Annotated in this window: 58 protein-coding genes (1 of these 58 cut by a window edge); 25 read left to right on the top strand and 33 right to left on the bottom strand. The window is 69.9% G+C overall.

Features of this window, described 5'->3' with window-relative positions; all coding sequences use genetic code 11:
• The 4 genes from bamA to FV229_RS02940 all read right to left on the bottom strand — a co-directional run.
• On the bottom strand, positions 1–1,410 hold the 5' portion of the coding sequence (gene bamA, locus FV229_RS02955; protein ID WP_147750509.1) for an outer membrane protein assembly factor BamA. 1,170 nt of this gene lie to the left of the window's left edge; 1,410 of the gene's 2,580 nt are visible here — the first part of the coding sequence; it begins with the start codon at positions 1,408–1,410; its stop codon lies beyond the left edge, outside the window.
• 417 nt (positions 1,411–1,827) lie between these two features.
• Positions 1,828–2,982, bottom strand: coding sequence for an RIP metalloprotease RseP (gene rseP, locus FV229_RS02950; protein ID WP_147750508.1), 1,155 nt, complete (start codon positions 2,980–2,982; stop codon positions 1,828–1,830).
• A gap of 227 nt (positions 2,983–3,209) precedes the next feature.
• Entirely contained in the window at positions 3,210–4,811 is a 1,602-nt protein-coding gene (locus FV229_RS02945; RefSeq protein ID WP_147750507.1) for a DHA2 family efflux MFS transporter permease subunit, read from the bottom strand.
• Positions 4,812–4,816: 5 nt separating this feature from the next.
• A complete protein-coding gene (locus FV229_RS02940; RefSeq protein WP_147750506.1) occupies positions 4,817–6,037 on the bottom strand; it encodes an HlyD family secretion protein in 1,221 nt (406 codons plus the stop codon).
• A 128-nt stretch (positions 6,038–6,165) separates the two neighbouring features.
• Between FV229_RS02940 and FV229_RS02935 the strand changes: the two genes are divergently transcribed.
• Positions 6,166–6,807 carry a TetR/AcrR family transcriptional regulator gene (locus FV229_RS02935; protein WP_147750505.1) on the top strand — a complete coding sequence of 214 codons (642 nt, stop codon included), beginning with the start codon at positions 6,166–6,168 and terminating at the stop codon, positions 6,805–6,807.
• 173 nt (positions 6,808–6,980) lie between these two features.
• Here the strand turns inward: FV229_RS02935 and dxr are convergent, their stop codons facing one another.
• The 5 genes from dxr to pyrH form a co-directional block, all read right to left on the bottom strand.
• A complete protein-coding gene (gene dxr / locus FV229_RS02930) occupies positions 6,981–8,159 on the bottom strand; it encodes a 1-deoxy-D-xylulose-5-phosphate reductoisomerase (RefSeq protein WP_147750504.1) in 1,179 nt (392 codons plus the stop codon).
• A 14-nt stretch (positions 8,160–8,173) separates the two neighbouring features.
• Positions 8,174–9,034: a phosphatidate cytidylyltransferase gene (locus FV229_RS02925; RefSeq protein ID WP_147750503.1), complete on the bottom strand. Its 861-nt coding sequence runs from the start codon at positions 9,032–9,034 to the stop codon at positions 8,174–8,176.
• A 174-nt stretch (positions 9,035–9,208) separates the two neighbouring features.
• Complete coding sequence (gene frr / locus FV229_RS02920; protein WP_147750502.1) at positions 9,209–9,775, bottom strand: ribosome recycling factor; 567 nt, start codon at positions 9,773–9,775, stop codon at positions 9,209–9,211.
• A 153-nt stretch (positions 9,776–9,928) separates the two neighbouring features.
• The gene (locus tag FV229_RS02915) at positions 9,929–10,420 is read right to left on the bottom strand and encodes a BLUF domain-containing protein (protein ID WP_210246579.1); all 492 of its coding nucleotides are present in this window, start codon (positions 10,418–10,420) and stop codon (positions 9,929–9,931) included.
• Positions 10,421–10,566: 146 nt separating this feature from the next.
• Entirely contained in the window at positions 10,567–11,289 is a 723-nt protein-coding gene (gene pyrH, locus FV229_RS02910) for a UMP kinase (protein ID WP_147750500.1), read from the bottom strand.
• 422 nt (positions 11,290–11,711) lie between these two features.
• Between pyrH and FV229_RS27895 the strand changes: the two genes are divergently transcribed.
• Positions 11,712–11,990 (top strand): helix-turn-helix domain-containing protein, encoded by a 279-nt coding sequence (locus FV229_RS27895; RefSeq protein ID WP_147750499.1) that lies wholly within the window; start codon positions 11,712–11,714, stop codon positions 11,988–11,990.
• Positions 11,991–12,080: 90 nt separating this feature from the next.
• Here FV229_RS27895 and tsf read toward each other — a convergent pair whose 3' ends face one another.
• The 11 genes from tsf to FV229_RS02845 form a co-directional block, all read right to left on the bottom strand.
• Positions 12,081–13,001: a translation elongation factor Ts gene (tsf, locus tag FV229_RS02895; RefSeq protein ID WP_147750498.1), complete on the bottom strand. Its 921-nt coding sequence runs from the start codon at positions 12,999–13,001 to the stop codon at positions 12,081–12,083.
• Positions 13,002–13,122: 121 nt separating this feature from the next.
• Positions 13,123–14,190, bottom strand: coding sequence for a 30S ribosomal protein S2 (locus tag FV229_RS02890; RefSeq protein ID WP_147750497.1), 1,068 nt, complete (start codon positions 14,188–14,190; stop codon positions 13,123–13,125).
• A gap of 125 nt (positions 14,191–14,315) precedes the next feature.
• Complete coding sequence (locus tag FV229_RS02885) at positions 14,316–15,578, bottom strand: diguanylate cyclase (protein ID WP_187275044.1); 1,263 nt, start codon at positions 15,576–15,578, stop codon at positions 14,316–14,318.
• Between the two features lie 149 nt (positions 15,579–15,727).
• Positions 15,728–16,471 carry a pseudouridine synthase gene (locus FV229_RS02880; protein WP_147750495.1) on the bottom strand — a complete coding sequence of 248 codons (744 nt, stop codon included), beginning with the start codon at positions 16,469–16,471 and terminating at the stop codon, positions 15,728–15,730.
• A 28-nt stretch (positions 16,472–16,499) separates the two neighbouring features.
• Positions 16,500–17,420 (bottom strand): methyltransferase, encoded by a 921-nt coding sequence (locus FV229_RS02875; protein ID WP_187275043.1) that lies wholly within the window; start codon positions 17,418–17,420, stop codon positions 16,500–16,502.
• Between the two features lie 206 nt (positions 17,421–17,626).
• Positions 17,627–18,625: a GTPase Era gene (era, locus tag FV229_RS02870; protein WP_147750522.1), complete on the bottom strand. Its 999-nt coding sequence runs from the start codon at positions 18,623–18,625 to the stop codon at positions 17,627–17,629.
• Positions 18,626–18,630: 5 nt separating this feature from the next.
• The gene (gene rnc / locus FV229_RS02865; protein WP_147750493.1) at positions 18,631–19,425 is read right to left on the bottom strand and encodes a ribonuclease III; all 795 of its coding nucleotides are present in this window, start codon (positions 19,423–19,425) and stop codon (positions 18,631–18,633) included.
• A gap of 8 nt (positions 19,426–19,433) precedes the next feature.
• Positions 19,434–20,231, bottom strand: a complete 798-nt coding sequence (lepB, locus tag FV229_RS02860; protein WP_147750492.1) for a signal peptidase I — start codon at positions 20,229–20,231, stop codon at positions 19,434–19,436.
• A 139-nt stretch (positions 20,232–20,370) separates the two neighbouring features.
• A complete protein-coding gene (gene acpS, locus FV229_RS02855) occupies positions 20,371–20,784 on the bottom strand; it encodes a holo-ACP synthase (protein WP_147750491.1) in 414 nt (137 codons plus the stop codon).
• Positions 20,781–21,542: a pyridoxine 5'-phosphate synthase gene (locus FV229_RS02850; protein ID WP_147750490.1), complete on the bottom strand. Its 762-nt coding sequence runs from the start codon at positions 21,540–21,542 to the stop codon at positions 20,781–20,783. Before FV229_RS02850 ends, acpS begins: the two co-directional genes overlap by 4 nt.
• 234 nt (positions 21,543–21,776) lie before the next feature.
• On the bottom strand, positions 21,777–22,043 hold the full coding sequence (locus FV229_RS02845; RefSeq protein ID WP_147750489.1) for a hypothetical protein: 267 nt from the start codon (positions 22,041–22,043) through the stop codon (positions 21,777–21,779).
• 518 nt (positions 22,044–22,561) lie between these two features.
• Between FV229_RS02845 and rpsF the strand changes: the two genes are divergently transcribed.
• The 6 genes from rpsF (at position 22,562) to FV229_RS02815 (ending at position 27,390) form a co-directional block, all read left to right on the top strand.
• The gene (gene rpsF / locus FV229_RS02840) at positions 22,562–23,038 is read left to right on the top strand and encodes a 30S ribosomal protein S6 (protein ID WP_147750488.1); all 477 of its coding nucleotides are present in this window, start codon (positions 22,562–22,564) and stop codon (positions 23,036–23,038) included.
• A gap of 3 nt (positions 23,039–23,041) precedes the next feature.
• On the top strand, positions 23,042–23,308 hold the full coding sequence (gene rpsR, locus FV229_RS02835; protein WP_147725733.1) for a 30S ribosomal protein S18: 267 nt from the start codon (positions 23,042–23,044) through the stop codon (positions 23,306–23,308).
• A gap of 146 nt (positions 23,309–23,454) precedes the next feature.
• Entirely contained in the window at positions 23,455–24,489 is a 1,035-nt protein-coding gene (locus FV229_RS02830) for a hypothetical protein (protein WP_147750487.1), read from the top strand.
• 50 nt (positions 24,490–24,539) lie between these two features.
• Positions 24,540–25,112, top strand: a complete 573-nt coding sequence (rplI, locus tag FV229_RS02825; protein WP_147750486.1) for a 50S ribosomal protein L9 — start codon at positions 24,540–24,542, stop codon at positions 25,110–25,112.
• 273 nt (positions 25,113–25,385) lie between these two features.
• The gene (locus FV229_RS02820; RefSeq protein WP_147750485.1) at positions 25,386–26,873 is read left to right on the top strand and encodes a replicative DNA helicase; all 1,488 of its coding nucleotides are present in this window, start codon (positions 25,386–25,388) and stop codon (positions 26,871–26,873) included.
• Positions 26,874–26,907: 34 nt separating this feature from the next.
• Entirely contained in the window at positions 26,908–27,390 is a 483-nt protein-coding gene (locus FV229_RS02815) for a DUF29 domain-containing protein (protein ID WP_246688025.1), read from the top strand.
• A gap of 9 nt (positions 27,391–27,399) precedes the next feature.
• Here the strand turns inward: FV229_RS02815 and FV229_RS02810 are convergent, their stop codons facing one another.
• Positions 27,400–27,717 carry a cupin domain-containing protein gene (locus FV229_RS02810; protein WP_147750483.1) on the bottom strand — a complete coding sequence of 106 codons (318 nt, stop codon included), beginning with the start codon at positions 27,715–27,717 and terminating at the stop codon, positions 27,400–27,402.
• Positions 27,718–27,912: 195 nt separating this feature from the next.
• Here FV229_RS02810 and alr point away from each other — a divergent pair, with 195 nt between their 5' ends.
• The 8 genes from alr (at position 27,913) to FV229_RS02770 (ending at position 36,467) form a co-directional block, all read left to right on the top strand.
• Positions 27,913–28,998, top strand: coding sequence for an alanine racemase (gene alr / locus FV229_RS02805; protein WP_147750482.1), 1,086 nt, complete (start codon positions 27,913–27,915; stop codon positions 28,996–28,998).
• 47 nt (positions 28,999–29,045) lie between these two features.
• Positions 29,046–30,485: a DNA repair protein RadA gene (gene radA, locus FV229_RS02800; protein ID WP_147750481.1), complete on the top strand. Its 1,440-nt coding sequence runs from the start codon at positions 29,046–29,048 to the stop codon at positions 30,483–30,485.
• A 219-nt stretch (positions 30,486–30,704) separates the two neighbouring features.
• Positions 30,705–31,313, top strand: a complete 609-nt coding sequence (locus FV229_RS02795) for a CvpA family protein (protein ID WP_147750480.1) — start codon at positions 30,705–30,707, stop codon at positions 31,311–31,313.
• A 184-nt stretch (positions 31,314–31,497) separates the two neighbouring features.
• Entirely contained in the window at positions 31,498–32,976 is a 1,479-nt protein-coding gene (gene purF, locus FV229_RS02790; protein ID WP_147750479.1) for an amidophosphoribosyltransferase, read from the top strand.
• Positions 32,977–32,986: 10 nt separating this feature from the next.
• Positions 32,987–33,733, top strand: coding sequence for an SDR family NAD(P)-dependent oxidoreductase (locus FV229_RS02785; RefSeq protein ID WP_147750478.1), 747 nt, complete (start codon positions 32,987–32,989; stop codon positions 33,731–33,733).
• 37 nt (positions 33,734–33,770) lie between these two features.
• A complete protein-coding gene (locus tag FV229_RS02780) occupies positions 33,771–34,178 on the top strand; it encodes a dihydrofolate reductase (RefSeq protein ID WP_147750477.1) in 408 nt (135 codons plus the stop codon).
• Between the two features lie 58 nt (positions 34,179–34,236).
• Complete coding sequence (locus FV229_RS02775) at positions 34,237–35,361, top strand: carboxylate-amine ligase (RefSeq protein WP_147750476.1); 1,125 nt, start codon at positions 34,237–34,239, stop codon at positions 35,359–35,361.
• A 35-nt stretch (positions 35,362–35,396) separates the two neighbouring features.
• Positions 35,397–36,467, top strand: a complete 1,071-nt coding sequence (locus tag FV229_RS02770; protein ID WP_147750475.1) for an SGNH/GDSL hydrolase family protein — start codon at positions 35,397–35,399, stop codon at positions 36,465–36,467.
• A gap of 1 nt (position 36,468) precedes the next feature.
• On the opposite strand, the gene der is transcribed toward FV229_RS02770, so the two are convergent.
• From der to FV229_RS02755, 3 genes are all read right to left on the bottom strand, one after another.
• Positions 36,469–37,812, bottom strand: a complete 1,344-nt coding sequence (der, locus tag FV229_RS02765; protein ID WP_147750474.1) for a ribosome biogenesis GTPase Der — start codon at positions 37,810–37,812, stop codon at positions 36,469–36,471.
• A 124-nt stretch (positions 37,813–37,936) separates the two neighbouring features.
• The gene (locus FV229_RS02760; protein ID WP_147750473.1) at positions 37,937–38,647 is read right to left on the bottom strand and encodes a tetratricopeptide repeat protein; all 711 of its coding nucleotides are present in this window, start codon (positions 38,645–38,647) and stop codon (positions 37,937–37,939) included.
• 94 nt (positions 38,648–38,741) lie between these two features.
• On the bottom strand, positions 38,742–39,347 hold the full coding sequence (locus FV229_RS02755; protein ID WP_147750472.1) for an NnrU family protein: 606 nt from the start codon (positions 39,345–39,347) through the stop codon (positions 38,742–38,744).
• Between the two features lie 165 nt (positions 39,348–39,512).
• Between FV229_RS02755 and FV229_RS02750 the strand changes: the two genes are divergently transcribed.
• Both FV229_RS02750 and FV229_RS02745 read left to right on the top strand, forming a co-directional pair.
• A complete protein-coding gene (locus FV229_RS02750) occupies positions 39,513–40,715 on the top strand; it encodes a hypothetical protein (protein WP_147750471.1) in 1,203 nt (400 codons plus the stop codon).
• A gap of 62 nt (positions 40,716–40,777) precedes the next feature.
• Complete coding sequence (locus tag FV229_RS02745) at positions 40,778–41,089, top strand: cupin domain-containing protein (RefSeq protein ID WP_147750470.1); 312 nt, start codon at positions 40,778–40,780, stop codon at positions 41,087–41,089.
• Between the two features lie 60 nt (positions 41,090–41,149).
• On the opposite strand, the gene FV229_RS02740 is transcribed toward FV229_RS02745, so the two are convergent.
• Both FV229_RS02740 and FV229_RS02735 read right to left on the bottom strand, forming a co-directional pair.
• Positions 41,150–41,599 carry a hypothetical protein gene (locus tag FV229_RS02740; protein WP_147750469.1) on the bottom strand — a complete coding sequence of 150 codons (450 nt, stop codon included), beginning with the start codon at positions 41,597–41,599 and terminating at the stop codon, positions 41,150–41,152.
• A gap of 2 nt (positions 41,600–41,601) precedes the next feature.
• Positions 41,602–42,255 (bottom strand): hypothetical protein, encoded by a 654-nt coding sequence (locus FV229_RS02735; RefSeq protein WP_147750468.1) that lies wholly within the window; start codon positions 42,253–42,255, stop codon positions 41,602–41,604.
• A 286-nt stretch (positions 42,256–42,541) separates the two neighbouring features.
• Between FV229_RS02735 and glyA the strand changes: the two genes are divergently transcribed.
• The 5 genes from glyA to FV229_RS02710 all read left to right on the top strand — a co-directional run bounded on the left by glyA (position 42,542) and on the right by FV229_RS02710 (position 46,469).
• Positions 42,542–43,846, top strand: coding sequence for a serine hydroxymethyltransferase (gene glyA, locus FV229_RS02730; RefSeq protein WP_147750467.1), 1,305 nt, complete (start codon positions 42,542–42,544; stop codon positions 43,844–43,846).
• Between the two features lie 135 nt (positions 43,847–43,981).
• Complete coding sequence (gene nrdR, locus FV229_RS02725) at positions 43,982–44,494, top strand: transcriptional regulator NrdR (protein WP_147750466.1); 513 nt, start codon at positions 43,982–43,984, stop codon at positions 44,492–44,494.
• 17 nt (positions 44,495–44,511) lie between these two features.
• On the top strand, positions 44,512–45,606 hold the full coding sequence (gene ribD / locus FV229_RS02720) for a bifunctional diaminohydroxyphosphoribosylaminopyrimidine deaminase/5-amino-6-(5-phosphoribosylamino)uracil reductase RibD (protein WP_147750521.1): 1,095 nt from the start codon (positions 44,512–44,514) through the stop codon (positions 45,604–45,606).
• Positions 45,607–45,609: 3 nt separating this feature from the next.
• Positions 45,610–46,239 (top strand): riboflavin synthase, encoded by a 630-nt coding sequence (locus FV229_RS02715; protein WP_147750465.1) that lies wholly within the window; start codon positions 45,610–45,612, stop codon positions 46,237–46,239.
• Positions 46,236–46,469 carry a hypothetical protein gene (locus FV229_RS02710; RefSeq protein ID WP_147750464.1) on the top strand — a complete coding sequence of 78 codons (234 nt, stop codon included), beginning with the start codon at positions 46,236–46,238 and terminating at the stop codon, positions 46,467–46,469. The genes FV229_RS02715 and FV229_RS02710 overlap by 4 nt, the downstream gene beginning before the upstream one ends.
• 100 nt (positions 46,470–46,569) lie before the next feature.
• Here FV229_RS02710 and FV229_RS02705 read toward each other — a convergent pair whose 3' ends face one another.
• The 4 genes from FV229_RS02705 to FV229_RS02690 form a co-directional block, all read right to left on the bottom strand.
• Entirely contained in the window at positions 46,570–46,983 is a 414-nt protein-coding gene (locus tag FV229_RS02705; protein ID WP_187273545.1) for a PaaI family thioesterase, read from the bottom strand.
• A gap of 91 nt (positions 46,984–47,074) precedes the next feature.
• The gene (locus tag FV229_RS02700) at positions 47,075–48,019 is read right to left on the bottom strand and encodes a prephenate/arogenate dehydrogenase family protein (RefSeq protein WP_147750462.1); all 945 of its coding nucleotides are present in this window, start codon (positions 48,017–48,019) and stop codon (positions 47,075–47,077) included.
• Entirely contained in the window at positions 48,012–49,127 is a 1,116-nt protein-coding gene (locus tag FV229_RS02695; RefSeq protein ID WP_147750461.1) for a histidinol-phosphate transaminase, read from the bottom strand. The genes FV229_RS02700 and FV229_RS02695 overlap by 8 nt, the downstream gene beginning before the upstream one ends.
• A 109-nt stretch (positions 49,128–49,236) precedes the next feature.
• Positions 49,237–50,127: a chorismate mutase gene (locus tag FV229_RS02690; protein WP_147750460.1), complete on the bottom strand. Its 891-nt coding sequence runs from the start codon at positions 50,125–50,127 to the stop codon at positions 49,237–49,239.
• Between the two features lie 239 nt (positions 50,128–50,366).
• Between FV229_RS02690 and FV229_RS02685 the strand changes: the two genes are divergently transcribed.
• Both FV229_RS02685 and metW read left to right on the top strand, forming a co-directional pair.
• Positions 50,367–51,572: a homoserine O-acetyltransferase gene (locus FV229_RS02685; RefSeq protein ID WP_281406697.1), complete on the top strand. Its 1,206-nt coding sequence runs from the start codon at positions 50,367–50,369 to the stop codon at positions 51,570–51,572.
• A gap of 65 nt (positions 51,573–51,637) precedes the next feature.
• On the top strand, positions 51,638–52,279 hold the full coding sequence (metW, locus tag FV229_RS02680; RefSeq protein WP_147750519.1) for a methionine biosynthesis protein MetW: 642 nt from the start codon (positions 51,638–51,640) through the stop codon (positions 52,277–52,279).
• A gap of 83 nt (positions 52,280–52,362) precedes the next feature.
• On the opposite strand, the gene FV229_RS02675 is transcribed toward metW, so the two are convergent.
• The 3 genes from FV229_RS02675 to FV229_RS02665 all read right to left on the bottom strand — a co-directional run bounded on the left by FV229_RS02675 (position 52,363) and on the right by FV229_RS02665 (position 54,398).
• A complete protein-coding gene (locus tag FV229_RS02675; protein WP_147750459.1) occupies positions 52,363–52,818 on the bottom strand; it encodes an RES domain-containing protein in 456 nt (151 codons plus the stop codon).
• A gap of 26 nt (positions 52,819–52,844) precedes the next feature.
• Entirely contained in the window at positions 52,845–53,213 is a 369-nt protein-coding gene (locus tag FV229_RS02670; RefSeq protein WP_147750458.1) for an antitoxin Xre/MbcA/ParS toxin-binding domain-containing protein, read from the bottom strand.
• Between the two features lie 180 nt (positions 53,214–53,393).
• A complete protein-coding gene (locus FV229_RS02665) occupies positions 53,394–54,398 on the bottom strand; it encodes an alpha/beta fold hydrolase (RefSeq protein ID WP_147750457.1) in 1,005 nt (334 codons plus the stop codon).
• Positions 54,399–54,691 lie beyond the last annotated feature (293 nt).

Genomic DNA, 54,691 nt, shown 5'->3' with positions numbered 1-54,691 from the left:
GACGCCGCGGGAATACTGACCGCCGGTTCCGGCGAGGCGGACGTACTGGCCGCGGCCGAGGAAGTTCGACTCGGAGACCGAGACCTCGCCGATGATGCCGTCCTGGGTGGAGTAGCCGCCGGCCACCGAGAACGAGCCCGTGGGCTGATCCTCGACGTCGATGTTGATCACGACGCGATCGGGCGAGGAGCCCGGCTCGTTCGAGAAGCGGACCTTCTTGAAGAAGCCCAGGCCGTTCAGGCGGCGCTCGGCCCGGTCGGTCAGCACGCGGTTGTAGGCGTCGCCCTCGGCGATATCGAGCTCACGGCGGATGACGTAGTCGCGCGTGCGGGTGTTGCCGCGGATGTTGATGCGCTCGACGTAGACGCGCGGGCCGTCCTCGACGACGAAGCCGAGGGAGACCTGGTGGGTCGCGCGGTCGCGCTGGCCGGTCGGGCGGACCTGGGCGAAGGGGTAGCCGGCACGCGCCACGTCGTTGGTCAGGCCCGACAGGGTCTTCTCGACGTCCTCGGCGTTGTAGATGTCGCCGACCGCGGTGCGGACCTCGCCGTCGAGGCGCGTCGTGTCGAGGCCCGGCAGGCGAGAATCCACCGCCACGGCGCCGACGGTGTACTGCTCGCCTTCCTCGACGGTGACCGTGATCACCCAGCCGTTGGCGTCCGGGCCCTCGACGTAGCGGGCGTCGGCGTTGACGATGCGGAAGTCGGCGTAGCCCTTGCGCAGGTAGTAGCGGCGGACGAGGTCGAGGTCGTTGGCGATGCGATCGGGATCGTAGACGTCGGAGGTCTTGATGAACGACAGGAAGTTCATCTCGGACGAGGAGACCAGCCCCTTCAAGGTCCGCTCGCTCACGGCGCTGTTGCCGACGAAGCTGATCGACACGATGCCGGTCTTGTCGCCCTCGTCGATCTGGTAGATCACGTCGACCGAGCCGTTCGGCAGATCGACGGTGCGGTAGGTGACCTTGGCGGTCCCGCGGCCGGCGCGGCGGTAGACTTCCTTGATCCGGGCCATGTCGGACTTGATCACGGCCTCGTTGAAGGCGCCGCGAGCTTTCGCCTCGACCTGACCTTCGAGGGTCGCCTTCTCGATCTTCTTGTTGCCCTCGAACACGACCCGGTTGATCAGGTTGTTCTCGCGGACCGTCACGACGGTGCGACCGCCGCTGGCGGCGACCTTCACGTCGGCGAACATGCCGCTCGCGAGCAGGTTGCGGCGGGCTTCCTCGGCGGAGCCCGATGCGGTGCCGGTGACGTAGGAACGGATGGTGTCGGCGTCGACGCGCCGGTTGCCCTGGACGACGATCTGCTGGGCCTGCGCGACCCCGGTCAGCGCAATGCCCGCCGCGGCGGCTAGGACGATGGTCCGCTTCACCGACTTGCGCCGGTGCTTCCCCGTCATCGACATCATCTATTCGCCCGTCTGTCTTATTATCGGATCGGGTTCGCACCCGCCACGGGCGGCCGTTGACCGGCCGTCCCGTAATACCTGGTCCAAGCGTAGCTCTTACCGGGATTCCCAAGCCAAGCAAACGGCGCGGGAGGCCCCATGACCTGGATTTTGGAGGGCCGTGGCCTTCAGGCCACTTAACGGTGACGCGAAGTTCCCGTCCAATTCGTCGCAGGGTAAACGAATGGTAAATCCCTGCCGCATCACGACATTCCTGGCGCGAATGGGATCGCCGCAACGCCTTCGAAACCATCTGGAGGCGTCTCGGCGGGTGCGGTGCCGCGGCCCGATCGGGCGCCCGGCGAGGCTCCCGCGGGCCCAATCACGGCGGGAATGCGGCGCCCCGCGCCGGGCGCCCGCCGAAGGGCGCCGCGACGCTCAGGTCGCGCGCCAGGAGGCGCCGAGGTTGAGGATGTCGTTCCAGGCCGCGAAGATCATCAGGACCAGCACGAGCGCGAGCCCGAGTCGGAAGCCGATCTCCTGCGCACGCTCGCTCAAGGGGCGGCCGCGCACCACCTCGAAAGCGTAGAACAGCAGGTGCCCGCCATCGAGCAGCGGCACCGGGAACAGGTTGAGCAGGCCGATCGAGACCGAGAGCAGCGCGATCAGCCCGATCAGCCCGCCGATGCCGCCGACCTTGGCGACCTCGCCGGAGACGCGGGCGATGCCGATCGGGCCGGAGAGCTGGTCGGCGGATTCGCGGCCGGTCACCAGCTTGCCGAGGTAGGAGAAGGTTCGCTCCACCACGAACGCGGTCTCGTGGACGCCGAGCCCGAGGGAGGCGACGGGGCCGTAGGTGACGAGCTTCGCCTCGGAGGCTGCCGGCGAGCGGATGCCGAGGCGCCCGATCCGGTGGCGGCCGAACTTGGTGCTCTCCTCGTAGACGGCCGGGGTCGCGACGATCGGGACGTCGGCCCCGGCGCGCTCGACGACGAAGTTCAGCGGCGTCCCGGCGCTGCCGGTGACGATGCGGTACATCGCGTTGAAGTCGGCGACCGGCTCGCCGTCGATGCTCTTCACGAGGTCGCCGGGCTGGAAGCCGGCCTGCGCGGCGGCGCTGTTGGGGTCGATCGCCGAGACCCGGGCCGGCAGCTCCATGCGGCCGCCGAGCCAGATCGCGCCGGCGAACAGCAGGATCGCCAGGATGAAGTTCGCCACCGGGCCGGCGACGACGATCGCCGCGCGCTTGGCCACCGGCTGGGTCGGGAAGCTGGTCGCCCGCTCCTGCGGGGTCATCCGCGCGATCGCCTCGGGCGAGGGTACGCTGGCGCCGTTGGCGTCGCCGTGGAACTTGACGTAGCCGCCGAGCGGGATGGCGCAGAGCTTCCAGCGGGTGCCATGCCGGTCGTTGAAGCCGACGAGCTCCGGCCCGAAGCCGATCGAGAAGGCGTGGACGCCGACGCCGCACCAGCGGCCGACGAGGAAGTGCCCCATCTCGTGGACGAAGACCACGACGGTCAGAACGAACAGGAACGGGATCACCGCACCGAAGAAGCCGGTGGCCGTGCCGCCCATCGCGGTCAGGAAATCCATGCGTCGATCCTCGGGCCGCGCGCGGGCCCAGCGTTCCGTCCTAGCAGATCGGTGCCGTGGTGATCCAACGCAAACCTGCGCGACCCGATCTCCAGCGTGGCACGAGCGCGCGCGCCGCGACGCCTGCGGGGCGCACGCCGTGGTTTTCCCCGCAATCCCGTCCTTCGAACGCCGCTTGCGAACGCCGCCTGCGAACCCAGCTTGCGAACGCAGCCTGGCCCGATGCGTCAGTGCCCGCCGCCGCCGGCGACGGCCGCCGGCTTACGGATCAGGGGGGTGGCGAGCGCCATCGTCAGGAACAGGCCGGTGAGCACCAGGAACACGTCCTCGAAGCTCATCACCAGGCCCTGCATCCGCACGGTGTTGGTCATCGCCTTCAAGGCCATCTTCTCCGCGTCGCCCCCGGTCGCCTCGAACTGGCGCCGCATCGCGTCGAGGCGCTCCAGGGCCGCGCCGTTGGCCCAGGTGAAGCGCTCGTGCAGGCGGGCGAGGTGCAGGTCCCAGCGGTCGTTGAGCAGGGTGTTGATCAGTGCGAGCCCCACCGCGCCGCCGAGGTTGCGGGTGAGGTTGTAGAGACCCGACGCGTTCTTGATCCGGGCCGGCGGCAGGGTGCCGAGCGCGATGTTGTTGATCGGGATCATGCACAGCATCAGCGAGCAGCCGCGCAGCACCTGCGGCCACAGCAGCTCCCAGAAGTCCCAATCCTTGGTCAGGCCGGTGACGATCCAGGTTCCGGCGGCGAAGCCCGTGAACCCGATCGCCATGAGGATGCGCGGATCGACCTTGCCGGAGAAACGCCCGGCGATCGGTGCGGTGGCGAACATGCACAGGCCCGAGACGAACATCGTCTCGCCGATCTGCAGCGCCGAGTAGCCGCGGACCCGGGCGAGGTAGACCGGATAGAGGTAGGTCAGCCCATACAGGCCGATGCCGAGGACGAAGCTCGCGGCGCAGCCGGCGGCGAAGTTCCGGTCGGTGAAGGCGCGCAGGTCCACGATCGGTTGTTTCGCGGTGAAGACCCGCCAGAAGAAGCCGACCGCCGACACCACGCCGATCACGGCGCAGATCGCCACCGCGTCGTCCTGCAGCCAATCGTGGTTCGGTCCCTCCTCGAGAACGTATTCGAGGCAACCGAGGAAGCCGGCCATGCCGGCGAGCCCGTACCAGTCGAAGCTCTTGAACAGGTCGAGGTTCGGCTCGTCGAAGTCGACGAGGACGTAGGTCGAGACCGTGACGGCGATGCCGGGCACCACGTTGATCAGGAACAGCCAGTGCCAGGAGCCGAGATCCGTCAGGTAGCCGCCCACCGTCGGACCGATGGTCGGCGCCAGCGTCGCCACGAGGCCGATCATCGGCGAGACGATCGAGCGCTTCGACGGCGGGAAGATGGTGAAGGCGGAGGCGAACACCGTCGGGATCATGCCGCCGCCGATGAAGCCCTGCAGCGCGCGCCAGACGATCATCTCGTTGATCGAAGAGGAGGTGGCGCACATCACGCTCATCAGCGTGAAGCCGCCGGCCGAGATCACGAACATCCACCGGGTCGAGAGCACCCGCGAAAGGGTACCCGAGAGCGGGATCGAAATCACCTCGGCGATGAGATAGCTGGTCTGGACCCAGGGGATCTCGTCGCCCGAGGCCGAGAGACCGGCCTGGATCTCGTTGAGCGAGGCCGAGACGATCTGGATGTCCAGGATCGCCATGAACATCCCGAACACCATGCACAGGAACGCCACCATCCGGCGGCGGTCGAGCGGCGGCTCGGCCGCCACCGCCGGCACGGCGGGGATCGGGCCGCGGCCGAGGCCGACGGCGGCGCTCGCAGCCATGGGCGTCAGTCCTGCTTGTGCGCGGTGCGAAGCAGCGGCGCGTCGGCGCCGTCGCGGGTGTCGATGCGGACCGTCACCGACAGGCCGGGCCGGAGCAGGCCTTCGGCGGCGATGTCGGCCGGCACCTTCACCCGAACCGGCAGGCGCTGGACGATCTTGGTGAAGTTGCCCGTGGCGTTGTCGGGGGGCAACAGGCTGAAGACCGAACCGGAGGCGGGCGAGAGCGACTCGACCTCACCCTCGATCTCGCGGCCGGGATAGGCGTCGACCTCGACCTGGACGCGCTGCCCGGGGCGGACGCGCACGAGCTGCGTCTCCTTGAAGTTCGCATCGATGCGTACGCTCTTCAGCGGCACCAGAGCGGCGACGCGCGAGCCCGGCGCGACGTAGGCGCCAGCCTCGACCGCCTTGTTGCCGACCACGCCGTCGAACGGAGCCCGGATCGTCGAGAAGGCCACGTCGCGCTTGGCGCGATCGACGGCGGTGCGCAGTTCGGCGGCCAGGCTCTCGGCCTCGCGCTGCTGGGCATGCAGCACCTCGACGTTGGCCTTCGCCGCGATCAGCCCAGCCTCTGCGCCCTTCACCGCGGCGTCGGTCCGGTCGCGGTCGGCCTTGGCCTGGTCGAGGCGGGATTTGGCGACGTAGTCGGATTGCATCTGCGTCGCGCGGTTGTAGTCGGCGAGCGCGCGCACCGCGTCGGCCTTGGTGGCGTCGATCTGTGCGGCCATCTGCGCGACCTGCGCCTGGGCTGCGTCGGCCTGCCGGCCGATCCGCACGATCGTGCTTTCCTGGGTCGCGAGCTTGTCCTGCGCCGCCTGCTGCGCGAGCCGATAGTCGCCGTCGTCGAGCCGGGCGATCACGTCGCCCTTCTTCACCGACTGGCCGTTCACCACCGGCACCGCTTCGAGGTAACCGGAGACCTTGGCCGCGAGCACCGAGATGTCGGCCTGCACGTAGGCGTCGTCCGTGGACACGAAGTACCGCCTGAGCGTCCAGTACTGCCAGCCCTGGTAGCCGCCCCCAGCGAGGACCGCACAGAGCAGGCCGGCCAAGACCAGCTTCTTGCGCGAGCGCGTCTTCGCTGCCGGCGGCTCGGCGACCTTCGGGGCGGCGGGCGGCGGCTCAACCGCCTTCGGGGCAGCACGCGGCGCTTCGGCGCGGTCGTCCCGCACGGCGTCTGTCGGCTCGACCGCATCGATCCGGTCGCCATCCTCGCGCAACGACATGCCCGAAATCCCAGTCTCGAAACTTGCTGACCGAACCGTTCGGTCATCGGCGCTAAAAGTTTGACGTCCGCCGATCCAACGCGGTAAATATCATTGACCGAACGGTTCGGTCAATCAGGATCGGCAAGATGCCCGCGACCTCCGCCACGCTGGAACGAGATGCCGCGACGCCGGAAAGCGACAAGCGCCGCCAGATCCTCGACGGCGCTCGCCAGGTCTTCATGGGTGCGGGCTTCGACGGGGCGAGCATGGGCGAGATCGCCCGCACGGCTGGGGTCTCGAAAGGCACGCTCTACGTCTACTTCGACAGCAAGGAGGCGTTGTTCGAGGCGCTGACCCTGGAAGAAAAGCGCGGCCTCGCCGAGGCGCTGTTCCGGCTCGACGCCGACGACCCCGACGTCGCCGCCGTGCTGACGCGGCTCGGCACCACCTACCTCATCGAGATGGTCCGCCCCGAGCACGTGGCAGTGATCCGCATGGTGATCGGGGCGTGCGAGAAGTTTCCGCGCTTCGGCCAAGCCTTCTTCGAGGCCGGCCCGGCGATGGGCGTGGCGCGGCTCACCGCCTACCTCGACGCGCAGGTCACGGCCGGGCGCCTGAAGGCTGACGACACGAACCTCGCCGCCAAGCACTTCCTCCACCTCTGCCAGGCCGGCCTGCTGACGCGGTTGCTGTTCAACGCCGGCGATCCGGTGACGCGGGACGAGATCGACTATCGCATCCGGGAAGCCGTGCGGGTGTTCTTCGCGGGGTACGGCCCGGAGCGGTGAGGAGCCGCGTTTGGGTATGATCGGCGTCGATGCTTACCGCATCCACTCCATCATTCCGGGGCTGCGAAGCAGAACCCGGAATCCAGAACCCTAGGTCGTGATCGAGATGGCACCGTCGGCGGCTCTGGATTCCGGGCTCGCCTGCGGCGCCGCGGAATGACGGCGGAGACGGCTTACCCCGCCGCGCGCAACCGCGGCAGCGCCGCCGTGCTCCAGGCCCGGACTTCGGCATCGATGGCCAGGGCCTCCTCGACGCCGTCCGGCGCCGTGCGGTGGAGGCCTGAGAAATGCGCGATGGCGCGCTCGACGAGGTCGGCGATGCCGTAGAACGGGATCGCGCCGGCGATGAAGGCCGCCACCGCGATCTCGTTGGCCGCGTTCATCACGGTCGGCGCGGCGCCGCCCTCGGCGAGCGCCGCGCGGGCGAGCGCCAGGCAGGGGAAGCGCGCTTCGTCGGCCGCCTCGAAGGTGAGGCTGCCGAGGGCCACGAGGTCGAGGGGCCGGCCGCGGGCGATGGTCAGGCGGTCACCGAGGCCCAGGCAGTGCGAGATCGGAACCCGCATGTCGGGCAGCGCCAGCTCGGCGGTGACGGCGCCGTCGAGCCAGTAGATCATGCCGTGGATCACCGATTGCGGATGCACCACCACGTCGAGGCGGTCCGGCTCGATGCCGAACAGGTGGTGCGCCTCGATCAACTCCAGCCCCTTGTTCATCAGGGAGGCGGAATCGATGTTGATCTTCATGCCCATCGACCAGGTCGGGTGGGCGGCGGCCTCGGCCGGCGAGGCGGCCGCGATACGTTCGCGTGTCCAGGTCCGGAAGGGGCCGCCGGACGCGGTGATCATCATGGTGCGCACGTCCGCGAGCGGCCGCCCGGCCATCGCCTGGCTGAGCGCGTCGTGCTCGGAATCCATCGGCAGGATCGTCGCGCCGTAGCGCTTGGCGTCGCGCATGAAGGCGTCCCCGGCGCAGACCAGGCTCTCCTTGTTGGCGAGCGCGACCCGGCGCCCGAGGCGGAGCGCCGCGTGGGTCGGCTTCAGCCCGGCCGCGCCGCTGATCGCGGCGACGACGATGTCGGCGTCCTGCGCCACCGCGTCGAGGACCGCCGCCTCGCCCGCCCCGCTCGGGATGCCGGATCCCGACAACGCCTCGGCGAGCGCCGGCCCGCCGGCCGGGTCGGCCAAGGCGGCGAAGCGCGCCCCGGTCTCGCGCGCGACCTTGGCCAGGGCGGCGGCGTCGCGGCCGCCGACGACGGCGCCGACCCGGAAGCGGCCCGGGTGCTGGGCGACGAGGTCGGTGGTCGAGCGGCCGATCGAGCCCGTGGCGCCCAGGATGGTGACGGTGTGGGTCACGGCGTAAAACTCCGTCAGGCCGCGAGGCGGCGCAGGATCAGGTACAGGCCGGCCAGCAGCGCGACGGCGAAGAACCCGTCGAGCCGGTCCATCACCCCACCATGGCCGGGGATCGACGCGCCGGAATCCTTCACGCCGTAACGGCGCTTCAGGCCCGATTCGACGAGGTCGCCGCCCTGGCTCAGGACGGAGGCGACGGCGCTGGCGAGCCCGACCCAGACCAGCGCGGTCTCGCTGAGCGGGCTCCAGCCCTGGGCCCGGGCGAGCATGACGACGCCGATCCCGGCGGCCACCGCCCCGGCGAGGCCGCCGAGCGCGCCGGACCAAGTCTTCTTCGGCGACACCCGCGGCATCAGCTTCGGGCCACCGAGCGTCCGGCCGGTGAAGTAGGCGACGACGTCGGTCGACCAGACCACGGCGAACATCCAGGCCGGCCCGAGGATGCCGATCGTCGGCGCATCGCGCAGGGCCACCGGCACCAGGGCGATCACGGCGCCGCCGGACAGCGCACCGAGCGCCCGCAGGCGTCCAGCATTCCCCTGCGCCAGGACGAGGCAGAGCACGGCGCCGAGCACCAGGATGGCCGGCACTGCGTAGCGCGGCGCGTCGCCCTCGAAGCAGGCGGCTGCCAGGATCAGCGTGCCGGCGACGACGGCGAGGAGCGCGCGGCGCGGCACCGTGCGGCTCATGCCGATCCACTCGGCGGCCCCGACGATGCCGGCCACGAGCCAGATCGCGGCGAACGCCCAGCCGCCGAGCACCAGGGCGGCCACGACGATCGCCGCCAGCACCAGCCCCGAGACGACGCGAAGGCCGAACTCACGGTTCGCGAAAGGGTTCTTCCGGGCGCCAGCGGTGGCGTCGGGGACGGCCATCAGCGGATCTCCGGCCCTCGAAACCGCGCGAGGGCAAGATGCGCAAAATGCTTCTCCTCCACGCCGCCCAACTCCGTCACATCGTCGTTTCGGACGCGATCGATCCCGGCGCCACACATCTCGGAAGCAGTCACGGGTTCGTTCTCCACTTGGGAGAGGGAGCCGCAAGCCGCCTCACACCTGCATGATTTCCTTTTCCTTGGACGCCAGCACCCCGTCGACCTCGCCGATGTACTGGTCGGTGACCTTCTGCACTTCGGTGGCCTGGCGCTTCTCGTCGTCCTCGGAGATGGCGCTGTCCTTGAGCAGCTTCTTGAGGTGGTCGAGCCCGTCGCGGCGCACGTGGCGGACCGCGACGCGGGCCTCCTCGGTGTACTTGTGCGCGACCTTGACCATTTCCTTGCGGCGTTGCTCGTTCATCTCGGGGATGCGCAGGCGAATGGTCTGGCCTTCCGTCTGCGGGTTGAGGCCGAGGTCGGATTCGCGGATCGCCTTCTCCACCGCCGTGACCATGCCGCGGTCCCAGACCGAGATCGAGAGCAGGCGCGGCTCGGGCACGCTGACGGTGGCGACCTGCGCCATCGGCATCGAGGCGCCGTAGGCGTCGACCTGGATCGGGTCGAGGATGCTAGGGGTCGCGCGGCCGGTGCGCAGCGATCCGAGGTCCTTGGAGAGCGATGCGACGGCGCCCTGCATGCGGCGCTTGATGTCGGACAGGTCGAAGGGGGTTGGTGTAGCCATGCGGGCGGTATTCCGACGCGAAGATCAGGAGTGAGATGGGCCTAGGGGCCGTTCGGGCGTTTCCATGGACCAAAATCCGACTCGCCGCAAATGGCGTCCGTCCGGATCGGGACCGCGATCGGAGCCTCTCGGCTCGGCAGCGGGCGCGGGTTCTCAAGCGCCCCGGCGGGCCGGGTCTTTCGGCACGATCGGCCCAGCCCCGGACTTCTGGACGAAATGGCCGCCGTCGAGATGCGCGAAGGCACGCAGGAGTTTGATGGCGCTCTGGACCGGCATGTCGCTCGGGTCGAGCTTCGGGGTCGCGCCGTAATCCATGTAGATCGCGTCGAGGGCGTCGGAATGGCCGGCGAAGCCCACCATCCAACCCTCGAAGTCGCGCTGCTCGATGGGACGGCTCGACATGAGCACCATGCCGCTGTGGCGGTTGTCTGCGGCGAGCTTCCAAAGCTGTTCCGAGATCGCCGCCCTCTCCCCCTCCATCGCCTGAAGGAAGAAGTGATCGTTGAAGACCAGGGCCCCGGTCAGCCCGGACACGCGATCGTAGCGGTTGCAGGCGGTCAGGATGTCCTTGACCATCTCGCGCATGGAGCCACCGGCCAGCCTGATCTGATTTCGACTGAAGAACACGATTTGCGAAAGCGGCATTCGACGGGTCCGTCGTTTCCGCGCAAAGCTTATCCCGCGCGACGCGCCGGAATTAAAAACCTTCAATCCTCACCAAACCGTCACGACGAACTTCGCCCGCTGGTTGTTTTTCGCGGGCGTGCCCGAGCCGACCCGCGGGTGCCGTCTCAAGGCACGACCAGGGTGGAGGGCGCCTGCCCCGTCAGGATCGCGGTGATCGAGGACGGCGGGTGCACCGAGCCGACGACGATCGACAGCCGGCTCTCGCGGGCGAGGGCGAAGGCCGCCGTATCCATGATCTTGAGGTCACGACTGATCGCCTCGTCGTGGGTGATGCGGTCGTAGCGGGTCGCGTCGGGGTGGGTCTTGGGGTCGGCCGAGTAGACGCCGTCCACCTGCGTCGCCTTCAGAACCGCGTCGCAGCGCAGTTCCGCGGCACGGAGCACGGCGGCCGTATCGGTGGTGAAGAACGGGTTGCCGGTGCCGCCGGCGAGCACCACCACCTGGCCCTTGTCGAGGTGGTGCAAAGCCGGCTGGCGCGCGTAGGTCTCGCAGATCGTCGGCATCGACACCGCCGACATCGTGCGGGCGGGCACGCCGGCCGCGTTCAGCGCGGTCTCAAGCGCCAGCGAGTTCATCACCGTCGCCATCATGCCGAGCGAATCGCCGGTGGCTCGATCGATGAAGCCGGCCTGGGAGATCCGCGCGCCGCGGATCATGTTTCCGCCGCCCACCACCAGCGCGACCTCGATCCCGGCCTCGATGGCGCGGGCGATGTCCTCGGCCAGGCCCGCCAGCGTCGGCGGATGGAGCCAGTACCCGTCCGGGGCGGCCAGCGCCTCGCCGGAGAGTTTGACCAGCACGCGGCGAAACGGCGTCGTCTCCGGCATCGTCCACCTCATAGGGTCCGGCGACACGGCCGCACCTGATCCAGAACCGAGGGGCTTCTACGTCACCCCGCCCCGGACCGTCGAGGGCTCGGAGACCCGGTCAGCGAGCCGCTTCCGAAAAATCGGCGGCCGACCACGAGGATTAACTTGCCAGAAGTACGGAAATTCCGTACTCATCATCGGATGGACGAGCCGTTCGATCCGGCAAGGACGCGATCAACCGCGAGCGGCACGGCCTTTCGCTCGCATTCGGCGACAGGATCATGCCGGACGAAGCCCACCTGATCATTCCCTCTGTCCGCCCGCAGGACGGGGGGAACGCTTCAAGGCTGTGGGGTCGGTCGAGGGCAAACTACATACGGCCGTGTTCACGTGGCGGAACGGGCGACCGCAGTTCATCTCGGTCAGAAGGAGCAACGCCGGTGAAGGACGAGCCTACCATTCTGGCCTCTGAGACCAGCGACCCGGAAGATTTCGACGTCTCGGCCACGGCTTTGGATCGGGCGCAGAAGGCTCGGCTGATCCGTATGGCGCGCACGAGCCTCGGATTGTCGCAAGGCGAGTTCGCTCTGCGCTTTCGGGTGTCGCTCGGAACCTTGCGCGATTGGGAGCAGGCGCGGACCACGGCACCCGATTTCGCGGTCGCCTACGTCCGCGTCATCGCCCGGCATCCGGACATGGTCGCCGCCGCCATCGCCTGAGGCGAACGCCGGCAGCCACGCCGTTCGACGGTACGACGCAAAAAGCCCCGGCCTTGCGGCCGGGGCTTCCCGAAACGATCGTGCTGCGGCTCAGCGCGACATGGCGGCGACTTCGCTGGCGAAGTCGGGGCCCTCTTCCTTCTCGATGCCGTCGCCGAGCGCGTAGCGCACGAAGCCGGTGAGCGCGACCGGGGCGCCGGCCTTGCCGGCGGCCTCCTTGATCACCTGGCTGATCGTCTTCGAGCCGTCGTGCACGAAGGGCTGCTCCAGGAGGGTGACCTCCTTGTAGTAGCTCTTGAGGCCGCTCTCGACGATCTTGGCCATCACGTGGTCGGGCTTGCCGGCGTTCTTCTCGCGCAGGATGTTCGACTCGCGCTCCAGCGTGGCGGCGTCGACGCCGGAGGCGTCGAGCGCAACCGGGTTGGTGGCGGCGACGTGCATGGCGATCTGGCGGCCCAGCGTCGAGAGGTACTCGACGTCACCCTCTGACTCGAGCGCGACCAGCACGCCGATCTTGCCGAGGCCCTCGGAGATCTGGCCGTGGACGTAGCTCGCGATCACGCCCTTGCTCACGTCGAGCTTGGCGACGCGGCGCAGGTTCATGTTCTCGCCGATGGTGGCGATGAGGTTCTGCAGCTTCTCCGAGACGGTCTCGCTGCCGCCGGGGAAGTGGGCGGCCTGCAAGCTGTCGAGGGTGCCGTCGGAGTCGAGCGCCATCTTGGCGGCCTCGCGGGCGAAGGCCTGGAAGGCGTCGTTGCGGGCGACGAAGTCGGTCTCGGAGTTGACCTCGACGATCGCGGCGTGGCGGCCGGCGGACTCGACGGCGACGAGACCTTCCGCGGCGACGCGGCCGGCCTTCTTGGCGGCCTTGGCGAGACCCTTGGTGCGCAGCCAATCGACGGCGGCCTCGAGGTCGCCCTGCGTCTCGTTGAGCGCGCCCTTGCAGTCCATCATGCCCGCGCCGGTCTTCTCGCGGAGTTCCTTCACCATCGCGGCGGTGATGTTGGCCATGGCCGGTCCTTTCGTATCGTTCAGATGAGAGGAGCCCGACGTTCAGGGGTGAACGCCGGGCCCGAATGTGATGGTGCGGATCACGGCGCCCCGGACGGGGCCGCCGCGATCCAGCGGGCGATCAGGCGGCGGCCTGGGCCTCGACGAAGCCGCGAGCCTGGGCGACCCAGCCGTCACGGCTGAAGCGGTCGTTGAGCTTCAGGTCGGCGTCGACCTTGGCGACGTCCTCGGGGCTCATCGCCGCGATCTGCCAGTAATGGTAGATGCCGCCTTCGTTGAGCTTCTGCACGATCTGCGGGCCGGCGCCGTGGAGCTTGGACAGGTCGTCCGGCGCGCCGCGAGGGGCGGCGAGCAGCTCGAAGTGCTCGGTGGTCTCGGCGAGCATCGCCACGTCGGCCGGGTCGAGGGCGCCCGACTCCACCGAGACGGCGGCAGCCTCCTCGCCGGGAAGCTCCTCGGCCATCGGCTCCTCGGAGGCGCCGAGGTCGACGCCCGACGTGCCCTGGCCGCGGGAGATGCCGTCGATGGCGGCGCGGGCGATCAGGTCGCAGTAGAGCGCGATGGCGCGGCCGGCGTCGTCGTTGGCCGGGACCACGTAGGTGATGCCGTCCGGGTTGCAGTTGGTGTCGACGATGGCGGCGACCGGGATCCCGAGGCGCTGGGCCTCCTTGATCGCGAGCTGCTCCTTGTTGGTGTCGATCACGAACAGCAGGTCGGGCACGCCGCCCATGTCCTTGATGCCGCCGAGCGCCTTCTCGAGCTTGTCCTTCTCACGGGACAGCATCAGGCGCTCCTTCTTGGTGAGGCCCGGGCCGCCGGTGTCCAGGGTCTCGTCGACCTTGCGCAGGCGCGAGATCGAACCGGAGATGGTCTTCCAGTTGGTCAGCATGCCGCCGAGCCAGCGGGAGTTGACGTAATACTGGGCCGAGCGCTTGGCGGCCTCGGCGATCGTGTCGGCCGCCTGGCGCTTCGTGCCAACGAACAGCACGCGGCCGCCCTTGGCGACCGTGTCGCTCACCGCCTGCAGCGCGGTGTGCAGGGCCGGCACCGTCTGGGCGAGGTCGATGATGTGGATGTTGTTGCGGGTACCGAAGATGTAGGGCTGCATCTTCGGGTTCCAGCGGTGCGACTGGTGCCCGAAGTGGGCGCCGGCCTCGAGGAGCTGGCGCATGGTGAAATCGACGGCCATGAGTCTTTCGCTTTCTTTCCGGTTTATGCCGCCGCGGAGGTAGCGACCGGCTGAAGCTTCAGCCGATCACCGGAAACGCCCCATTCAGGCATGGGGCCGGCTCCGCGTGTGGAATGGGCGGGGCCTTAGCAGAGGATCGCCGCCGGGGCAACGGTGTCGCCGGGCTCCGACCGGTGCGAGGGAGGACCGTCCTGCTCCGCCGCCACGGGGACGGGGCCGGGAAGCGCGCGGTTGCGGCCGGACCGCTTCGCGGCATAGAGCGCGGTGTCCGCGGCGGCGACGAGGTCGCTCAGCGCGATGCCCGGCACGAGGCCGCCGGCCACGCCCAGGCTGGCGGTGACCACGCGGCCGGTCCCGAGTGCCGGGTGCGGGATCGCGGTCGCCTCGATGGCCGCCCTCACCGCCTCCGCCAGCCGCATGCCGTCGGCCAGCTCCATGCCCTGCACCAGGATCAGGATCTCCTCGCCGCCGAATCGGAAGGTCACCCCGCCGCGCCGGGCGGCGACTGCGGCGACGCCGGCGCTCACCCGGCGCAGGCAGTCGTCGCCCTCGATATGACCGCGGCTGTCGTTGAAGGCCTTGAAGTGGTCGATGTCGAGCAGGATCGCCAGGACGGTGCGTGCCGGCGGCGATGGGGCCAGGGCGTCGAAGTATTCGGCCAGGTACCGCCGGTTGAAGAGGCCGGTCAGCGCGTCCGTCCGCGCAGCGCGCGTGATCTGCTCGCGAAGCAGGGTGGCATGGAGCCCGAAGAGGAAACTCCTGCGCTCGTGGTATTCGATGATGTAGGCCGCGATCGAGAGGTGGATCAAGCACGTCGAGTAGAACATGACGATCGCCATGGAGTTGGCGACGTCGAACATCCTCCACCAAAATATCACACTGAAATGGATGGTGATACTCGATACGAGCGCGATGAGCGCGTATCGAAAGCGGTTCTGCTGGACAAACGCTACGAACATCATGATGAGAACGTTCGTGTACTGATAATTGAGCTTGAAGACGCTGTCGCTCTGCGCCATGACAAGTGTCGGCAACAGCAGGGAGAGCAGGCCGCAGACCACCGAGGCGCCTTCCATCCGAAACCGGGTCGGGTGCCGGCGTGCGATCCACAGCATTCCGAGCGCGAACGGCGTGAAGATCCCGATCCGGGCGACGACCATCATCGCGAAGACGTCGGGCAGGAGGATCTGGTCCAGCACGAGGAACAGGTCGTAGACCAGCACCCCGACGAGGGTCGTGATCGTCATGACGCGGGCGCGAGCCTCTCGGCCGTTCCGCTCGAACAACGTCTCGATCGGCCGCGCGAAGGCGAGCCGGCGGCTTCCCGCCGCGATTTCACGCTCGACGATGTCCGGCTGCAAGCCCTCGCCGATATCGTAGGATTGCATCGACGCGTACCTCGGCCTCTCGGCGACCACCTTAGGTCTAGATACCTTTCGAAGCGTTTTCATCGTCGATCGACGCCGTCGCATCGTCGGCGCCTGCGACAAGATGGACCACGCATCCGCAGGCGGGCGCGGGGGACCGACCGCCGGGCTTACTCCGCCGCCGCGAAGACCGCTGCGATCGCGAGCGAATCCATCACCCGATACGCCCCCGCCGGCAGGTCGGCCGGCAGGTCGAGCCCGCCGACGCGGTCGCGGTGGAGGGCCGTGACGTGGTTGCCCATCGCCGCGAACATGCGGCGGACCTGATGGTAGCGGCCCTCGTGCAGGGTCACGGTGGCGTGGGTCGCGTCGTCGGCGGAGAATCCCACGGGGAGGAGCGGCTTGTCGTCGTCCTCCAGCGTCAGGGTGCCGGCGGCGAGGATCGCGCCTTCGTCGCCCCGGAGCGGGCGATCCAGCGTGACGCGGTAGCGCTTGGCGACGTTCGCCTTCGGCGCGATGATCCGGTGCAGCAGCGCGCCGTCGTCGGTCAGGAGCAGCAGGCCGGAGGTTTCCTTGTCGAGGCGGCCGACGGTGGAGAGCGCCGGGTCGCGGCGGCGCCAGCGCTCGGGCAGCAGCCCGTAGACCAGCGGGCCGGCCTCCTTGTGCGAACAGGTCACGCCCAGCGGCTTGTGCAGCATCAGCGCGAGGCCGGGCGGCGGGTCGATGCCTTCGCCGTCGACGGTCAGGCGTGCGGGCAGGTCCGGGGTCACGGCGATGCGGGCGCCCGCGTCGTCGAGGGAAGCGCCGTCGAGGACGACGCGGCCGGCCCGCGCCAGGCCCGCGATCTCGCGGCGCGAGCCGTAGCCGAGGTTGGCCAGCAGCTTGTCGAGCCGGGCGGTCGGGACCTTGCTCATCGGCGACCCCAACTCGGACGAATCCGACTCACTTGCGCGCCTCGAACACCTTGTAGCCGTGGGCCGACGCCTTCACCGTCACCGCCTTGAAGGCCTCGGCGAGCACGCGCTCGTAGGGCAGGTGCGCGTTGGCCGTCAGCCACAGGCTGCCGCCGGGGCGAAGCGCCTCCGCGGCGCGGCGGATGAAGACCTGACCGAGCTTCTGGTCCTCCGCGCCGCCATCGTGGAAGGGCGGGTTCGTCACCACGAAGTCGAGGCGCGTCAGGCCCAGGTCGGCGGCGCGGATGTCGGCCCAGCGGATACTGCTACGCGGGTCGCCGACGTTGCGGCGTGCCATCTCGACGGCGCGGCGGTCGACGTCGACCAACGTCAGCGCGGTGACGGCGGGTGAGGCCAGCACCGCGCGCGCCAGGATGCCGAGGCCGCAGCCGAGGTCGGCGCCGGTCCCCTTCAGCGCGGGCAGCGTCGCGAGCAGCAGTGCGCTGCCGGGATCGAGCCGGTCCCACGAGAAGATGCCGGGCTGCGTGCACAGCGCGAGGTTGTCGATGTGGCGCGGCGCGCCCTCGGAAAGCGCCGCGTCCAGCGGCAACGCGCCCTCGGGCCGGACGACGAGGCAGATCCGGTGGTGGCGCCTGGCCTCCTCGGCGCTGCCGCAACCGAGGTCGGAAAGTTCACGCGCGAGCCGCGCCCCGCCGCGATCCTTCGGCGCCAGCGCCAGGAGGTCGCCGCCGGGCCGGAGCGCGCGAAGCGCCTGCGCCAGGACGAAGCGGCGCTCCACGGTCCCGGGCGGCGCGAGCATCCAGACCCGCGCGAGGCTCAGGTCGGCGCAATCCTCCAGGCGGGCCGACCCGGGAACGAGGGGCGAGACCTGGACGGCGCCGGGCGGAACGTCGGCGAGCTCCGCGGGCGGCAGGCCGTAGACGGCATCGGATAGGGACGTGTCGGACATGGGTATCGTGGATTTCGGTGTCGATCGACGGAAGAGGCCATGGAGGATGCCGGCGACGCCGCGATGCCGCCGCTCCGCGCGGGAACGGCTCGGGATACGCGGTCGGGTCGTCGTCGCGGAATCCGCTCACCGCCGGGTCGGCACGGAGAGCCCGACGCATCAACACGCCGTTTCGCGCGATTCGAAAAGGCGCGCGCAGAAAAGAATCAGCCGCGCGGGAATTCCAGGCCCATCTCGCGGTAGCGGGCCGGGTCGTCGGCCCAGTTCTCGCGCACCTTCACATGCAGAAACAGATGCACCGTGGTTTCGGCCACCTCGGCGATCTCGCGGCGGGCCGCCGTGCCGATCGCCTTGATGGTCTGGCCGTCCTTGCCGAGCACGATCGAGCGCTGGCTCTCGCGCTCGACGAAGATGGTCTGCTCGATGCGAACCGAGCCGTCCTTGCGCACCTGCCACTGATCGGTCTCGACGGTGGAGCGGTAGGGCAGCTCCTCGTGCAACCGGTCGTAGAGCTTTTCGCGGGTGATTTCCGAAGCGAGCATGCGGATCGGCGCGTCCGAGACCTGATCCTCCGGGTAGAGCCAGGGGCCGGCCGGCATCAGCTTGGCCAGAGCCTGCTTCAGCGTGGCGATGCCGTCGCCGTTCAGCGCCGAGATCATGAAGGTGTCGGCGAAGGGGATGCGCTTGTTCAGCTCCTCGGCCAGCGCGAGCAGCTTCTCGCGCAGGATGAGGTCGATCTTGTTGAGGATCAGGATCTTGTGCCGGCGCACGTCCGGCAGGCGCGCCAGGATCGTCTCCAGCTCCTCGTCGATCCCCTTGCGGGCGTCGACCAGCAGGCAGACCGCGTCGGCGTCGGCCGCCCCGCTCCAGGCGGAGTGGACCATCGCCCGGTCGAGCCTGCGCTTCGGCTGGAAGATGCCGGGCGTGTCGACGAGCACCACCTGGGCCGAGCCCTCGATCAGGATGCCGCGCACCAGCGCCCGCGTGGTCTGGACCTTGCGCGAGACGATCGAGACCTTGGTGCCGACGAGGCTGTTCAGGAGCGTCGACTTGCCGGCGTTGGGCACGCCGATCAGGGCGACGAAGCCGGCCTTGGCATCGGTGGGCGTGCCCGGCAGCAGGCTCGGGGGCGCCCGCTCCGGCGCCGCCTCGAACGCGTCCTCGGAATCGTCCTGCGGGTCGTCCTGGGGCTCTTCTTGGGCCATCGCGCTCATGTTCGGTCCTCGCTCGGCCGCTCGCCGACCCCGTGCCCTGCTTCGTGTCCGCCTGGGCCGCCACCCTCGACGATGCCCTCGCGGCCCAGCACGGCGCGGGCGGCGTCCTGCTCGGCGAGGCGCTTCGAAGGCCCCTCCCCGATCCCCGCCTCCAGCCCGGCGACGCGGGCGGCGATGCGGAAATGCGGGGCGTGGTCGGGGCCGGAGCGCTCGACGACCTCGTAGACCGGGATCGCGAGGCCGCGGCCCATCGCCCATTCCTGCAGCGCCGACTTCGCATCGCGACCGCGGGGCGCGCCGGTCGGCTCGGCCGGGCGGAAGGCGGATTCGATAAGCGCCCGGGCGGCCTCGTAGCCGGCATCCATGTAGACCGCGCCGAGGATGGATTCGCACACGTCGGCCAGGATCGTCTGGTTGCGGCGCCCGCCGCCCAGAACCTCGCCCTGCCCGAGGACGAGGTGGGGGCCGACGTCCCAGGCGGTGGCGACGGCGGCGCAGGTCTCGCGCCGAACCAGGCCCGCGAGGCGCCGCGAAAGGTCGCCCTCGTCGGCCTCCGGGAAGGCGGCGTAGAGCCTATCGGCGATGGCGAGGCCGAGGACGCGGTCGCCGAGGAACTCGAGGCGCTGGTAGCTGCCAACGCGGCCGGCCGCCTTGCTGACATGCGTCACCGCGCGGGCGAGCAGCGACGGGTCGGCGAAGCTGTGCCCGATCCGCGCCTCCAGCGCCGACAGGTCGGGCCTGGGCCGCGCCTTGCGCCGGGCGCGGGCGGAGGGGCGCGCCTCGTCGGCCAAGGCGGAGGTCAGTGGATCGTCGAGAACAGGCGGCCCCAGCGCACGTGGGCCGGCCAGTTCCAGATCTGCCAGGCGGGCGTACCCTCGTCGATCGAGAAGAAGATCATCTCGGCGCGGCCGACGAAGTTCTCGAACGGCACGTAGCCGACGTTGGCGAGGTCGCGCGAATCGGTCGAGTTGTCGCGGTTGTCGCCCATCATGAAGAAGTGGCCCGGCGGCACGGTGTAGAGTTCGGTCTTGTCCCAGAACCCGTTGTCGCCGTCGCGCTCGATTGTGTGGTGCACGACGCCGTTCGGCAGCGTCTCGTTGTACTGCGGCACCTTCGTCGCCTGGCCGTAGGGGTCGATGGTCTCGTAGTCGGCGATGCGCTCGCGCTTGACCGGCTTGCCGTTGATGTTGAGCACGCCGTCGATCATCTGGATCTTGTCGCCGGGCAGGCCGATCACCCGCTTGATGTAGTCGGTGGCGTTGTCCTTGGGCAGCTTGAACACCGCGATGTCGCCGCGCTTGGGCTCGGCCGCCCAGACGCGCCCTTCCGACTTGATTGGGAGGTACTCGCTCAACGGCAGGGAGTACTTCGAGTAGCCGTAGGAGTACTTCGACACGAATAGGTAGTCGCCGATCAGCAGCGTCGGGATCAGGGAGCCGGAGGGGATGTTGAACGGCTGGAACAGGAGCGTGCGCACCACGAGCGCGATCAGCAGCGCCTGGATCCCGACCTTCAGCGTCTCGCGGATGCTGGCCCAGGTGCCCGGCTGCGTGCGGACTTCGTGCTTTCCGTCCCGATCCAAGCGCGCGCGTTCCATCTGTCGATCCGTCTGGCGATCCGTCCGGGACGGGGCCGACGGCCCGCGCGGGCGCCGCCCGCGGCGCCCCACCCGTGTCCGTTGCGTCGCGGGGGTCTAGACCAACCCGGGTTCCCCCGCAACGCGCCGGGATCGCGCGTCAATCCCGTCCGGTGCCCTCCGGCACGGCCTCGATGATCACGAAAGCTTGTGCCATCGGCGGATCGTCGGTGAGCGTGACGTGGACCTTGGCCCCGTGGCCGGCCGGAAGCATCGCGGCGAGCCGCTCCTGGGCACCCCCGGTGAGGCGGAGGGTCGGCTGCCCGCTGGGGAGATTCACCACCTCCATGTCGCGCCAGAACACGCCGTTGGCGAGGCCGGTGCCGAGCGCCTTGGCGCAGGCCTCCTTGGCGGCGAAGCGCCGGGCGTAAGAGGGCGCGCGAGCGGCCTTGCGGTCGCACCGGGCGCGCTCGCCGTCGGTGAACACCCGGTGGGTGAAGCGCTCGCCGAAGCGCTCCAGCGAGCGCTCGATCCGGCGGATGTCGCAGAGGTCGGAACCGATCCCGAGGATCATTGGCCCCGGCCTCCGGCGCGGGCCTCATCCATCGCGGTGCGCATGTCGCGGATCGCCTGGGGCAGCCCGACGAAGATCGCGTCGGCGATGAGGGCGTGGCCGATGTTGAGCTCGCGGATCTCCGGGATCCGCGCGATCGGCCCGACGCTGCCGGTGGTGAGCCCGTGTCCGGCATGGATCTCGAGACCGAGACCCTGCCCGTGCGCGGCCGCGCGGACGATCCGGTCGCGCTCGTGCGCCGTGGCCGCCGCGTCTCCCGCGATCGCGGCCTCGCAGTAGCTGCCGGTGTGGAGTTCCACCACTGGCGCGCCCAGCGCGTGGGCCGCTTCCATCACGGCGGGGTCGGGCTCGACGAACAGCGAGACGCGGATGCCGGCCTCGGCCAGCGCCCGGATGCGGGGCGCCAGGTGCGCGCGCCCGCCGACGATGTCGAGGCCGCCCTCGGTGGTGCGCTCCTCGCGCTTCTCCGGGACGAGGCAGGCGGCGTGCGGCTTCAGCTTGAGCGCCAGCGCCACCATCTCGTCGGTGGCGGCCATCTCGAAGTTGAGCGGCACCGTGAGCGTGCGGGCGAGCGCCTCCAGGTCGGCGTCGCGGATGTGCCGCCGGTCCTCGCGCAGATGCGCGGTGATCCCGTCGGCGCCGGCTTCCACCGCCAGATGCGCGGCCTTCACCGGATCGGGATAGGCCCCGCCGCGGGCGTTGCGGACGGTGGCGACGTGGTCGATGTTCACGCCGAGGCGGAGAGGCTGTGCCGACATGCGCCGACCTTTATCAGAGGGCTTCGGGTTGGACGCGTCGTCCATAGCCCAGATCGCGCCGCCGTGGCGCCTCGCCGGAGCGGAAAATCCGCCGCAACGCCGGGGCTTCGAAGGCGGATGCGCCCGCCGGCGGATCGTCGCGCCCTCCCTCGAAGGCGCCCTCGAACGCGAAAAGGCCGGGCGCGATACGCCCGGCCTTTCCGAAGATGCCGAAGACTTGGCGGTTTTCAGGACTTAGCGAACCGGGTTGGCGCCGGCGTTGCCCGGAACTGTGCGGGTGCCGTCCTCGCGGGCGGCCGGCATCGTGGTGGCGGCGCCCGGAGCGGTGCCGGTGGTGGCCGGCATGTCGCCGCGCACGGTGCCGCCCTTCTCCATCGCCTTCTCGGAGTTGCTCTTCACGCTGCCGGGGTTGTTCATGTTGCCGGTGGCGGACTGCGCGAACGCTGCGCCCGACAGCGCGAGCACGAGCGCCGTGGCGGAGATGAGGGTCTTACGCATCAGATGTATCCTTTATTTGATCGATGTGGATCAGGAACGTTGCGCGACACCGATAGTTCGGAAGAATTTTTTCGTGGCGATGCCCGGCCACAGGGAACCGGGCCTAACGGTCTGTCACCATTTCGATTTTTGCGACTGATAAATCACTGTCGCCGTGCCGAAGCGCTTCGCGCGGCGCGATCGCTACCGGGCAGGCATCCGTGCGACCCGGCGGGTGCGCCTTCTCGATCCGGCCTTGCGGGCGGGCCTTGCGATTTTCGGCGAAACCGACTATCGGCCCCCTTCGCGTTCGCTCCGGCTGGGGGCTGAACGGACGGTGCCGTTCGCGGCACAGGCTTTCTTCGCGTCGCCTCGGGCGACATCCGAACGAGCCGTCGTCCCGTGTCTCCGCCTTCGATCAACCGCTCGGGCCCCTTAAACGGCTCGGAGGGCTTGGCGCCGGGCGATCTCGCGAACCGAACCGGCCCGGAACTCATCGTGCATCTGCATGTCCGGGCCTCATTCAAGCTGAAGGGCCCGTAATGCCTCTCTACGAGCACGTATTCCTGGCACGCCAGGACGTGACGTCCCAGCAGGTCGAGACGATGATCGAGACCTACAAGGGCGTCATCGAACAGAACGGCGGACGTTTCGAGAAGATCGAGATGTGGGGCGTCAAGTCCCTCGCCTACCGGATCAAGAAGAACCGCAAGGCGCACTTCACCCTGCTCAACATCGACGCCCCCCCGGCCGCCATGGCCGAGATGGAGCGCCAGATGCAGATCTCGGAAGACGTGCTCCGCTTCATGACCATCCGCGTGGAAGAGCTCGAGCACGAGCCGTCCGCGATGATGCAGAAGCGCGACCGCGACGACCGCAAGGATCGTGAGCGCGGCCGTCGTCGCGACGACGAGGGCTTCGGTGGTGGTGGCGGCGGCGGCTTCGGCGGCGACCGCGACCGTGGGGATCGCGGCGATCGCGGCGACCGGCCCGAGCGCAACTTCGGCGGGGAGAACTAAGCCATGGCATTCGGTGCAAGTGCTGGTGGAGCCGCCGGCGGCGGTGGCCGTCGTCCGTTCTTCCGTCGTCGCAAGACCTGCCCCTTCTCCGGCGCCAACGCGCCGAAGATCGACTACAAGGACGTGAAGCTGCTGTCGCGTTACGTCTCGGAGCGCGGCAAGATCGTCCCGTCCCGCATCACCGCGGTCTCGGCCAAGAAGCAGCGCGAGCTCGCCCAGGCGATCAAGCGCTCGCGCTTCCTCGGCCTGCTCCCCTACGTCATCAAGTAGGCTTTTCGCGAAGGTCGCCGGTCCGGTCTACCGAGCCGGCGGCCTCGATTCCCGGGCGGCGGACATCCCCGCCGCCCGATCGTTGGGGCGCTTCCTGCCTCTAACCCCGCCCGCATTTCGAGCGCGGCGGCGGGACAGCGGATTTCATGGTTCAGAACCTCGGCATCGGTATCGGCGCGGGCCTCGTCTCGGCACTCCTGTTCGGAATGCTGCTGAAGGCCACCCCGCTCGCGATCGTCCTCTACCTCCTGGCGCCCCTGCCGATCCTCATCGTGGGTCTCGGCTGGAATTCGCGCGCCGCGCTCGCGGCGGCCGCCTCCGGCAGCCTCGCGCTGGCGCTCGTCGTCTCCCCTTATCTCGGCCTGGGCTTTGCGGCCTACCTCGCGGTGCCGGCCTGGTGGCTGGCCTACCTCGCCCTGCTCGGCCGCCCGAACGCCGACGGCACCCTCGAATGGTATCCGACCGGGCGCCTGCTCGGCTGGACCGGTGCGACGGCGGCGCTCGCCTTCATCGCCATCGCCGTGATGTCGGCGCCGAGCCACGAGGCGTTCGAGGGGCAGCTCAAGGGCTTGGCCGGAACCATCGTCCGCGCCCAGATGCGCGACCTGCCGAGCACGCCGCCAAAACCTGACACGGACAAGCCGGGCGCCGACACGGCCACAGCCGACAAGGCCGAAGCTGGCAAGCCCGGCGAGACCGCCGATGCCGCGCCCGCGGCCGCGGAAGCCCATGCCGAGCTGGTCGACGCGCTGGCCCGCACCGTGCCGGCCTTCGCCGCGAACGGTCTTGCCCTGCTCCTGACCTTCTATCTCTGGGCCTCCGCCCGCATCGTCCAGCTCTCGGGCCGCCTGCCGCGGCCCTGGCCGGACATCCCTGCGACCATCATGCCGCGCACCATGCTCGGCCTGCTGGCGGTGGCGGCGGTCCTCGCCTTCGCGCCGGGCTACGCGGGCGTCCTCGGCACCGCGCTCGTCGGTTCGGTGAGCGCGGTCTTCGCGCTGCAGGGGCTCGCCGCCTTCCACGACCGCAGCCGCGGCCGGCCCGCCCGCGGCATGATGCTGTTCGGCCTCTACCTGATCCTGTTCTTCACGCAGGGCATCGCCCTGATCGTGCTCACCCTGTTCGGCCTCGCCGACACCGCGCTCAACCGCCGCCGTCGACCCGACGGCGCGGCCCCTTGAGACCCCGGCCGGCCCGCAGCGGCGGCCCCACTGAGAGAAGGACGAAGACCATGGAAGTGATCCTGCTTGAGCGCGTCGCCAAGCTCGGCCAGATGGGCGAGACCGTGAACGTGAAGCCGGGCTTCGCCCGCAACTTCCTCCTCGCCCGCGGCAAGGCGCTGCGCGCGACGGAGGGCAACAAGAAGCACTTCGAGACCCAGCGCGCCCAGCTCGAGGCGAAGAACCTCGACCGCAAGAAGGACGCCGAGGCCGTCGCCGAGAAGCTCGACGGCCAGACCTTCGTGCTCATCCGCCAGTCGGGCGAGTCCGGCGTGCTCTACGGCTCGGTCTCCACCCGCGACCTCGCCGAGGTCGTGACCAAGGACGGCTTCACCGTCGAGCGCGGCCAGTTCACCCTGAACCAGCCGATCAAGACGCTCGGCCTGCACGTGGTCCCGGTGGTGCTGCACCCCGAGGTCGACGTGAAGGTCACCGTCAACGTCGCCCGCAGCCCCGAGGAGGCCGAGCGTCAGGCCCGCGGCGAGTCGGTCACCGAGCGCGAGGCGTTCAACCTCGACGACCTCGGCCTGGAAGTCGGCATGGCGCTGGCTGAGGCCGGCGAAGGCGCCGACGACCGCGGCTGATCGCGCCGCCCTCCCGCCTCCTGCGATGGAGACGGAGGGCTGTGGATGGCGGTGACAGCGGGGACGGCGCCCCGAGAGGGTTGACGTGTTCATTGTTTGTTCCAAGATGGACGCCCGTTCCTCGAACCGAGGGGCGGGCGTCCTTGCGTTCCGGGCTACCGTGACGCGGACGTCGGCGGCTAAGCATCGGTCAACCCTACCGGTGCCATGGTCGTCGGATCTTGTTCGGGATGCGGGGCCGGCCCGGCCCGCATCGATTCGGAGCGACCGCCGATGGCCCTGCCCAATGCCCTAGCGGCCAAGCTCGAAGCCGTGCAGGCGGAGTACCGCGTCGCGCCGCACAACATCGACGCGGAGCAGGCGCTGCTCGGCGCGATGCTGGTGAACAACGACGCCTACTACCGCGTCTCGGACTTCCTGCTGCCCGAGCACTTCATGGAAGACGCCCACCAGCAGATCTTCCAGGTGGCGACCTCGCTGATCAAGGCGGGCAAGCTCGCGACCCCGATCACCCTGAAGACCTATCTCGGCGACGCCGACTTCGGCGGCCAGACGGTGATGCAATACCTCGCGCGGCTCGCCGCCGACGCCACCACCGTCATCAACGCCGGCGAGTACGGCCGCACGATCTACGACCTCGCGATCCGCCGCCGGCTGATCACCATCGGCGAGGACCTCGTCAACGGCGCCTACGAGGCGCCCGTCGAGCAGGCGCCGCGCGACCAGATCGAAGAAACGGAGCGGCGGCTCTACGAGCTGGCGGAAGCCGGCCGGTACAGCGGCGGCTTCCAGAAGTTCTCGGACGCGCTGACCACCGCCGTCGACATGGCGGCCAAGGCCTACCAGCGCGAGGGCAAGCTCTCGGGGCTGGCCACGGGGCTCTCCGACCTCGACGCCAAGATGGGCGGACTGCAATCCTCCGACCTGATCATCCTCGCCGGCCGTCCGGCCATGGGCAAGACCTCGCTCGTGACCAACATCGCCTTCAACATCGCAAAGGCCTACCAGGGCGAGAAGCAGGCCGACGGCACGATCAAGACCAAGAACGGCGGCATCGTCGGGTTCTTCTCGCTCGAGATGTCGGCCGAGCAGCTCGCCACCCGCATCATCGCCGAGCAGTCGGGCGTGCCCTCCTACAAGATCCGCCGCGGCGACATCCGGCCGGAGGACTTCTACAAGATCACCGACGCCGCCCGCGACATGCAGACGATCCCGTTCTACATCGACCAGTCCGGCGGCATCTCGATCGCGCAGCTCGCCGCCCGCGCCCGGCGCCTCAAGCGCCAGAAGGGCCTCGACGTGCTGATCGTCGACTACCTGCAGCTGCTCGCCGGCTCCGGCAAGCGCTCGGACAACCGCGTGCAGGAGATGACCGAGATCACCACCGGCATGAAGGCGCTGGCCAAGGAGCTGTCCGTGCCCATCATCGCGCTGTCGCAGCTGTCGCGCCAGGTCGAGAACCGCGACGACAAGCGCCCGCAGCTCTCGGACCTGCGCGAATCCGGCTCGATCGAGCAGGACGCCGACGTGGTGATGTTCGTGTTCCGCGAGGAATACTACGTCAACAACAAGAAGCCCCGCGAGGGCACCGAGGAGTTCTTCGCCTGGGAGGCGGAGATGAACCGCGTCCACGGCAAGGCCGAGGTCATCCTCGGCAAGCAGCGCCACGGCCCGACCGGCACGGTAGAGCTGCAGTTCGACGCCAACATCACCCGGTTCTCGAACCTCGCCCAGAGCGACCGGCTGCCGGACCAGATGTGATAGGCTGTGACCGCGCGAATGGAGGAGGATGACCGTGGCGGCGCCGAGACGCGTGGAGAGCCCGAGATCCGGAACGGCATACGAGGCCGACCTCGCGGCCTGGTCGCTGGAGCAGGCCGCGCACCTGCGCGCGGGCACCTGGGATCGCCTCGATCTCGCGCATCTCGCCGATGAGATCGAAGCCTTGTCCCGCACGGAACACCATGCCCTGACGAGCGCCCTGCGCGTGATCCTGCTTCACCTGCTGAAATGGGATCACCAGCCCCAGCGGCGCACGTGCGGCTGGGCCACCTCGATCAAGACGCAGCGCCTCTCGGTCGCCGAACGGATCGAGGACAGCCCGAGCCTCGTGCCGCTGCTTCCGCAATTCCTGGCTCGCGCCTACCGCCGGGCTCGGATCGAGGCCGCAGGCGAGACCGGCCTCGACGAGTCGGTGTTCCCCGCCGCGTGCCCGTATCCCTACGAGGCGATCATGACCCGCGCGATCGCGTGGCCGCCCGAACCCGAGGTCTCGTAGGCGCTTGCGCTACAGCGTCACCAGCGCACCGGGCTGCTTCACCTCGATCTCGACGAAGGCGATCGGATGGTCCGAGCCGTTCATCACGTCGTGGCGGATGCCGGCCGGGCGACTGTAGGCCTGCCCCGCGGCGAGCGCGGTCTCCCCGACGTTTTCGCCGTCGTGGACCCGGAGCGTCCCGGCCACCAGCATCACCACGAAGTAGGGCCAACCGTGCTCGTGCCAGCCGGTCACCGCGCCGGGGGCGAAGTCCCACCGGGTGATGCGAAGCGTCGCATCGTCCTGCTGAACGGTGGGAATCGCCGGGATCGTGCAGGCGAACGCCATTCTCGGTGATCCTTCCTCGCGGGCCTTCGACGCGCCGACGGCTCCGGCGTCGGCGGGAGCCCAGGCCTTGCAGGCGCCGTGCCTTCCGGCCGCTGGCGCGTTAATGGCATGCCTTGCGGGTCGCCCGCACGCATGGCGAATCGACCGCACGCTTGGCGAAAACCTCGGAGCCCGACGATTTCCCGAGACAGCACCGTGACAGATGCCACCGGGCACGGCGCCCGCCTCACCGTCGATCTCGGCGCCGTCGCGGAGAACTGGCGGCGGCTCGCGGCCGAGGCGCCGGGCCGCGCCTGCGCCGCGGTGGTGAAGGCCGACGCCTACGGCTGCGGCTCCGACGCCGTCGTGCGGGCGCTGTGGACGGCCGGCTGCCGCACGTTCTTCGTCGCGCATCTCGGCGAGGCCGCACGGGTGCGGGATGCGCTGCCGGAGGCTGCGATCTACGTCCTGAACGGGCTGCTGCCCGGCGCGATGCCGGCCTATGCGGCACTGGACCTGCGCCCGGTGCTCGGCTCGGTGCAGGAGCTGTCCGATTGGGCCGCCTTCGGAGGCGGGACGCGGGCCGCCGCGCTGCACGTCGACACCGGCATGAACCGCCTCGGGCTCTCCGTCCCGGACGCGTTGGCGCTCGCCGGCGACCCGCGGATCGCGGCCGCCGGAATCGACCTGATGATGAGCCACCTCATCAGCGCCGAGCTGCCCGGGGAACCCGTCAACGCCCGGCAGATCGCCGACTTCGCACGCGTGCGCGCGGCGTTCCCCGGCATTCCCGGATCGCTCGCGAACTCGTCGGGCGTCTTCCTCGACGGGGCGACGCATCACGACCTGCTGCGCCCGGGCTACGCGCTGTTCGGCGGCAACCCGACGCCCTATCGCGCCGCCAACCCGATGCGGCCGGTGGTGCGGCTGGAGGCGACGATCCTGCAGATCCGCCACGTCGAGGCCGGCGCGCAGGCCGGCTACAACGGGCGGTGGACCGCGCCCGCCCCCCGGCGCCTCGCGACGCTCTCGCTCGGCTACGCCGACGGCTATCCCCGCGCCGCGAGCGGCCGCGGCCATGCGCTCGTTTCCGGCATCCCCTGCCCGATCCTCGGCCTCGTCTCGATGGACCTGATCATCCTCGACGTCACCGAGGCGCCCGAGGCCGCGCGCGGCGGCGTCTCCACGCTGATCGGCGACGCGCTCGACGTCGATACGGTCGGACAAGCCGCGGGCACGATCGGCTACGAGATCCTGACGGGGCTGGGTTCCCGTTACGTTCGCACGTATATCGGGGGCTGACGCCGTCCTCCGCCACGGAGTCGGACCCGCTGATTCGTCGCGAGCGCATGGCAAAGATCCACCAGACCTTCATCTGCCAGGCCTGCGGCGCGGTCTACAACCGCTGGCGCGGGCGCTGCGAGGCCTGCAACGGCTGGAACACGATCGTCGAGGAGACGCCCGGCGGCTCCGGCCCGCAATCGGGACCGGCCGCGACCCGGCCCGGCCGCGCCCGCGGGCGCGTGTTCCCCCTCGAAGGCCTGACCGGCGAGGCCCGCGAGGCGCCGCGCATCCCGTCCGGCATCGGCGAGCTCGACCGCGTCACCGGCGGCGGCTTCGTGCGCGGCTCGGTGATCCTGCTCGGCGGCGATCCCGGCATCGGCAAGTCGACCCTGCTGATGCAGGCCTCGGCCGCCATGGCCAAGACCGGCGAGCGCGTCGCCTACATCTCCGGCGAGGAGGCGGTGGGGCAGGTGCGCCTACGCGCCGAACGCCTCGGGCTGTCGGGCCACCCGGTGGAGCTGGCCGCCGAGACCAACGTCGAGGACATCGTCGAGACCCTGTCGCAGGGGCGCCCGCCCGCGCTCGCGATCATCGACTCGATCCAGACCATGTGGACCGAGACCGTCGAGTCGGCGCCCGGCACGGTCACGCAGGTGCGCTCCTCGGCGCAATCCCTCATCCGCTTCGCCAAGACCACGGGCACGGCCGTGATCCTCGTCGGCCACGTCACCAAGGACGGGCAGATCGCCGGCCCGCGCGTGGTGGAGCACATGGTCGACGCCGTCGCCTCGTTCGAGGGAGACCAGGGCCACCACTTCCGCATCCTGCGGGCGGTGAAGAACCGCTTCGGGCCGACCGACGAGATCGGCGTGTTCGAGATGACCGACATGGGCTTGGCCGAGGTGCCGAACCCCTCCGCCCTGTTCCTGGCCGGCCGAGACCACCAGGCCGCCGGCACCGCGGTCTTCGCCGGAATGGAGGGCACGCGCCCCCTGCTCGTGGAGATCCAGGCGCTGGTCGCGCCCTCGTCGCTCGGCATGCCGCGCCGGGCCGTCGTCGGCTGGGACCCGAACCGGCTCTCGATGGTGCTCGCGGTGCTGGAAGCCCATGGAGGCATCCGGCTGGGCACGCACGACGTCTACCTCAACGTCGCCGGGGGCCTGCGCATCTCCGAGCCTGCGGCGGACCTGGCGGTCGCGGCAGCCCTCGTCTCGTCCCTGTCGGGCGCGGTGCTGCCGCCGGAGACGGTGTATTTCGGCGAGATCGGCCTATCGGGCGCGATCCGGCCGGTGGCGCAGGCCGGCGCACGCCTCAAGGAGGCGCAGAAGCTCGGCTTCGCGAAGGCGATGACCCCGCAGGGGCGCGGCGAGACGGTGGATCGGGCGTTCGCGACGGAGTCGCTGCGCCACATCGCCGACCTCGTGGCCGGAATCGCCGCCAACGGGCCGCGACGGGTCGGCTCAGGCAAGCGCCGCCATGCGGCCCACGACGAAGACGAGGATTAAACGGCCGACCCAGTCCGGTCCTACGAACCATCCGCGCTGGATCGCGGGTTTGGACCAGGGGGCAGAAGCCTGTCTGCAACCGGCGGTTCCGGCGGCCGGCGGTCGCCGCCGAGGGTGACGGCCGAGTTTCACCGCGATATAAAGCGCGCGCGGTCCCAGGGGAGCCGCAGACCGCATCGCTTTCGTCGTGGCATCTCCCCATCCGATCCGAACCCGCAGATGCCGTTTTCCGTCCTCGACCTCGTGGTGCTCGGCATCGTCGTGATCTCCGCGCTGCTGGCGGCCGTCCGCGGCGTCACGCGGGAGGTGCTTGCGATCATCGCCTGGGTCGCCGCCGCCGCGGTGGCGTGGTCGCTCTATCCGATGCTGCTGCCGACGGTGAAGCAGCACGTGACCAGCGACACCGTGGCCCTCGTCGCCTCGATCGCGGCGATCTTCCTCGGCACGCTCATCGTCGTCTCGATCATCACCGTGAAGATCTCCGACGTGGTGCTCGATTCGCGCATCGGCGCGATCGACCGCTCGCTCGGCTTCCTGTTCGGCGCCGCCCGCGGCTTCCTGATCTGCGTGATCGGCTGGGTGTTCCTGTCCTGGCTGGTCCAGGGCAAGGTCCCGACCTGGGCCGCCGAGGCGCGCACCCGCCCGATGCTCGAGAAGTCCGGCGACGCGCTCGTGGCACAGCTGCCCGAGAACCCGGAGGGCTTCCTCAAGCAGTTCAAGAAGCCGAAGGTCGACACCCCGCAGAACGAGCCGGTCGACGCGCCGGCCGAGACCGAGACGCCGGTGGTGCGTCCGACCACCCCGGCCGTGCCCGCGCCGCGGCGCTGAGGCCGCCTCCGCATGCTTATGTCGCCGTGGTCACCCTGACCTGCGTTCGATCCGGCTTGGTTGCGATGCCGCGAGCGCTCAGATAACGCCTTGACGACGGCGCCGCGGGCCGACCGCGCGGATCCGCTCCGGGCGGCCCCTTGCGGCATTCCGGCGGACGGCAACCAGGGATCGACCTCAGGCCATGTCACACCACGCCGCAACCGTGGATTCCGTGTTCGATCCCGAGACCGATGGCGACACGCTCCGCGAGGAATGCGGCGTCTTCGGCATCTTCGGCCATCCCGACGCCTCGGCGATCGTCGCGCTCGGACTGCACGCCCTGCAGCACCGCGGCCAGGAGGCGGCGGGCATCGTCGCCTTCGACGGCGAGGTCTTCCATTCCGAGCGCCGCCCCGGGCTCGTCGGCGATTCGTTCTCGGACGGCGGCACGATCGAGCGGCTGAAGGGCCGTGCCGCGATCGGCCACGTGCGCTACTCGACCACCGGCGGCACCATCCTGCGCAACGTCCAGCCGCTCTTCGCCGAACTCGCTGGCGGCGGGCTGGCGGTGGCGCATAACGGCAACCTCACCAACGCGCTCTCGATCCGCCGCGACCTCGTGCGCGACGGCGCGATCACCCAGTCGACGTCCGACACCGAGGTGATCCTGCACCTGGCTGCGCGCTCGCGGAAACCCCGGATCGTCGAGCGCTTCATCGACGCGCTGCAGGCGATCCAGGGCGCCTACGCCATCGTCGCGCTCACCAACAAGAAGCTGATCGGCGCCCGCGACCCGCTCGGCATCCGCCCGCTGGTGCTCGGCGAACTCGACGGCCGCTACATGCTGGCCTCCGAGACCTGCGCGCTCGACATCATCGGCGCGAAGTTCGTGCGCGACGTCGAGAACGGCGAGGTCGTGGTGATCTCGGAGGACGGCATCGAGTCGATCCGCTTCGCCGACAAGGTGCCGATGCGGCCGTGCATCTTCGAGTACATCTACTTCGCCCGGCCGGATTCGGTGGTGAACGGCAAGAGCGTCTACGCCGTGCGCAAGAACATTGGCGTCGAGCTCGCCCGCGAGGCGGCGGTGCCGGCCGACGTGGTGGTGCCGGTGCCGGATTCCGGCGTGCCCGCGGCCTTGGGCTTCGCGCAGGAGACCGGCATCCCCTTCGAGATGGGGATCATCCGGAACCACTATGTCGGCCGCACCTTCATTCAGCCGACGCAATCGGTGCGCGAGCTCGGCGTGCGGATGAAGCATTCGGCCAACCGCGCAGCGATCGAGGGCAAGCGCATCGTGCTCGTCGACGACAGCCTGGTGCGCGGCACCACCTCGGTGAAGATCGTGCGGATGATGCGCGAGGCCGGCGCGGCGGAGGTGCATTTCCGCATCGCGAGCCCGCCGATCACCTATCCCGACTTCTACGGCATCGACACGCCCGAGCGCGAGAAGCTGCTTGCCGCCACCCACGACCTGGAGGGCATGCGCCGATACATCGGCGCTGACTCGCTGGCCTTCCTGTCGATCCCCGGCCTGTACCGGGCGATGGGGGAGAACGAGCGCGTCGAGGCCTGCCCGCAATACACCGACCATTGCTTCACCGGCGACTACCCGACCGGCCTGACGGACCTGGCCATCGCCGGCCCGAAGCGCCTCGCCATGCTCGCCGAAGCGGATTGACCGTCCACGCATGACCGAAACCAAGACCCTCGACGGCCGCGTCGCCGTCGTCACCGGCGCCTCCCGCGGGATCGGCCGTGCCGCGGCGCTCGCGCTCGCGGAAGCCGGCGCGCACGTCATCGCCGTGGCGCGCACGCAGGGCGCGCTGGAAGAACTCGACGACGCGATCCGCCGGGTTGGGTCGAGCGCGACCCTCGTACCCCTCGATCTCACCGACTACGACGGCATCGACCGGCTCGGCGCGGCGATCAACGACCGCTGGAAGCGCCTCGACATCGTCGTCGGCAACGCCGGCATCCTCGGCAACCTCATGCCGATCGGCCACATCACCCCCAAGGTGTGGGGCCAGGTAATGGACGTCAACGTCACCGCGAACTGGCGGCTGATCCGCTCGCTCGACCCGCTGCTGCGGATGTCGGATGCGGGCCGGGCGATCTTCGTCACCTCCGGGGCGGCTTCCAAGTGCAAGGCCTATTGGGGGCCCTACTCCGTGTCCAAGGCGGCGCTCGAGGCCCTGGTGCGGACCTACGCGGCCGAGAACGCGACCACGGCCGTCAAGGCGATGCTGCTCAATCCCGGACCGTTGCGCACCGACATGCGCCGCGCTGCGATGCCGGGCGAGGACCCGGAGACGCTGCGGACGCCGGAAGACCTCGCGCCGCACTTCGTCCGGCTGGCGAGCCCCGGATCGACGGATTCCGGCACAATCTACGACTTCCCGACCGACCGCATCCTGACCCCGCAAGCGATGCGCTGACGGGTCCGGACGGCGCCCGCACCATTCGGATATCCTGATGATCGACGTGCGCTGCATCTGCGCGATCGGCCAGCGCGGCCAGCTCGGGCTGAACGGCCAGCTCCCCTGGGAGGGCAACACCGATCCGCTCTTCGTCGAGGACGTGACGCGGTTCTTCGCGCTGACCATGGGCCACGTGCTGATCGCCGGCCCGAAGACGGTGGCCTCGGTGCCGGCCTTCGCGTTCGAGGATCGCACCATCGACGTGATCCGCTCGCACGAGGACCCGGAGGCGGTGCTGGCGCGCTATCCCGGCCGCCGCGTCTTCGTCGGCGGCGGCATCGCGGTCTGGAACGTCTACGCCAAGTACATCCAGAACTGGGACGTGACCCGCCTCCCCTACGACGGCGACGCCGACCGCTGGTTCGACCCGGCCTGGCTCGTCGGCGGGGCGCTGCGCGGGTGACGGCATCCTTCGCGGACCCGGCGCGTTTCAGCGGACGTGCCGAACGCGAAGGGATGCGATGACCACCGAGAGCTACCGCTTCGGCATCGAAGAAGAGTACTTCCTGGCCGACGCGGAGACGCGCGGCACGCCGCGGCGCTCGGTCAAGCCGTTCCACGTCGAGGCGGCCGAACGGTTGCCCGAGGCGGGGCGCGAGTTGCTGCAGTGCCAGGTCGAGGTCTGCACGCCACCCGTCACCGATTTCGCCGAAGCAAGAGATTCGCTCGCCCGGCAGCGTGGGGCGCTCGCGGACCTCGCCGCCGAGCACGCGCTTCTGATCTTCGCCGCCGGCACCCATCCGGTGGCCGACTGGTCGCGGCAATTGCCGACCAAGGGCGATCGCTACCGCGGCATCCTGCGCGACGTCGGCTTGGCCGGGCGGCGCAGCCTGATCTGCGGCATGCACGTCCACGTCGAGGTGCCGGACCCGGAGGCGCGCGTCGACCTGATGAACCGGCTGCTGCCGTTCCAGCCGCTGCTGTTCGCGCTCTCGGCCTCCTCGCCGTTCTGGCAGGGCAAGCCGACGGGGCTCACCGCTTATCGCCTCAGCGCCTTCGGCGAGCTGCCGCGCACCGGCCTGCCCGAGCTCTTCGCCGACGCCGCGGCCTACGCGCGCTACGTGCGGATCATGACCGAGGCGGGGTCGATCCAGGATGCGAGCTTCCTGTGGTGGTCGCTGCGGCCCTCGATCAAGTTCCCGACGCTGGAGTTGCGCATCGCCGACAGCTGCACCCGGCTCGCCGACGCGCTGACCATCGCCGCCCTGTTCCGCTGCCTCGTGCGCCTCGTGGTGCGCCGGCCGGACCTCAACGCCGGCCTCGACGGGGTCTCGCGGGCGCTCGCCGACGAGAACCTGTGGCGCACCCAGCGCAGCGGCGTCGGCGCCGAGCTGATCGACGAGACGCGCGAGGCGGCCCTGCCCTTCGCCGACGCACTGGAGGCGGTGCTCGACCTCGTCGCCGAGGATGCGGCGGCTTTAGGCTGCGCGGCCGAGGTCGCCCACGCCCGGACTATCGCCACCGAGGGCACCAGCGCCGACGGCCAGATCGCCGCCTTCGAGGCGGCACGGGAAGCCGGCCTCAACAACCGCCAAGCCCTCGACGCCGTGGTGGATTGGCTGTCTCGAACGACGCGGGGTGCGTGAGCGTGCCGTCGCCCGGTGCGACTCCCGTTGCGCCCGTGCGCGTACTCTGCCTCGGCTACAGCGTCACCGAGGAGGTCGGCTACGTGGAGCGGGCCGGCGAATGCGCCGCCGTGGAGGGGGCCGACCTCGTCTTCCTGAAATCCGGCTGGGGCGGGCACAGCGTCCACGCCATCGCCTACATGATCGATGAGATCCTCGACACGATCGCCTGCGATCGGGTCCTGCTGGAATTGTTCACCGGCAACGTGCGCTACTACGACCGCCGCGCGCTAAGCTTCTTCCTCGACCAGATCCTCGCGGCGACCGCCCGCCGCGGCCGGCCCGTCGCCTTCCTCAATCTGTATCAGGGCGGGGTCGACTACACGTCGGAGACGGTCGCCGGCCTCCTCGACGATTACGAGGCCTGCCTCGGTATCCCGATCCTCGATCTCGCCCGGCCCGTGGCCGCATCCGGCCCGGAAGAACGCGCGCTCTGGCTGAAGGACGGCACCCACGTGACGCCTGCCGGCGCCGACCTCTACGGGCGGCAGGTCTACGACTTCGTGCGCGGGCGCGGCTTCGGCGCGGCCTACATCCACCGCTACCGGGCGTTGCCGAGCCTGTTCACGCCCCTCAGGCTGGTGGCGATGCCGGACTGCTCCTGCCCCTTCGCGATGCAGCGGAACGGCATCCCGCTGCACTATGCGACGATCCCCGAGAACACGTCGCTCTCGATCGATCTCGGGCGCCGCGCCGACGTGCGCGCGGTCATGACGACCTACGGCCCCCTGAACGGGACGCTACGCTTCTCGAGCCCGTCCAGCGAACGCACCCGCGACGTGCTGCTCTACGACCGCTTCAGCTACTACGCGCGCTCGATCGTCATGAACGTGAACCTCAAGGGCATCCGGACCCTGACGTGCTTCCAGCGCGACATCGTGCCGGACATCGAACTCGCGAAGGGCGAGAAGAACACCGAGCCGCGGATGGGCTACGTCTCGCACGTGTTCCTTCACCGGCGACTGACGCCGACGGAATGGCTGCGTCATCACCGGCACCGCGCGTTCTGGGTCATGCACCGCCTGCGCCGTGCCATCTCTCACTCTCGCAAGAGAACCGGCGCGTGACCTAACCCTTGTCGAACGGGTTCGACGAGGTCCGCAGGCTCCAGCGGATCGGCGTGCCCGGCAGGTCGAACGATTCGCGCAGGGAGTTGGTGAGGTAGCGCTGGTAGCTCTTCGGCAGGGCGTTGAGCTGGTTGCCGAACAGCGCGAAGTGCGGCGGGCGGCTCTTCACCTGGGTGGCGTAGCGGATCTTGATGCGCCGGCCCGACACCGCCGGCGGCGGGTTGCGCTGCGTCGCCTCGGAGAGCCAGTCGTTGATCCGCGAGGTCGAGATGCGGGTGTCCCAGACGTCCGCCGCCTTGATCACGGCCTGCATCAGCTTGTCGAGGCCGTCGCCGGCCAGCCCCGAGAGCGGCACCACCGCGACGCCGCGCACCTGTGGCAGCAGCCGGGTGCAATCCTCGCGCAGGGTCTTGAGCAGGCCCGGCTGGTCGGCGACGAGGTCCCACTTGTTGAGACCGATCACCAGGGAGCGGCCCTCGCTCTCGACGAGGTCGACGATGGTAAGGTCCTGCTTCTCGAACGGGATCGTGGCGTCGAGCAGCACCACCACCACCTCGGCGAAGCGCACGGCGCGGATGCCGTCCGACACCGCGAGCTTCTCGAGCTTGTCCTCGATCCGGGCGCGGCGGCGCATGCCGGCGGTGTCGTGCAGCTTGATCCGGCGGCCGTGCCACTCCCAATCGAGCGAGATCGAATCGCGGGTGATGCCGGCCTCCGGGCCGACGAGCAGTCGGTCCTCGCCGAGCATCCGGTTGATCAGCGTCGACTTGCCGGCGTTCGGGCGGCCGACGATGGCGACCTTGAGCGGCTTGCCGCGCGGGTCGTCGTCCTCCTCGTCCTCGTCGGTTTCCGGCAGGTTCTCCTTCAGCGCCTCGTGCAGCTCGCCGATGCCCTCGCCGTGCTCGGCCGAGAACGGGATCGGGTCGCCGAGGCCGAGGCGGAACGACTCGTAGGCGCCGGCCATCCCGGCGCCGCCCTCGGCCTTGTTGGCGATGAGGATCACCTTGCAGCCGGCCCGGCGCACCAACTCGGCGAAGGGCTGGTCGGCGGGCAGGATGCCGGCGCGCGCGTCGATGACGAACAGCACCACGTCCGCTTCGAGGATCGCGGCCTCGGTCTGCATCCGCATCCGGCCGAGCAGCGTCGCCGAATCGGCCTCCTCGAGGCCCGCGGTGTCGATGATGCGGAAGTTCAGGCCGCCGAAGGCGACGTCGCCCTCGCGGCGGTCGCGGGTGACGCCGGGGCGGTCGTCGACCAGCGCCAGCTTCTTGCCCACGAGGCGGTTGAACAGGGTCGACTTGCCGACATTCGGCCGTCCGACGATCGCGACGGTCGGCAGTTCCATGGGGTGGTCCGTTCTATGATCGGTCGAGCCGCCGGGCCGGCCCGGCGGCGAAAGTCTGGAGAATGCCCAAAACCTCCGGTGCGAGCCAGTCGCACCGGAGGTTTTGGGCCAGCATCTTGGGCGATCAGCGGGTGATCGGCGGCGGGGGCGCGGCGGGCTCTGGCTTCGCCTCTGTCACAGTCACCGGGCCGCCAGCCACCAGTGCGACGTAGACCTCGATGCGCTGGCGCAGGTTCTGCGGCGTCTCGGGGTCCATGTTGAGCTGGTCGAACCAGCGCCCGGCCTCGTCGTACTGCCCGTTCTTCAGGGCGGCGAGCCCCAGCATCTCGCGGGCCGTGAAGCGGAAGGGCGAGCCGGCGGCCAGGCTCTGCAGGCTCGCCAGCGCCGGCGCCGGGTCCGGCAGGTCGAGGCGGATCAGCGCGGCACGAAGCCGGGCCAGGTCGCGCAGGCCGTCGCCGAGCGCCGTGTCGCCGGAGAGGGCGTCGAAGGCGCCAGCGCCCGCGGCCGGGTCGCGCTTGGCCGTCTCGGCAGCCGAGCGGAACCGGGCGAGCAGGCGGTAGCCAGCCGGCCCCTGCGTGCCGAGGACCTCGTAGGCCTTGTCGGCCTCCGCGACCTTGCCGTCGCGGGCGAGGCGGTTGGCCTCGTCGAATTGCTGCGAGGCGGCCTCGGCCGCGTTGCGCTGGGCCGTCTGCCAGTAGCGCCAGCCGCCGACGCCGGCCACCACCAGGATCGCCACCGCGATGATCACGCCGCTGTAGCGGCGCCAGATCTCGGCGACCTTGTCCCGGCGATAGTCCTCGTTGACCTCGCGGATGAACTCGTTGTTCTCAGCCATCGTATCCCGGTCCGGCGCGTGAGCCGGACGACCTGAAGCGTCTCGATCGGCCCGCGCCTAGCACGCGGGCGCCGGTTTGGCGACCGGGCAGGCCTCAGGCTTGGCCCGGCCAGGCGTAGACGCCGATCAGCAGCGGGTGGAGGTACTTGCCGAACACGAACCAGGCGACGACGCCGACGACCACCGCGATCGCGTCGTTGCGCCAGCCCGCAGGCGCCGCGGCGCCGCCGTGCTGCGCGACGACCTGGCCCGCCGTGAGCGCCCGGCGCTTGGCGCTGATCCGGGCGACCACCGCCCAGGCGAGGAACGAGCCGAACAGCAGGATCGAGCCGAGGTCGCCGTTGGCGAGCAGGTGCGCAGTCGCCCAGATCTTCACCGCGAGCAGCATCGGGTGCTTGGCCTTCGCCCGGATGTGACCCGGCAGGTAGGCCGAGGCCAGCACGACGAAGGCGAGCAGCGCCAGGACCAGGGACAGGTGGCGCGTCCAGACCGGCGGATCCCAAACCGCGATGTAGCCGGCGGCGCGGTAATTGTGGAAGCCGACCCCGATCAGCACGAGGCCGAGGACGGACAGGAGCATGTAGCCGAGCTTGTACTTGCCCTCGCCGACCTGGCCGACGACCTCCGAGCGCTTGGCGCGCAGCATCGAGAAGGCATGGGTGCCGAGGAACAGCACCAGCCCGAGGATCAGGATCAACATGGAAGGGGATACTCGGCTGGGGAGGATCGGACGCCCCGCACCGGCGGGAAGCCATTCTGTAACGGTTCTGAACAGAAACTCCGGTGGTTTGTCCAGGCGCGCAGGGTCTGCTTCAACCGCGCACGTCGTCCACGCGCGCTCTGGGCGCAACCACCGGTCACCCGCATGCGCCTCCGCCTCGTGCTCGCCGTCCTGTCGCTGCCGGCGCTCGCGCAGGCGGCGGCCGAGCCACCGCTGTCGAGCCTGACACTGGTCGGTCCGCCGGCCATCGTGTTCAAGGCCGGGCGCGACGCCTGCGACGGCGCCGACGTGCCGGACGCCTCGGCCCGCGCGTTCCGGGACGCCACCGGCGCCGTCGCCCTGTTCGGGATGCACTACCGCAACCGGGCCTTGCGCGGGCCGGACCTCGACCGGCTCAAGCTCGACTGCAAGGTGGTGCTCGACTCGGGCGAGAAGGCCGACCCGGCGCTCTACGACGACCGCTCCTGGATCACCGCCACCTGGACCGAGGACGGCACGGCGATCGCCGCGCTCGTGCACCACGAGTATCAGGCGAACGAACACCCGGGGCGCTGCACCGCCAAGGGCTACGAGGCGTGCTGGTACAACACGATCACCGCCGCCGCCTCCACGGACGGCGGCCGCAGCTTCCTGCGTACGACCCCGCCGGCGGTGGCGATGGCGGCCCCGTTCCGGCAGGAGGTCGGCCAGGGGCGTCACCGCGGCTTCTTCAACCCCTCGAACGTGTTCGCCGACGGGCGCTTCCGCTATGTCTTCGTCTCGACCACCGGCTGGGACCGTCCCGGCGACCAGGAGGCCGGCGTCTGCCTGTTCCGCACCGCGACGCCCGCCGACCCGGCGAGCTGGCGCGCCTGGACCGGCATCGGCTTCACCGCCGCCTTCCCGGACCCGTACCGCACGAAGGCCGCAGCGAAGGGGGCCGAGACCTGCAAGCCGGTGGCGCCGTTCCCGACGCCGGTCGGCGCCGTGGTGCGCCACCGCGGCACGGGCGCCTTCGTCGCGGTCTTCATGGCCAAGAAAGGCGACATGGCCAAGAAAGGCGACGGTCCGGCCGGCGCGAATTTTCCGGAATCCGGCTTCTACTGGACGAGCTCGCGCGACCTGCTCAGCTGGGACGTGCCGCGGTTGCTCGTCGCCGGGACGACGCTCTACGACGACCCCTGCGCGGCGGCGGGCGGCCTGATCGCCTACCCGTCCCTCCTCGACCCCCGCGCCGAGGGCCGCAACTTCGACGACGTCGGCGACACCGCGATCCTCACCTACGTCACGCTGAAGACCGAGGGCTGCACCATCACCTCGGACCGCGACCTGCTGCGGCGGCCGGTGGCGATCAAGGTCTGGCCGTGACCGGTTCGTGACTTGATGGGCCGCGGGCTCGGCGGCATCGTGACGCCAGCAACGGAGCCGCCATGACCACCCACCTGATCGCCTGGGACGAATGCGACGCGAGGGTCGCCGCCAACGGCGTCGCCAAGCGCACGATCCCGGGCGCGGGCGCCAGCCTGGTGCGGATCGTCGTCCCCGCCGGCACCTCGGCCCCGCGGCACAGCCACGCCCACGAGCAGTTCGTGCAGGTGCTCTCCGGCTCCGGCACCCTGGAGACCGAGCAGGGCCGTGCGGCATTCGGCCCCGGCAGCGTGTTCCACTTACCCCCGGAGGCGTGGCACGCGGCAGAGTTCACGACCGAGACCGTGCTGGTGGAGATCAACTTATCGGCGTGAAGTCCGGCGGACAGGTCGTTCGATGCCGCCCATATCGTCAGCACCTTCGACATTCGGCACTCAGGATGTCGTGCGACCAACCTGCCCTGATTCGATCTGATCGACCCCGTTTTCGGTATCCTGCGCATAGCGCACGGATTCTCTGGCACGAAGAATTTTTCCCTCTTGTGGGTCGAAGGCTATGCCATCGGTCAGCGCCAGGCAGGCGGCCAGTGCCAACCAAGTGCCGGCGCAGCCCGGCAGGGTCGCGAAATTGAAGGCGTAGGTGTAAGGCCACGGCCCACCGAGATCGATGTCTTCATAGGTCTCCGCCAATTCTGTGAATGCGCAAGCGCCGAACTCGAACCCGGCCTCCCGGCCACGCCAGAGCGCCGGAAGGTGTCCTCGATGATATGCGAGATCCCGAGCCGGTTTCAATTTCAGATCGAACCCGAGGGCATCGATCGATGCCTGCCATTCTTCGATCGAGCCGATCGGACGCGCACAAAATGCGTAAGCTTCCATCGTCATGATCAATATTCCTGAGTTTTTACGATTGTTGCCGCGACGAATTTTGAAAACAATACCGAGGCATGCTTTACGGATATGCCGCGACTGATATGAATTTCGATGATTGGCACATCCAGGCCAATTCCCAGGCTACTGCGAAGCTCTCGAATTCGAGACGGCGTCAGGAGAGCACCCCCTGTCTTGAAGTCCCATACTGCCAGGATCGGAGAAGATTCGGTTCTACCATCGCGTAGAACGACATCGGTGCGGACGCTACCATCCAAACCGTATCGGACGGTATCTCCAAGACTGAAGCTTTGCTCAATTCCATGTCGACCGATGCCTGGAATATCGAGATCACGAAGCATTGCTGCCGTCGTCGTGTGCACGTGAACACCGTAAGCCGCGCCACTGCCTTCACCAACGATCGAGACGGCCTCCTTGACGACATCGACGAGAAGCTCGGTTTTCGCGTCGATCCTTGCATTCCCCGTTTTGTCTATTCGGGTGCATACGATCTGGCCGGCGCCGCCGATCCAGCACCCGTCTGGGCCGCGAGGTTGATCCTGTCGAAAGCCGGCTTTGAGGGAATGGCTGAGCGCAGACAGCATCGCGATCTGCAATCGGATCTCTGCGACCCTGTGCTTGAGCCGATGCCAGTCTCGTTGCTCGCTCATTGCAGCGCTCCCTCGAAAGAGAGGCCATGGCATAAAGTCCTATTATAGTCAATATTCCTATGCTTCAGACCTTCTGGAGGGCTGCCCGATCCCCCGGCAATGGTTCCGACGCGCAACCGGTGCCGCAGCCGGTCCGACCTCAACTTTTCTTGCCCCCCGCGGCAAAAAGGCCTGTGTTGGCGGGTCTCGTGCACGTGTGTAAAGAAGACGGCTACGAAGGCTCGTCCGTGCACGCCGACGGGACGAGCGCGCCGATTTCGCCCGCATACAAGAACAGAGGCCATCCATGAGCGCCGGTACCGCTGCCGACAAGCATTTCTCGAATTCGTTCTTCGCGGCCTCGCTGAGCGACGCGGACCCTGAGATCGCCAAGGCCGTCGACCAGGAGCTCGGACGCCAGCAGCACGAGATCGAGCTGATCGCCTCCGAGAACATCGTCTCGCGCGCCGTGCTCGAGGCGCAGGGCTCGGTGCTGACCAACAAGTACGCGGAGGGCTATCCCGGCCGCCGCTACTACGGCGGCTGCCAGTTCGTGGACGTGGCCGAGAACCTCGCCATCGAGCGCGCCAAGCGCCTGTTCGGCGTCGGCTTCGCCAACGTGCAGCCGAACTCCGGCTCGCAGGCGAACCAGGGCGTGTTCCTGGCGCTGATGCAGCCCGGCGACACCTTCCTCGGGCTCGACCTCGCCGCCGGCGGCCACCTCACCCACGGCGCCCCGCCGAACGTGTCGGGCAAGTGGTTCAAGCCTGTCTCCTACACCGTGCGCCGCGACGACCAGCGCATCGACATGGAGCAGGTCGAGGCGCTGGCCCACGAGCACAAGCCGAAGGTGATCATCGCCGGCGGCTCGGGTTATCCGCGCCACTGGGACTTCGCCAAGTTCCGTGAGATCGCCGACGCGGTCGGCGCGTACTTCTTCGTCGACATGGCCCACTTCGCCGGCCTCGTCGCCGCCGGCGTGCACCCGTCGCCGTTCCCGCACGCGCACGTCGCCACCACCACGACCCACAAGACGCTCCGCGGCCCGCGCGGCGGCATGATCCTGACGAACGACGAGGCGCTGGCCAAGAAGTTCAACTCGGCGATCTTCCCCGGCATCCAGGGCGGTCCGCTGATGCACGTCATCGCCGGCAAGGCGGTCGCCTTCGGCGAAGCCCTGAAGCCCGAGTTCAAGATCTACGCCCGCCAGGTGATCGAGAACGCCAAGGCGCTGGCCGACACCCTGATGTCGGGCGGCTACGACATCACCTCGGGCGGCACCGATAACCACCTGATGCTGGTCGACCTGCAGCGGAAGGGCCTCACCGGCAAGGCGGCGGAAGCCGCGCTGTCGCGGGCCGACATCACCTGCAACAAGAACGGCGTGCCCTTCGACACGCAGAAGCCGACGATCACGTCGGGCATCCGCCTCGGCACCCCGGCCGGCACCTCGCGCGGCTTCGGCGTCGCCGAGTTCAAGCAGATCGGCGGCTTCATCGTCGAAGTGCTCGACGGCCTGGCGGCCAAGGGCGAGACGGGGGATCCGGAGGTCGAGGCCTCGGTCAAGACCCGCGTCCACGCGCTCACCGACCGGTTCCCGATCTACGGCTGACCGGAACGCCGCCGGCACCTCACTTCCGGCGTGCACCGCAACACGATAGAGACGGCCGCGGATCGCCACGATCCGCGGCCGTTTTCGTTTCGCGAGAGGCAGCCGTCTTTCCGGCTCGATGAAAAGGTCCGCCCGATGCGGTGTCCCTATTGCGGCGGCTCCGAGACGCAGGTGAAGGATTCGCGGCCGAGCGAGGACGGGGCCGCGATCCGCCGCCGCCGGGTCTGCCCGGACTGCGCCGGCCGGTTCACCACTTTCGAGCGGGTGCAGCTGCGCGAGCTCGTGGTGCTCAAGCGCTCGGGCAAGCGCGTCCCCTTCGAGCGGGACAAGCTCCAGCGCTCGATCGGCGTCGCCCTGCGCAAGCGCGCGGTCGACCCCGAGCGGATCGAGCGGCTGGTCAGCGGCATCACTCGCCAGCTCGAGAGCGGTGGCGAAGCCGAGATCACCTCGGAGGCGATCGGGGAGCTGGTGATGGAGGGTCTGAAGGGCCTCGACGACGTCGCCTACGTGCGCTTCGCCTCCGTCTACAAGAACTTCCGCGAGGCCAAGGACTTCGAGGACCTGCTCGGAACGCTCGCAGAGGCCGGGGTCGCCCCGCCCGAGGGCGTCGTGGCGGGCAAGCCGCGCCCGGCGCGGTCCCGGTCGTGATCGCCGACGTGCGCTTCATGCGCCTCGCCCTGGCGCTCGGGCGGCGCAACCTCGGGCGGACCTGGCCGAACCCCTCGGTCGGCGCCGTGGTGGTCGCGGGCGAGCCGGGCGCCGAGCGGATCGTCGGCCAGGGCGTCACCGCCCCGGGCGGCCGGCCGCACGGCGAGCCGCTGGCCCTGTCCGATGCCGGCGAGGCCGCCCGCGGCGCGACGCTCTACGTGACGCTGGAACCCTGCTCGCATCATGGCCGCACCCCGCCCTGCACCGACGCGATCGTCACGGCTGGCATCGCGCGGGTGGTCAGCGCGATGGAGGACCCGGACGCGCGGGTCTCGGGCCGCGGCCACGCGCTCTTGCGCGACGCTGGCATCCCGGTCGAGACCGGGCTGCTTCGGAGCCAAGCCCGCCGCGACCATGCCGGGCACGTGACGCGCGTGACCCTCGGACGGCCGCATCTCCACCTCAAGCTCGCGCGCACGCAGGACGGGTTCGCCGCCGCCTCCGACACGGAGCGGCTGCGCATCACCGGCGCGATCGCCGACGGGGCGGTGCACCTGTGGCGGGCGCATGCCGACGCGATCCTGGTCGGCATCGGCACCGCCCGCGCCGACGACCCCTCGCTCACCGTGCGCCTACCCGGGCTCGCCCCCCGCTCGCCGCTGCGGGTGGTGCTCGATTCGCAGCTGCGGCTGTCGTCGTCGAGCGTGCTCGTGCGCAGCGCCCACGACGTGCCGACGCTGGTCGTGACGACGCGCGGCGCCCCGGCCCATGCCAAGCGGATGCTCGAATCGCTCGGCGTCGAGGTGGTGCGCGTGCCGGCGGACGAGCGCGGGCGGGTCGACCTGCACGCGGCGCTCGCGATGCTCGGCGAGCGCGGATTGACGCGGCTCTGCAGCGAGGGCGGCCCCCACCTTGCCGACGCGCTGGCCGAAGCCGATCTCGTGGATACCTGCACCCTCATCACCGGTCCCGACACCTGCGGGCCGCAGGGCGGCCTGCCGGCGGTCGGCCCGCATCTCGGGGCGATGCTGGACGGCGAACGGTTCCGGATCGCCGAGTCCCTCGACCTGGGGGCAGACCGGGCGACGACCTACGAACGCAACGAGGCTTAAGCGATGTTCACCGGTCTCGTCAGCGACGTCGGCACGGTCCTCTCGGTCTCGGGCGACGCGCGCATGCGCCGCCTCACCATCCGCGCCGCCTACGACGCGGCTTCGATCGCGCTCGGCGCCTCGATCGCCTGCTCCGGCCCCTGCCTCACCGCGGTGTCGATCGAACCCTCCGACGGCGGCTGCGTCTTTGCGGTGGACGCCGCCGCCGAGACGCTGGCGTTGACCACGGTCGGCGCCTGGGAGGCCGGCACCCGGATCAACCTGGAACGGTCCCTCAAGATCGGCGACGAGCTCGGCGGCCATCTCGTCACCGGCCACGTCGACGGCGTCGCCGAGATCCTCGAGCGCGAGACCGTCACCGCCGGCGCCTGGGGCGCGAGCGAACGCTTCACCCTGCGGGCGCCGGCCGACATCGCCCACTTCATCGCCAAGAAGGGCTCGGTCTGCCTCGACGGCACGTCGCTGACCGTCAACGCGGTCGAGGGCGACACCTTCTCGGTCCTGCTGATCCCGCACACGCTGGAGGTGACCACCTGGGGCGAGCGCCGGGCGGGCGACCACTTGAACCTCGAGGTCGACCTGATCGCCCGCTACGCCGCGCGGCTCTCGGAGGGGCGCGGAAGAGCGGCATGAGCCTCGTCTCGAACGAGCGGATCACGCCGTCCGCGTCCTACCTGAACACCGCCGCGGGCGGCCCGTTCACCGCGGGCGTCATCGCGCCGCTCGCCGCCACCGTCTTCGGCGTTTCGGCGCAGACGAGCCTGTCGGCGTTGACTCTGGCAGTCGGCATCGCGAACTTTCTTCTCGCGAGCGTCGCGCTTCACACCTGTGCGCGCGTCGTTCTCGCAAGGCTGAAATTATGACCGATATTCAGATCGTCGCCTTCGTCGTGGCGCCGCTGATGGCGGTCGCCGTCGGCTTCGGCGTCACGCTCTGGTCCCGCTACGCCGATCGGTAGGTCCCTCACCGCGGCGGGATCGAATACGTCCCGTTCGCCTGCGCCACGAGGTCGTCCGAGCCGGGCGCCGTGATCCGCACCTCGCCGACGGCGAGGCGCCGGCCGAGCTTCAGCAGCGCGACGTCGGCGACCAGTACCAGCCCTGCGGGCTTCCTGAGGAAGTTGAAGGTGAGGCTCGTCGTCACCGCGAGCGCCACCGGGCCGATCTGGGCGAGGATCGCCGCGTAGAGCGCGTAGTCCGCCAGCGCCATCATCGCAGGGCCGGACAGCGTGCCGCCCGGGCGCAGGAAGCGGTCGTCTCCATCGAGCCGCATCCGCGCGGTCAGCGGTCCGACGGCCTCCAGGTGGAAGGCGCGACCGCCCGCCTGCATCTGCGGAAACTCCCGGTCGAGGAAGTCGCGGGTATCAGTAAGGGTCATCGCGGTCATGGAAGGGTCATCGCGGTCATGCCAGCCGTTGCAGCATGGCGGCACGGCGGCGGCAAGACGAACGGCCCGCCGTCCAGGCGAGCTACCCTGCGTTCGGGACGCCCTCCGCCGCCCGCGCGCGGCCGAAATCGGCCTCGGCCGTCTCCTGACCCTGTGCGACGATGCCCCGGCGGATCGCGCGGGTGCGGGTGAAGAGGTCGTGCAGCGCGTCGCCGTCGCCGTAGCGGATCGCCCGGGTCAGCACCGACAGGTCCTCGTTGAAGCGCCCGAGCATTTCCAGCACCGCCTCGCGGTTGGTCAGGAAGATGTCGCGCCACATGGTCGGATCGGACGAGGCGATGCGGGTGAAGTCGCGGAAGCCGCCGGCCGAGAACTTCATCACCTCGGATTGCGTCACCTGCTCGAGGTCGGCGGCGGTGCCGACGATGTTGTAGGCGATCAGGTGCGGCACGTGGCTGGTGATGGCGAGCACGAGATCGTGGTGCTCCGGCGTCATCGTCTCGACGACGGCGCCGAGCCCCTGCCACAGGGCGCGCACCCGCTCGACCGCGGCCTCAGGCGCGTCCTCCGGCGGGGTGAGGATGCACCAGCGGTTGGAGAACAGCGTCGAGAAGCCGGCATCCGGCCCGGAATACTCTGTGCCGGCGACGGGATGGCCCGGCACGAACACGATGCCGTCGGGCAGGTGCGGGCTCACGGCCGCGACGACCGAGGCCTTCACCGAGCCGACGTCCGAGACCACGGCGCCGGGCTTGAGGTGGGGGGCCATCACCGCGGCGACCGGGCCGATGGCGCCGACGGGCACGCACAGGATCACCAGGTCGGCCTGCGCCGCGCCGGCCGCGGCATCGCCGGTGACCGCGTCGGCGATGCCGAGGTCGAGGACCCGCGCGCGGACGGCTTCGTCCGCATCGATCGCGACGATGCGCTCGGCCAACCCGTAGCGGCGGGCGCCGCGGGCGATGGACGAGCCGATCAGGCCGAGGCCGACGACGGCGAGGCAGCCGAGCGGCGCGGCCTCAGGCATGGTCGCCTCGCATGAAGGCGCCGAGGGCGGCGAGGAAGGCTTCGTTGCTCTCCGCGCCGCCGATGGTGACGCGGAGCGCGTTCGGCAGCCCGTAGGCGGTCACCCGCCGCACGATCACGCCGTGGGCGGTCAGGAAGGCGTCGGCTTCCGCCGCCGAGCGGCCGGGCGCGTCCGGGAAGTGCACGAGCATGAAGTTCGCCACGCTGGGCGTCACGGTGAGGCCGAGCGCGCGGGCACCCTCGACCATCCGCGGCAGCCACTCGGCGTTGTGGGCGGCCGCAGCCGCGGCATGCGCCTCGTCGGCAAGCGCCGCCGCGCCGGCCGCCATGCCGGCGGTGGACAGGTTGAACGGCCCGCGGATGCGGTTGACCGCCTCCATCACGTGGGCCGGCCCGACCATCCAGCCGATCCGGAGGGCGGCGAGACCGTGGATCTTCGAGAAGGTACGGGTCATCACGACGTTGTCGGCGTCGCGCGCGAGCTCGAACCCGGCCGAATAGTCGTCCGCCTGGACGTATTCGGCGTAGGCGCCGTCGAGGACCAGCAGCACGTCGCCCGGCAGGCCGGCATGCAGGCGGCGCACCTCGGCGAGCGGCAGGTAGGTGCCCGTCGGGTTGTTGGGGTTCGCGACGTAGACGATCTTCGTCCGCGGGGTCACGGCGGCGAGGATCGCGTCGACGTCGGCCGTGAGATCGCGCTCGGGGACGACCACGGCGGTGCCGCCCGCCGCCAGGATGGCGATGCGGTAGACCAGGAACCCGTGCTCGCAGAACACGCCCTCGTCGCCGGGGCCGACATAGGCGTAGGCCAGCAGCGACAGCAGCTCGTCCGAGCCGGCGCCGCAGACGACTCGGCTCGCATCGATGTCGTGGCGCGCAGCGATGGCGTTCCGCAGCAGGGCGGAGGTGCCGTCGGGGTAGACCTCGAGCTTGGCCGTCGCCGCCTGCATCGCCGCCACCGCCGCCGGGCTCGGGCCGAGCGGCGTCTCGTTCGACGAGAGCTTGTGGATCTTGGCATGGCCCGGCGCCCCGCTCTTGCCGGGAACGTAGAGGTCGATCGCCAGGACGCCCGGACGGGGCACCGGGCGGAGACGGGGAGAGGCGGACATTCTTGTTCGCAGTCTGTCGCAGTCTGAAGAAGAAACGCGTGAGGCGCCCGTCTACAGCATTTCGCGCGCCGATGAAGCGGGGCGCGACCGGATTAGGGCGCCGAGGCGCTCACACCCGGAAGCGCGCCGCGTGGCTGCCGGTCTCGTCGAGGCTCGACGCCGCCGCGCCCGCGCCGTCGAGCGCGTCCGCGAGCTGGCGCGCGCCGACGCCGCCGGGCACCGCCAGAAGAAGACGCTCGGCTTCGCCCTTGGGCCTGCCCCGCGCCACCACCTCGCCGTAGAGCCCCTGCACGGCGCGCTCGGCCTCCTCCGTCCAGGCGGCACAGCGGACCGCCCACAGCACCCAGTCGCGCTGCGCCGCCGCCGGGTCGTCCAGCGGTTTGGCCACCACGAAGACCGGGGTGCCGGCCGGGTGGGCCGGCCGCTCGATGAAGGGCAGCCGGGCGATCACCTTCGGGCGGCCCTCGCCGATCAGCCCCTCCCACCAGGCCTCGCCCTTGCTTGGCCCCTTGCCCGGCCCCTTGCCAGGCGCTTGGGCGGCCCGCGGGTCGAAGCGGAAGATGCCGAGGTCGCCGCGCGAGGCAGCGACCGCCTCGATCACCGCCGCGCAGGTCGGGTGCGGGCGGTAGGGCACCGTGAAGCCGAAGTGGAACCGGGCGGAGTCGCGCATCGCCGGATCGCCGGCGGAGATGTCGGCATGCACTGAGAACGGCGCCTGGACGTAGGTGAAGGTCGCGATGATGACCCGCCAGATCCCCTCGACGGTGTCGAGCGGCAGGAGCCCGCGGTGGCGCTCGGCCACGCGCCGCATCATCGCGGCCTCGCGGCCCGGGCGGAAGGCGGAGCCCGAGGCCGAGGTGCCCTTCACCGCGATCAGGCGGTCGATGATCCCGCCGCGCTGGATCAGCAGCGCGTGCATCTCGGCGTCGATCCGGTCGATCTCGGCCCGGAGGGCGGCGAGGTCTTCCATCGGCGGCGCGGCTCGTTTGGGGAAGCGCATGGTTCGACAAGCTGAGGACGGGGCTGCTCGGGCGTGTTTACGGCCCGCCGCGCCGAAGGGCCAGCGTGCGCCCGCCGCAGGATCGACAACCGGCTGCGGATGAACGGACCTGCCGGCCGCCCGCTTCGTTGACGCTCGACGGCGCGCACACTACCTCGGGTGTTGCGGCGGGCGCGGGAAGCCGACGATCTCGCAACCTTCGTCAGCGCCGCGCGCGGGTAGCCGTTTCCAGCAGCCTCATGGACAATCCCCTCGACACGGCCCTCGCGGCCGCCCCCGCGACGGAGCCGGAGACCCGCAACCGCGAGCCGTCGCAGGCCCGCGACCCGGCGGGGCTCGTCGCCCGGTTCGAGGCCGGCCGTCCGCTGACGATGGATTCAGGCGCCGAACTCGCACCGTTCCAGGTCGCCTACCAGACCGCGGGCACGCTCAACGCCGCGCGCACCAACGCGGTGCTGATCTGCCACGCGCTCACCGGCGACCAGCACTTCGCCCACCCGCACCCCGTCACCGGCAAGCCGGGTTGGTGGACGACCCTAGTCGGCCCGGGCAAGCCGATCGACACCGACCGCTACTTCGTCGTCTGCTCCAATGTGATCGGCTCGTGCATGGGCTCGACCGGGCCGGCCTCGATCGATCCGGCGACGGGCTCGGCCTACGGCCTCGACTTCCCGCTCGTCACCATCCGCGACATGGTCCGCGCGCAGGCGATGCTGCTCGACCATCTCGGCATCGACGACCTTTTCCTGTGCGTCGGCGGCTCGATGGGCGGGATGCAGGTGCTGCAATGGGCCTCGCTCTACCCCGAGCGGGTGTTCGCGGCGATGCCGATCGCCACCGGCGCGCGCCACTCGGCGCAGAACATCGCCTTCCACGAGGTCGGCCGGCAGGCGATCATGGCCGACCCCGCCTGGGCCGACGGGCGCTACCTCGAGGCCGGCACCCGGCCCTCGAAGGGCTTGGGCGTCGCGCGGATGGGCGCGCACATCACCTACCTCTCCGAACCGGCGCTCCACCGGAAGTTCGGCCGCCGCTTCCAGGGCGGCTCGGCGCCGACCTTCTCGTTCAACGCCGACTTCCAGATCGAGAGCTACCTGCGCCACCAGGGTCTCTCCTTCGTCGAGCGCTTCGACGCCAACGCCTACCTCTACCTGACGCGGGCGATGGACTATTTCGACCTCGCCGCCGACCATGGCGGCGTACTCGCCAACGCCTTCAAGGGCACCAAGACGCGGTTCTGCGTGGTCTCGTTCACCTCCGACTGGCTGTTCCCGACGGCCGATTCCCGCGCGATCGTCCACGCGCTGAACGCGGCCTCGGCCCCTGTCGCCTTCGTCGAGGTCGAGAGCGACAAGGGCCACGACGCCTTCCTCCTCGACGAGCCGACGCTGTTCTCGGCGGCCCGCGGCTTCGTCGACGCGGCCGCACGGGCGCGCGGGCTGTGAGCGGGCGCGACGACCTCGCCTTCGGCGACGCCGCCTCCGGCACGCCCTGGGAGGCGGCGGACGACCTGCCGCGCACGCCCGAATCCGGGGCTGCCCGCGTCGATCACCTCGTGGTCCTCGGCCTCGTGCCGCCGGGCGCCCGCGTCCTCGACATCGGCTGCGGCGACGGCTCGCTGCTGGCGCTGCTGCGCGACCGCCGCGGCGTCGACGGGCGCGGCATCGAGCTGTCGCGCGAGGGCGTGAACGCCTGCCTCGCCCGCGGCCTGCCGGTGATCCAGGGCGACGCCGACACGGATCTGGAAAACTACCCCGACGACGCGTTCGACGTGGTGGTCCTGTCCCAGACCATCCAGGCGACGCGCAACCCGCGCATCGTGCTGGAGCACCTGCTGCGCATCGGCCGGCAGGTGGTGATCTCGTTCCCGAACTTCGGGCATTGGCGGGTGCGGGCGGAGCTCGCCTTCCGCGGGCGGATGCCGATCACCAAGATCCTGCCTGAGGCCTGGTACGAGACCCCGAACATCCACCACTGCACCATGCGCGACTTCGTGGAGCTGTGCCACGCGGTCGACGCCCACATCGAGAAGGCGGCGGCGCTCGACGCCCGCGGCCGCCCGATGCGCTTTTCGATGCCGTGGTGGTTCTGGAACCTGATCGGCGCGCAGGGGGTGTTTTTGCTGCGGCGGGGTTCGCCCGGCAGAGCGTGAGCGGATGCAGGATGCCGGGTCCGCCGATCCTTCGGCTCGGCGGCCCGTCCACGGAGACCCGACATCCCGTGGTTGAGCGCAGATCAACGCGATGGAAACATACGTTGATCCCACCAGACCGGGCGATGTAGACTGTATGCGATCCGATTGAATTCAGCGTGTCGCGGATTGATCAGAATGTCGTTCGCGACCCGCGCAACCACGCTGGGCACGAAGAGCAGGAGCGAACGCCCCTCGTGGAGCCATTCCTCGCCGTAGGCTTTCGATACCACACAATCGGGATGATCCCACCCCGGAACGGCCGCCTGGTTCAGCATCTCGTACGATAGGCCGACGGCGAGCGTGATCTCGACGAAGTGTTGGTTCGGCGGTAGCGCACCGCTTCCGTGAACGAGCTTCTCCAGTAGTGCCGTCGCATAGTCTGCGGCGGCGTAGATCATCGGGCTTGCCGGCGTGTTCCAACGTCCGGGAAACAGGCCGGACCCGGTGGCATCGAAGATCGGATGGCTGCCGTCGGGATCACCGATGCGATAGGCCATCTGAACCTGACGGAGCGTCTGCCCCGTCACGCCGCCGAGCCGTATTTAAAGCGCCCGAGCACGGCCTCGACCCGTGGGCCGCCGAACTCCGATTCCAGAACCACGTCGATCGGGGGCCGCCCTTCTAGAAGCGGATGCGGCCGATGCAGGAAGTCGCGGGCCGCGTCATCGTCCTTCCAGACCTCGCAAGCCATCTCCCAGACGCGCGCCACGCGGACGACCTTGGCGCCCTCCAGCGCGGAAAGCGTCGCATCGCCTGTCGATGCGGACCGCCGCCGATGCAGGGTCGCCCGCTTCACCAGATGAAAGGCAAAGGTCCGGTCGTCGGGCGCCACCGCGGTGGCGACGCGGGCGACGGCTCCGATCGGCAGGCCAGCATTGATTCGGGCGACCATTTCGGATTGCGGGATGGCGCCGGAAGCGTACGGCGCGATGCCGAGCAGATCGGCAAGAGCGGATCCCTTTTTTCATCGGATGCTCCGAAACCAGATGAGACTATAAGAGGTCTCATTCGAGACTTTTGCCACCCGTAGCGCTTCAGATTCAGCTACTCGGGGCCGCGCCTCCCAGCGCCCTCAATGCGCATTCAAGAAATCGAGCATCGCCGCGTCGAACCGGTCGGTCGCCTCCATGTGGACAAGGTGGCCGATGCCCTCGAACACGATCGCCCGGCCGTTCGGCATCTTCGCCGCCAGCGCCGTCGCGTTGTCGGCGTTGCGGCCCATCTTGGCGGCGAGTTCCGGCGGCGCGAAGGGCTTTCCGGGCGCGTTGTGGTCGGCGCCGCCCATGATGAACAGCGTCGGCATGGGAAGCAGCGGGATCTCGTGCACCACCGGCTGCCCCCAGATCATCGTGTAGGAATTCACGAAGGATTGCAGCCAGCGCGGATACTCGCCAGCCTCCTTCACCCGCTCGCGCACCGCGACGAAGGGCTCGATCGCGGCTTCCGGCAGGGACAGCGCGTAGCTCGTCATCAGCTGCCGGCGGTAGGCGGCCGCCGTCAGCTCGCCCTCGCGCTTGAGCAGGGTCTCGTTGCCGACCGGCGGCACGCTGTATCGGTAATCCTCGAGCCCGATCGGCGCTTCGAGGACGAGGCTGTTGACGCGCGCGGGCGCGTTGCGCGCCAGCCGCACCGCCAGCATCCCGCCCATCGAGTGGGCGACCACGTCGACCCGTGGCAGGTTGAGGCGGTCGAGCAGCGCGACGGTGTCGGCGGCCATCGCGTCGAAGGTGAACGGGCCGACCGGCTTCGAGGACTTGCCGAAGCCGAGCTGGTCCGGCGCCACCACGCGGTAGCCCGCTCCGGTCAGCGCCGCGATGACCGGGGCCCAGTAGCTCGCCGGAAAGTTGCGGCCGTGCAGCAGCAGGGCGGTACGGCCGTTGGCGGCGCCGGTCGGCGCCACGTCCATGTAGGCGAGGCGCTGGGCCTCGCCGTCGCGCGACAGGGCGAGGAAGCGCACCGGATACGGGTAGGCGAACCCTTCCAGCCCGATCCCGAGGGGAGTCGCATCCTGCGCGGCCGCCGCCATCGGCATCAGGGGAAGCAGGGCGAGCAGGAGGGCTGTGGTCCGTGTCGTCATCGGCATTTCGGGGCGTCCCTCGGATCGAAGCGAAGACCCGATGCCGTGTCGCGAAGGCGGAAAAGCGGCGCGCGCGGGAAGGGTCGCACCGCCATGTCACCGGCGCGCTGCTCGATCCTGCGTGAGGCCCCTATGTCCGAAGCGAGGCGGCGGATGCAGGCCGTCGAGGCCGGCGTCGCGAAGCGGGGTTATCGAGGATGACCGAGACGGCCGGATCGTCCGGACGACGCGAGGCCGGCGGCCCGGAGGACGGCCCGCCCCGTGACGGCGGTCCCGTCGGCCCGCCCCCGGCC

Origin of the sequence: Methylobacterium sp. WL120 (assembly GCF_008039465.1) — a bacterium.
Taxonomy (GTDB): domain Bacteria; phylum Pseudomonadota; class Alphaproteobacteria; order Rhizobiales; family Beijerinckiaceae; genus Methylobacterium; species Methylobacterium cerastii.
This window is presented reverse-complemented; position numbering and strand designations above follow the sequence as displayed.

Excerpts from the sequence above, each read along its gene's own strand:
- FV229_RS02780 (WP_147750477.1), top strand. The coding sequence starts at position 33,771 with ATGATCGACGTGCGCTGCATCTGCGCGATCGGCCAGCGCGGCCAGCTC.
- FV229_RS02850 (WP_147750490.1), bottom strand. The coding sequence starts at position 21,542 with ATGTCGGCACAGCCTCTCCGCCTCGGCGTGAACATCGACCACGTCGCC.
- FV229_RS02810 (WP_147750483.1), bottom strand. The coding sequence starts at position 27,717 with ATGGCGTTCGCCTGCACGATCCCGGCGATTCCCACCGTTCAGCAGGAC.
- rpsR (WP_147725733.1), top strand. The coding sequence starts at position 23,042 with ATGGCATTCGGTGCAAGTGCTGGTGGAGCCGCCGGCGGCGGTGGCCGT.
- pyrH (WP_147750500.1), bottom strand. The coding sequence starts at position 11,289 with ATGCCGGAGACGACGCCGTTTCGCCGCGTGCTGGTCAAACTCTCCGGC.
- ribD (WP_147750521.1), top strand. The coding sequence starts at position 44,512 with ATGCGCCTCGCCCTGGCGCTCGGGCGGCGCAACCTCGGGCGGACCTGG.
- glyA (WP_147750467.1), top strand. The coding sequence starts at position 42,542 with ATGAGCGCCGGTACCGCTGCCGACAAGCATTTCTCGAATTCGTTCTTC.
- FV229_RS02775 (WP_147750476.1), top strand. The coding sequence starts at position 34,237 with ATGACCACCGAGAGCTACCGCTTCGGCATCGAAGAAGAGTACTTCCTG.
- FV229_RS02735 (WP_147750468.1), bottom strand. The coding sequence starts at position 42,255 with ATGAGCGAGCAACGAGACTGGCATCGGCTCAAGCACAGGGTCGCAGAG.
- frr (WP_147750502.1), bottom strand. The coding sequence starts at position 9,775 with ATGGCTACACCAACCCCCTTCGACCTGTCCGACATCAAGCGCCGCATG.
- FV229_RS02675 (WP_147750459.1), bottom strand. The coding sequence starts at position 52,818 with ATGGCCTATCGCATCGGTGATCCCGACGGCAGCCATCCGATCTTCGAT.
- FV229_RS02945 (WP_147750507.1), bottom strand. The coding sequence starts at position 4,811 with ATGGCTGCGAGCGCCGCCGTCGGCCTCGGCCGCGGCCCGATCCCCGCC.
- radA (WP_147750481.1), top strand. The coding sequence starts at position 29,046 with ATGGCAAAGATCCACCAGACCTTCATCTGCCAGGCCTGCGGCGCGGTC.
- lepB (WP_147750492.1), bottom strand. The coding sequence starts at position 20,231 with ATGGAACGCGCGCGCTTGGATCGGGACGGAAAGCACGAAGTCCGCACG.
- FV229_RS02830 (WP_147750487.1), top strand. The coding sequence starts at position 23,455 with ATGGTTCAGAACCTCGGCATCGGTATCGGCGCGGGCCTCGTCTCGGCA.
- FV229_RS02940 (WP_147750506.1), bottom strand. The coding sequence starts at position 6,037 with ATGTCGTTGCGCGAGGATGGCGACCGGATCGATGCGGTCGAGCCGACA.
- der (WP_147750474.1), bottom strand. The coding sequence starts at position 37,812 with ATGGAACTGCCGACCGTCGCGATCGTCGGACGGCCGAATGTCGGCAAG.
- FV229_RS02740 (WP_147750469.1), bottom strand. The coding sequence starts at position 41,599 with ATGACGATGGAAGCTTACGCATTTTGTGCGCGTCCGATCGGCTCGATC.
- FV229_RS02710 (WP_147750464.1), top strand. The coding sequence starts at position 46,236 with ATGAGCCTCGTCTCGAACGAGCGGATCACGCCGTCCGCGTCCTACCTG.
- FV229_RS02745 (WP_147750470.1), top strand. The coding sequence starts at position 40,778 with ATGACCACCCACCTGATCGCCTGGGACGAATGCGACGCGAGGGTCGCC.
- FV229_RS02785 (WP_147750478.1), top strand. The coding sequence starts at position 32,987 with ATGACCGAAACCAAGACCCTCGACGGCCGCGTCGCCGTCGTCACCGGC.
- era (WP_147750522.1), bottom strand. The coding sequence starts at position 18,625 with ATGGCCCAAGAAGAGCCCCAGGACGACCCGCAGGACGATTCCGAGGAC.
- FV229_RS02880 (WP_147750495.1), bottom strand. The coding sequence starts at position 16,471 with ATGAGCAAGGTCCCGACCGCCCGGCTCGACAAGCTGCTGGCCAACCTC.
- FV229_RS02795 (WP_147750480.1), top strand. The coding sequence starts at position 30,705 with ATGCCGTTTTCCGTCCTCGACCTCGTGGTGCTCGGCATCGTCGTGATC.
- FV229_RS02690 (WP_147750460.1), bottom strand. The coding sequence starts at position 50,127 with ATGCGCTTCCCCAAACGAGCCGCGCCGCCGATGGAAGACCTCGCCGCC.
- FV229_RS02685 (WP_281406697.1), top strand. The coding sequence starts at position 50,367 with ATGGACAATCCCCTCGACACGGCCCTCGCGGCCGCCCCCGCGACGGAG.
- FV229_RS02890 (WP_147750497.1), bottom strand. The coding sequence starts at position 14,190 with ATGGCCGTCGATTTCACCATGCGCCAGCTCCTCGAGGCCGGCGCCCAC.
- rseP (WP_147750508.1), bottom strand. The coding sequence starts at position 2,982 with ATGGATTTCCTGACCGCGATGGGCGGCACGGCCACCGGCTTCTTCGGT.
- FV229_RS02935 (WP_147750505.1), top strand. The coding sequence starts at position 6,166 with ATGCCCGCGACCTCCGCCACGCTGGAACGAGATGCCGCGACGCCGGAA.
- FV229_RS02885 (WP_187275044.1), bottom strand. The coding sequence starts at position 15,578 with ATGCAATCCTACGATATCGGCGAGGGCTTGCAGCCGGACATCGTCGAG.
- FV229_RS02915 (WP_210246579.1), bottom strand. The coding sequence starts at position 10,420 with ATGCCGCTTTCGCAAATCGTGTTCTTCAGTCGAAATCAGATCAGGCTG.
- FV229_RS02665 (WP_147750457.1), bottom strand. The coding sequence starts at position 54,398 with ATGACGACACGGACCACAGCCCTCCTGCTCGCCCTGCTTCCCCTGATG.
- FV229_RS02750 (WP_147750471.1), top strand. The coding sequence starts at position 39,513 with ATGCGCCTCCGCCTCGTGCTCGCCGTCCTGTCGCTGCCGGCGCTCGCG.
- tsf (WP_147750498.1), bottom strand. The coding sequence starts at position 13,001 with ATGGCCAACATCACCGCCGCGATGGTGAAGGAACTCCGCGAGAAGACC.
- FV229_RS02760 (WP_147750473.1), bottom strand. The coding sequence starts at position 38,647 with ATGGCTGAGAACAACGAGTTCATCCGCGAGGTCAACGAGGACTATCGC.
- FV229_RS02755 (WP_147750472.1), bottom strand. The coding sequence starts at position 39,347 with ATGTTGATCCTGATCCTCGGGCTGGTGCTGTTCCTCGGCACCCATGCC.
- FV229_RS02695 (WP_147750461.1), bottom strand. The coding sequence starts at position 49,127 with ATGTCCGCCTCTCCCCGTCTCCGCCCGGTGCCCCGTCCGGGCGTCCTG.
- rpsF (WP_147750488.1), top strand. The coding sequence starts at position 22,562 with ATGCCTCTCTACGAGCACGTATTCCTGGCACGCCAGGACGTGACGTCC.
- rplI (WP_147750486.1), top strand. The coding sequence starts at position 24,540 with ATGGAAGTGATCCTGCTTGAGCGCGTCGCCAAGCTCGGCCAGATGGGC.
- FV229_RS02705 (WP_187273545.1), bottom strand. The coding sequence starts at position 46,983 with ATGACCCTTACTGATACCCGCGACTTCCTCGACCGGGAGTTTCCGCAG.
- FV229_RS02925 (WP_147750503.1), bottom strand. The coding sequence starts at position 9,034 with ATGGCCGTCCCCGACGCCACCGCTGGCGCCCGGAAGAACCCTTTCGCG.
- FV229_RS02700 (WP_147750462.1), bottom strand. The coding sequence starts at position 48,019 with ATGCCTGAGGCCGCGCCGCTCGGCTGCCTCGCCGTCGTCGGCCTCGGC.
- purF (WP_147750479.1), top strand. The coding sequence starts at position 31,498 with ATGTCACACCACGCCGCAACCGTGGATTCCGTGTTCGATCCCGAGACC.
- FV229_RS02715 (WP_147750465.1), top strand. The coding sequence starts at position 45,610 with ATGTTCACCGGTCTCGTCAGCGACGTCGGCACGGTCCTCTCGGTCTCG.
- FV229_RS02820 (WP_147750485.1), top strand. The coding sequence starts at position 25,386 with ATGGCCCTGCCCAATGCCCTAGCGGCCAAGCTCGAAGCCGTGCAGGCG.
- acpS (WP_147750491.1), bottom strand. The coding sequence starts at position 20,784 with ATGATCCTCGGGATCGGTTCCGACCTCTGCGACATCCGCCGGATCGAG.
- FV229_RS02875 (WP_187275043.1), bottom strand. The coding sequence starts at position 17,420 with ATGTCCGACACGTCCCTATCCGATGCCGTCTACGGCCTGCCGCCCGCG.
- FV229_RS02670 (WP_147750458.1), bottom strand. The coding sequence starts at position 53,213 with ATGGTCGCCCGAATCAATGCTGGCCTGCCGATCGGAGCCGTCGCCCGC.
- nrdR (WP_147750466.1), top strand. The coding sequence starts at position 43,982 with ATGCGGTGTCCCTATTGCGGCGGCTCCGAGACGCAGGTGAAGGATTCG.